The 57671-nt window shown below is 36.1% G+C and carries 49 protein-coding genes (1 of these 49 running past the window's edge); 43 read left to right on the top strand and 6 right to left on the bottom strand.

Annotated elements, in window-relative coordinates; translation table 11 throughout:
* Positions 1-494, top strand: partial view of an imidazole glycerol phosphate synthase subunit HisF gene (hisF, locus tag BM305_RS17275; protein WP_092563808.1) — the 3' portion only. It extends 265 nt beyond the left edge of the window; 494 of the gene's 759 nt are visible here — the last part of the coding sequence; its start codon lies beyond the left edge, outside the window; its stop codon occupies positions 492-494.
* Positions 495-554: 60 nt separating this feature from the next.
* Positions 555-1232: a uracil-DNA glycosylase gene (locus BM305_RS17270; protein ID WP_092563805.1), complete on the top strand. Its 678-nt coding sequence runs from the start codon at positions 555-557 to the stop codon at positions 1230-1232.
* Between the two features lie 161 nt (positions 1233-1393).
* Here BM305_RS17270 and BM305_RS17260 read toward each other — a convergent pair whose 3' ends face one another.
* Positions 1394-5620 carry a 2-hydroxyacyl-CoA dehydratase gene (locus BM305_RS17260; RefSeq protein ID WP_092563802.1) on the bottom strand — a complete coding sequence of 1409 codons (4227 nt, stop codon included), beginning with the start codon at positions 5618-5620 and terminating at the stop codon, positions 1394-1396.
* Positions 5621-5807: 187 nt separating this feature from the next.
* On the opposite strand from BM305_RS17260, the gene BM305_RS17255 reads away from it, so the two are divergent.
* From BM305_RS17255 to BM305_RS17120, 29 genes are all read left to right on the top strand, one after another.
* On the top strand, positions 5808-6272 hold the full coding sequence (locus tag BM305_RS17255; protein WP_092563799.1) for a LysM peptidoglycan-binding domain-containing protein: 465 nt from the start codon (positions 5808-5810) through the stop codon (positions 6270-6272).
* Positions 6273-6335: 63 nt separating this feature from the next.
* Positions 6336-7076 (top strand): tRNA pseudouridine(38-40) synthase TruA, encoded by a 741-nt coding sequence (gene truA, locus BM305_RS17250; RefSeq protein ID WP_092563796.1) that lies wholly within the window; start codon positions 6336-6338, stop codon positions 7074-7076.
* Between the two features lie 64 nt (positions 7077-7140).
* The gene (locus BM305_RS17245) at positions 7141-7929 is read left to right on the top strand and encodes a GNAT family N-acetyltransferase (RefSeq protein WP_092563793.1); all 789 of its coding nucleotides are present in this window, start codon (positions 7141-7143) and stop codon (positions 7927-7929) included.
* A gap of 87 nt (positions 7930-8016) precedes the next feature.
* Positions 8017-8892 carry a metal ABC transporter solute-binding protein, Zn/Mn family gene (locus tag BM305_RS17240; protein ID WP_092563790.1) on the top strand — a complete coding sequence of 292 codons (876 nt, stop codon included), beginning with the start codon at positions 8017-8019 and terminating at the stop codon, positions 8890-8892.
* Positions 8892-9656, top strand: coding sequence for a metal ABC transporter ATP-binding protein (locus BM305_RS17235; RefSeq protein WP_092563787.1), 765 nt, complete (start codon positions 8892-8894; stop codon positions 9654-9656). The genes BM305_RS17240 and BM305_RS17235 overlap by 1 nt, the downstream gene beginning before the upstream one ends.
* A 1-nt stretch (position 9657) precedes the next feature.
* Entirely contained in the window at positions 9658-10482 is an 825-nt protein-coding gene (locus BM305_RS17230) for a metal ABC transporter permease (protein ID WP_092563784.1), read from the top strand.
* Between the two features lie 10 nt (positions 10483-10492).
* Positions 10493-12052, top strand: a complete 1560-nt coding sequence (locus tag BM305_RS17225) for a permease (RefSeq protein WP_092563781.1) — start codon at positions 10493-10495, stop codon at positions 12050-12052.
* Between the two features lie 9 nt (positions 12053-12061).
* On the top strand, positions 12062-12874 hold the full coding sequence (locus BM305_RS17220; protein ID WP_092563778.1) for a TIGR03943 family putative permease subunit: 813 nt from the start codon (positions 12062-12064) through the stop codon (positions 12872-12874).
* A gap of 23 nt (positions 12875-12897) precedes the next feature.
* Positions 12898-13749, top strand: a complete 852-nt coding sequence (locus BM305_RS17215; RefSeq protein WP_092563775.1) for a damage-control phosphatase ARMT1 family protein — start codon at positions 12898-12900, stop codon at positions 13747-13749.
* A 20-nt stretch (positions 13750-13769) separates the two neighbouring features.
* Complete coding sequence (locus BM305_RS17210; protein WP_092563772.1) at positions 13770-14249, top strand: DUF134 domain-containing protein; 480 nt, start codon at positions 13770-13772, stop codon at positions 14247-14249.
* A gap of 87 nt (positions 14250-14336) precedes the next feature.
* The gene (locus BM305_RS17205; protein WP_092563769.1) at positions 14337-14711 is read left to right on the top strand and encodes an iron-sulfur cluster assembly scaffold protein; all 375 of its coding nucleotides are present in this window, start codon (positions 14337-14339) and stop codon (positions 14709-14711) included.
* 45 nt (positions 14712-14756) lie between these two features.
* Positions 14757-15251, top strand: a complete 495-nt coding sequence (locus BM305_RS17200) for a flavin reductase family protein (RefSeq protein WP_092563766.1) — start codon at positions 14757-14759, stop codon at positions 15249-15251.
* A 249-nt stretch (positions 15252-15500) separates the two neighbouring features.
* A complete protein-coding gene (locus BM305_RS19555) occupies positions 15501-16283 on the top strand; it encodes an N-acetylmuramoyl-L-alanine amidase (protein WP_092563763.1) in 783 nt (260 codons plus the stop codon).
* A gap of 168 nt (positions 16284-16451) precedes the next feature.
* Positions 16452-17867, top strand: coding sequence for an arabinan endo-1,5-alpha-L-arabinosidase (locus BM305_RS17190; protein ID WP_242940577.1), 1416 nt, complete (start codon positions 16452-16454; stop codon positions 17865-17867).
* A 68-nt stretch (positions 17868-17935) separates the two neighbouring features.
* Positions 17936-18868, top strand: coding sequence for an ArsR/SmtB family transcription factor (locus tag BM305_RS17185; RefSeq protein ID WP_092563760.1), 933 nt, complete (start codon positions 17936-17938; stop codon positions 18866-18868).
* A 404-nt stretch (positions 18869-19272) separates the two neighbouring features.
* The gene (locus BM305_RS17180) at positions 19273-21855 is read left to right on the top strand and encodes an alpha-L-arabinofuranosidase C-terminal domain-containing protein (RefSeq protein WP_177214787.1); all 2583 of its coding nucleotides are present in this window, start codon (positions 19273-19275) and stop codon (positions 21853-21855) included.
* Positions 21856-21870: 15 nt separating this feature from the next.
* Positions 21871-22863 (top strand): glycoside hydrolase family 43 protein, encoded by a 993-nt coding sequence (locus BM305_RS17175; RefSeq protein ID WP_092563754.1) that lies wholly within the window; start codon positions 21871-21873, stop codon positions 22861-22863.
* Positions 22864-22874: 11 nt separating this feature from the next.
* Positions 22875-24455: a glycoside hydrolase family 43 protein gene (locus BM305_RS17170; protein ID WP_207649508.1), complete on the top strand. Its 1581-nt coding sequence runs from the start codon at positions 22875-22877 to the stop codon at positions 24453-24455.
* A 220-nt stretch (positions 24456-24675) separates the two neighbouring features.
* Positions 24676-27627 carry an extracellular solute-binding protein gene (locus BM305_RS17165; protein ID WP_092563751.1) on the top strand — a complete coding sequence of 984 codons (2952 nt, stop codon included), beginning with the start codon at positions 24676-24678 and terminating at the stop codon, positions 27625-27627.
* 13 nt (positions 27628-27640) lie between these two features.
* Positions 27641-28567 carry a carbohydrate ABC transporter permease gene (locus tag BM305_RS17160; protein ID WP_242940576.1) on the top strand — a complete coding sequence of 309 codons (927 nt, stop codon included), beginning with the start codon at positions 27641-27643 and terminating at the stop codon, positions 28565-28567.
* 14 nt (positions 28568-28581) lie between these two features.
* On the top strand, positions 28582-29454 hold the full coding sequence (locus tag BM305_RS17155; protein ID WP_092563746.1) for a carbohydrate ABC transporter permease: 873 nt from the start codon (positions 28582-28584) through the stop codon (positions 29452-29454).
* The gene (locus BM305_RS19685; RefSeq protein WP_272481971.1) at positions 29455-29580 is read left to right on the top strand and encodes a hypothetical protein; all 126 of its coding nucleotides are present in this window, start codon (positions 29455-29457) and stop codon (positions 29578-29580) included.
* On the top strand, positions 29540-31555 hold the full coding sequence (locus BM305_RS17150) for a YIP1 family protein (RefSeq protein WP_242940575.1): 2016 nt from the start codon (positions 29540-29542) through the stop codon (positions 31553-31555). Before BM305_RS19685 ends, BM305_RS17150 begins: the two co-directional genes overlap by 41 nt.
* Complete coding sequence (locus BM305_RS17145) at positions 31545-33821, top strand: DUF5696 domain-containing protein (protein ID WP_092563740.1); 2277 nt, start codon at positions 31545-31547, stop codon at positions 33819-33821. Before BM305_RS17150 ends, BM305_RS17145 begins: the two co-directional genes overlap by 11 nt.
* Positions 33818-34822, top strand: coding sequence for a carbohydrate ABC transporter permease (locus BM305_RS17140; RefSeq protein WP_092563737.1), 1005 nt, complete (start codon positions 33818-33820; stop codon positions 34820-34822). Before BM305_RS17145 ends, BM305_RS17140 begins: the two co-directional genes overlap by 4 nt.
* Positions 34782-35747 carry a carbohydrate ABC transporter permease gene (locus BM305_RS17135; RefSeq protein WP_092563734.1) on the top strand — a complete coding sequence of 322 codons (966 nt, stop codon included), beginning with the start codon at positions 34782-34784 and terminating at the stop codon, positions 35745-35747. Before BM305_RS17140 ends, BM305_RS17135 begins: the two co-directional genes overlap by 41 nt.
* Before the next feature lie 69 nt (positions 35748-35816).
* Complete coding sequence (locus BM305_RS17130; protein WP_092563731.1) at positions 35817-37325, top strand: ABC transporter substrate-binding protein; 1509 nt, start codon at positions 35817-35819, stop codon at positions 37323-37325.
* An 81-nt stretch (positions 37326-37406) separates the two neighbouring features.
* Positions 37407-38909: an alpha-N-arabinofuranosidase gene (locus BM305_RS17125; RefSeq protein WP_092563728.1), complete on the top strand. Its 1503-nt coding sequence runs from the start codon at positions 37407-37409 to the stop codon at positions 38907-38909.
* An 11-nt stretch (positions 38910-38920) separates the two neighbouring features.
* Positions 38921-39181: a DUF6171 family protein gene (locus BM305_RS17120; RefSeq protein ID WP_092563725.1), complete on the top strand. Its 261-nt coding sequence runs from the start codon at positions 38921-38923 to the stop codon at positions 39179-39181.
* A 74-nt stretch (positions 39182-39255) separates the two neighbouring features.
* On the opposite strand, the gene BM305_RS17115 is transcribed toward BM305_RS17120, so the two are convergent.
* Entirely contained in the window at positions 39256-39810 is a 555-nt protein-coding gene (locus BM305_RS17115; RefSeq protein WP_092563722.1) for a chromate transporter, read from the bottom strand.
* Positions 39807-40373 carry a chromate transporter gene (locus BM305_RS17110; protein ID WP_092563719.1) on the bottom strand — a complete coding sequence of 189 codons (567 nt, stop codon included), beginning with the start codon at positions 40371-40373 and terminating at the stop codon, positions 39807-39809. Before BM305_RS17110 ends, BM305_RS17115 begins: the two co-directional genes overlap by 4 nt.
* A gap of 202 nt (positions 40374-40575) precedes the next feature.
* Between BM305_RS17110 and fucO the strand changes: the two genes are divergently transcribed.
* The 4 genes from fucO to BM305_RS17090 are packed head-to-tail and all read left to right on the top strand — an operon-like array spanning position 40576 to position 43211.
* Positions 40576-41724, top strand: coding sequence for a lactaldehyde reductase (gene fucO / locus BM305_RS17105; RefSeq protein ID WP_092563716.1), 1149 nt, complete (start codon positions 40576-40578; stop codon positions 41722-41724).
* 47 nt (positions 41725-41771) lie between these two features.
* Entirely contained in the window at positions 41772-42326 is a 555-nt protein-coding gene (locus BM305_RS17100; protein WP_092563713.1) for a GNAT family N-acetyltransferase, read from the top strand.
* Complete coding sequence (locus tag BM305_RS17095; RefSeq protein ID WP_092563710.1) at positions 42323-42793, top strand: LURP-one-related/scramblase family protein; 471 nt, start codon at positions 42323-42325, stop codon at positions 42791-42793. Before BM305_RS17100 ends, BM305_RS17095 begins: the two co-directional genes overlap by 4 nt.
* Positions 42794-42806: 13 nt before the next feature.
* Positions 42807-43211, top strand: a complete 405-nt coding sequence (locus BM305_RS17090; protein WP_092563707.1) for a secondary thiamine-phosphate synthase enzyme YjbQ — start codon at positions 42807-42809, stop codon at positions 43209-43211.
* A gap of 336 nt (positions 43212-43547) precedes the next feature.
* On the opposite strand, the gene BM305_RS17085 is transcribed toward BM305_RS17090, so the two are convergent.
* Positions 43548-44693: a PucR family transcriptional regulator gene (locus BM305_RS17085; protein WP_092563703.1), complete on the bottom strand. Its 1146-nt coding sequence runs from the start codon at positions 44691-44693 to the stop codon at positions 43548-43550.
* Positions 44694-44901: 208 nt separating this feature from the next.
* Between BM305_RS17085 and gabT the strand changes: the two genes are divergently transcribed.
* The 7 genes from gabT to BM305_RS17050 all read left to right on the top strand — a co-directional run bounded on the left by gabT (position 44902) and on the right by BM305_RS17050 (position 53829).
* Positions 44902-46254: a 4-aminobutyrate--2-oxoglutarate transaminase gene (gene gabT / locus BM305_RS17080; RefSeq protein ID WP_092563700.1), complete on the top strand. Its 1353-nt coding sequence runs from the start codon at positions 44902-44904 to the stop codon at positions 46252-46254.
* 23 nt (positions 46255-46277) lie between these two features.
* A complete protein-coding gene (locus tag BM305_RS17075) occupies positions 46278-47390 on the top strand; it encodes a 4-hydroxybutyrate dehydrogenase (protein WP_092563697.1) in 1113 nt (370 codons plus the stop codon).
* Between the two features lie 128 nt (positions 47391-47518).
* Positions 47519-48970 (top strand): APC family permease, encoded by a 1452-nt coding sequence (locus BM305_RS17070; RefSeq protein ID WP_092563694.1) that lies wholly within the window; start codon positions 47519-47521, stop codon positions 48968-48970.
* A 42-nt stretch (positions 48971-49012) separates the two neighbouring features.
* A complete protein-coding gene (locus BM305_RS17065; RefSeq protein WP_092563691.1) occupies positions 49013-50269 on the top strand; it encodes a Glu/Leu/Phe/Val family dehydrogenase in 1257 nt (418 codons plus the stop codon).
* A gap of 37 nt (positions 50270-50306) precedes the next feature.
* Positions 50307-51974 (top strand): glutamate--tRNA ligase, encoded by a 1668-nt coding sequence (gene gltX / locus BM305_RS17060; RefSeq protein ID WP_092563688.1) that lies wholly within the window; start codon positions 50307-50309, stop codon positions 51972-51974.
* Positions 51975-52055: 81 nt separating this feature from the next.
* Positions 52056-53018, top strand: a complete 963-nt coding sequence (locus tag BM305_RS17055; RefSeq protein WP_330393529.1) for a helix-turn-helix transcriptional regulator — start codon at positions 52056-52058, stop codon at positions 53016-53018.
* 64 nt (positions 53019-53082) lie between these two features.
* A complete protein-coding gene (locus tag BM305_RS17050) occupies positions 53083-53829 on the top strand; it encodes a GNAT family N-acetyltransferase (protein WP_092563682.1) in 747 nt (248 codons plus the stop codon).
* Here the strand turns inward: BM305_RS17050 and BM305_RS17045 are convergent.
* Positions 53818-54975: an SGNH/GDSL hydrolase family protein gene (locus tag BM305_RS17045; RefSeq protein WP_092563679.1), complete on the bottom strand. Its 1158-nt coding sequence runs from the start codon at positions 54973-54975 to the stop codon at positions 53818-53820. The two genes, BM305_RS17050 and BM305_RS17045, sit on opposite strands and share 12 nt — an antisense overlap.
* 20 nt (positions 54976-54995) lie before the next feature.
* Positions 54996-55961: a LysR family transcriptional regulator gene (locus BM305_RS17040; RefSeq protein ID WP_092563676.1), complete on the bottom strand. Its 966-nt coding sequence runs from the start codon at positions 55959-55961 to the stop codon at positions 54996-54998.
* A 187-nt stretch (positions 55962-56148) separates the two neighbouring features.
* Here BM305_RS17040 and BM305_RS19785 point away from each other — a divergent pair.
* The coding region (locus tag BM305_RS19785) for a cellulose binding domain-containing protein (protein ID WP_177214785.1) at positions 56149-57671 on the top strand (1523 nt) is incomplete at its 3' end.

Genomic DNA, 57671 nt, shown 5'->3' with positions numbered 1-57671 from the left:
TTAAAATGATTTTAAGAGAAGGTGCTGATAAGATTGCGGTGAATACTGCTGCAATTTTGAATCCAACACTGATTTCCGAGGCCGCAGATAAGTTTGGAAGCCAATGTGTCGTCTTGGCTATTGATGCAAAGCGTCGTGAGGACGGTACTGGCTGGAATATTTATAAAAATGGCGGACGAGTAGATATGGGTATTGATGCAGTCGAATGGGCAATTAAGGCCAATGAGTTGGGTGCAGGTGAAATCTTATTAACCAGTATGGATTGCGACGGAACAAAAGATGGTTATGACATTCAGCTGACAAAGACTATTTCAGAGAATGTTTCAATACCAGTGATTGCTTCAGGAGGAGCAGGAACCTTAGAGCATTTTTATGATGCATTAACAGAGGGGAAAGCAGATGCAGTTCTTGCAGCTTCTCTATTTCATTATAAAGAACTGGAGATTCGAGAAGTTAAGGAGTACTTAAAAAAGCGTAATATTAGCGTTAGATGATAGAAGAAAGATACCCCGGAGAAATTTCGGGGTGTTTTTGCAAAAAAAGGAGAAATAGTTATGAGTATGATACAAAATGACTGGTTAGATGCAATTGGAGGAGAATTCAAAAAACCATATTATGTAGAACTTTATAAATTCGTGAGAAATGAATATAATACAAAGATAATTTATCCGCCAGCAGAAGATATTTTTAATGCGTTTCATTTTACACCATTAAGCAAGGTAAAGGTATTAATACTAGGACAGGATCCATACCACAATGAAAGACAAGCACATGGTTTATGCTTTTCCGTTTTGCCAGACCAAAAGGAATTACCACCTTCGTTAGTAAATATTTATAAGGAGTTACAAGATGATTTAGGATGCTATATACCGAATAACGGGTATTTAAAAAAATGGGCGGATCAGGGAATCTTGTTACTCAATACGGTGCTTACAGTTAGAGCACACGAAGCCAATTCACACAAGGGAAAAGGCTGGGAGGAATTTACAGACGCAGTGATTCATACTGTTAATGCGGTGGATCAACCTGTTGTTATTATTCTTTGGGGAAAGCCGGCTCAGACGAAAAGAAAGATGCTTACCAATCCCAGACATTTAGTACTGGAAGCACCACATCCGAGTCCATTATCTGCATATCGGGGATTTTTTGGAAGCAAGCCTTTTAGTAAGACAAATGATTTTCTTGTAAGCAATGGAGTAGAAGCAATAGACTGGCAAATTGAAAATATATAATACGGAAGAAAAGTGGTTAGAGAAGCTTTATGGTGATAAATATCTTCATTATAAAAGGCGGGTGAACAGGTGTATTCCATGGTTCCCCAAAAAATAAAAGGAATGAAATAAACCGCTGGGACAAGTGATTTTATAATCTGAATTCCAGCGGTTTACTCATATCATTTTTTATTTAAATTATCATTTGCTGTAGCAAGCATAAGCTTAATACGATTGAGCTGGTTTACTTCACTGGCACCAGGATCGTAGTCGACAGCTACAATGTTGGATTCTGGAAATTCACGACGCAGCTCTTTAATAACTCCTTTTCCTACTACGTGATTTGGAAGACATCCAAATGGCTGGGTACATACAATGTTTGGTACACCTGAATGAATCAGTTCTACCATTTCACCAGTCAGGAACCAGCCCTCCCCTGTTTGATTTCCACAAGAGACAAAAGGCTCTGCGTACTGAGCAAGGGTTGCTATTTCTTTCGGTGCATCAAAGCGTTTGCTTGCAAGCAGTTCTTTTTTCATGGTTCTTCTGTAGTGTTCGATAAAGGAAATAATCCAGTTACAGATAACTGCTGTTTTCTTTTTGCCACCTAGATAATCTAGCTTAAAGTTAGTATTGTAAAGTGTATAATGAAAGAAATCCAGTAAATCAGGACAAACTGCTTCAGCTCCTTCTGCCTCCAGTAGTTCTACCAGATGATTATTGGCACCTGGCAGGAATTTAACCAGAATTTCACCAACAATCCCGACTCTAGGCTTTCTTATATCTAGCAGGGGAAGCGTATCAAAGTCGTGTATCATCTGTTTGATATTCTGCTTAAATTTTTTAATGTTTCCAGTTTTCACATCTTGCATACAGATTTTTTTCCATTTTTCATGCAATGCATTGGCAGAACCAGGTTCCTTTTCATATGGGCGGGTCCGATAAAGTACCCGCATAAATAAATCACCATAAATAATTGACTGTAACGCCCGGTTTATCATGGCAGGTGAAATTTGAAACCCTGGATTTTTCTCAATACCAGCACTTAATGAAATAACAGGAATTTGACTCATACCTGCATTTTCCAAAGCCCGGCGTATAAAGCCGATATAGTTTGTAGCCCGGCAGCCCCCGCCGGTCTGGGTGATAATAATTGCAGTACGATTTAAATCGTATTTGCCAGAAAGAAGCGCCTCCATAAATTGTCCAATTACAATGAGAGACGGGTAACAGGCATCATTGTTCACGTACTTCAGCCCATACTCTACAGCTGTCTTGCTGTCTTGCAATGCTACAAAATTATAACCACAGGAAGAAAGAGCTGGAACTAATAGGTCAAAATGTATTGGTGACATTTGAGGAGCAAGAATGGTGTAATTCTTACGCATTTCCTTTGTAAAAAGCACCCTGTGGTGGGCGGTATCAGAAGGAACAGGTATAATGTTTTTCATATCTCGGTCTTTTATTGCCGATAAAAGAGAACGGATACGTATCCTGGCAGCTCCTAGATTATTCACTTCGTCAATTTTGAGTACAGTATATATTTTATTAGATTTAGTTAAAATGTCACGTACTTGATCCGTTGTAACAGCATCTAAACCACACCCAAAGGAATTCAATTGAATTAACTCTAGGTTTTTTGCTGATCTTACGTAAGATGCAGCAGCATATAAGCGGGAATGATACATCCATTGATCCATTGCAACAGTTGGACGATCCACTTTTCCCAAGTGTGAAATACTATCTTCTGTAAGAACTGCTACACCAAAGGATGTAATTAATTCTGGTATTCCATGGTTGATTTCTGAATCCAAATGATAAGGACGGCCCGCCAAAACGATTCCTTTTTTACCAGTTTCATTCAAATAAGCTAATACTCGTTCCCCTTCTTTTGCAAGATCAGAACGTACCTGTAATAATTCATTCCAACCAGCTTGAGCGGCAGCTTTCACTTCGCTGGCTGGCAGCTGATTTTCCTTTTGAAAATAATCTACCAGGCGATTAGTGAGAATCTCTAAATTTTTAAAGGACATAAATGGATTCTGATATTTAATCGCAGGATCGGATAACTCTTCCATATTATTTTTAATATTTTCTCCGTACGATGTTACAATAGGGCAGTTATAGTGATTTGTAGCACCCTCTACTTCACATCTTTCATAAGGAATGCAAGGATAGAAAATATACTTTACATTTTGCCGTAAAAGCCATGTAACATGACCATGAGCCAGCTTTGCAGGATAACATTCTGATTCACTTGGAATAGATTCAATACCTAATTCATAAATCTTACGATTAGATTCTGGTGATAAAACGACCTGATAACCAAGCTTTGTAAAAAATGTAAACCAAAACGGATAGTTTTCATATAAATTTAATACCCGGGGAATTCCTACCTTGCCACGAAAAGCCTGCTCGTCATCAAGAGGTATATAACCAAATGTTCTGTTCTTTTTTACCTGAAACAGATTTGGGATATCGTCAGCATGTTTTTCTTTGCCTAAACCTCGTTCACATCGATTTCCAGAAATAAATTGCCGTCCTCCTGTAAATTTATTAATGGTAAGCAGACAGCTGTTCGTGCATCCCTTACAGCGGGACATAGAGGTTTCAAATTTCAAGCTGTTAATTTGTTCAATTGAAAGCATAGTGGATTCAGTGCCTGCCTCATAATGAGAACGGGCAATTAAAGCAGCACCAAATGCGCCCATAATTCCAGCTATATCTGGACGGACAGCTGTACAGCCTGATATCAACTCGAAACTCCTTAGAACTGCATTGTTATAAAATGTTCCACCCTGAACAACAATTTTGTTTCCTAAATCTTTTGGATCTGTCAGTTTAATTACTTTAAACAATGCATTCTTTATGACAGAATAGGCAAGACCAGCAGAGATGTCCTCTACCGTTGCACCTTCCTTTTGAGCCTGTTTCACTTTTGAGTTCATAAAAACAGTACATCGAGAGCCGAGATCAATTGGATTTTTTGCAAATAAAGCAGCCTGTGCAAAATCTGCTACTTCAAAGTTCAAGGATTTTGCAAAGGTTTCAATAAAGGATCCGCAGCCGGAAGAACAGGCTTCATTTAATTGAACGCTATCTACAGTACTATTCTTTATTTTGATACACTTCATATCCTGACCACCAATGTCAAGAATACAATCTACTTGTGGTTCAAAAAATGCAGCCGCATAATAATGGGCTACTGTTTCCACTTCTCCCTCATCTAACAGCAATGCTGCCTTTATTAAGGCCTCACCGTATCCTGTAGAACAGGAACGTACAATGCGTGCACTATCTGGAAGCAGACTGTATATTTCCTTAATAGCTTTTAATGTGGTTTTTAATGGACTACCGTTATTATTATGATAGAAGGAGTAAAGAAGGGAACCATCTTCACCAACAAGCGCTACTTTGGTAGTAGTGGAACCAGCATCTATTCCAAGGAAACAATCACCCTCATAAGTGGATAAATCATCTTTGACGACATGATGTTGCCCGTGCCTATGTAAAAAAGATGCAAATTCCTCCTGGGTTTCAAAAAGGGGTTTCATCCGGGTCACTTCAAATTCCATATGAATCCGTTGGAGCAGCTTTTGATTCAAATTGCCAAGACGAAGTACCGTTTCTTTTTTTGAATTCATGGCAGCACCTATAGCAGCAAATAAATGGGAATGCTCAGGAGAAATAATCTGAGCAGCCTCCAAATTCAGTGTACGGATAAAAGCCTGTTTTAATTCAGTTAAAAAATGAAGAGGACCTCCCAGGAATGCCACATTGCCCCTTATTGGCTTTCCACACGCAAGTCCACTAATGGTTTGATTTACTACAGCTTGAAAAATACTTGCAGATAAATCTTCTTTTGTTGCACCTTCGTTTATCAGAGGCTGAATATCAGATTTTGCAAAAACACCACATCTTGCTGCAATAGGATAAAGTGCCTTATAATTTTTTGCATATTCATTTAAACCTGGTGCATCAGTTTTCAGTAAGGTAGCCATCTGGTCAATAAAGGAACCAGTACCACCAGCACAAATGCCATTCATTCTTTGTTCAATTCCACCAGTAAAATAAATAATCTTTGCATCTTCTCCACCAAGTTCAATTGCAACATCAGTTTGAGGGGCATAATCTTTTAATGCGGAAGCAACCGCAACAACTTCCTGAATAAAAGGTATTTCTAAATGCTTGGAAATAGTAAGACCACCAGATCCAGTTATCATTGCTGATGTGGTGATGTCTCCTAATTCCCTTGATGCTTCAGAGATTATACTGCTAAGTGTTTCTTGTATATTTGCATAATGTCTTTTATAATCAGAAAAAACTACTTTGTTTGTTCTGTCTAAAATGGCAATTTTTACAGTTGTAGAACCGATGTCAATGCCAAGTGTATAGATATCGTTTTTCATATGTTCCAGCTTGCGCTGTTCCTCCCTTATGAATAGTCAGTTGTTAAAAACATACAGACTTATTATATTCTATAATAGGAATAAGTTCAACTGGGAAATAAATATTTTAATAAGAACCAAAGGGTACATTTTTACAAAATAGGAATATAATATACCAATAAACGTATCTTAATTGGAAGGTAATTGTATGAATTTTGAAACTTGTAACGGAATGACATATGTAATTAAAAAGGGTGATACTTTATATAGTTTAAGTAGAAGGTATAATGTACCATTAGCATTGATATTAAGAGCAAACCCATATGCTGAAATATATAATTTACAAATTGGAGATGAAATTTGTATTCCTATTGAACCTCCGATTGCTTCTGTTGGTGAAATGATTGAAGAAATAACTCCTATGAAGCCACCCGTAATGGAAATGCCAATATTAAATTCACCAGTGATGGAACAACCAATGATGGAAAATGAACTGAATTCCAGTGCCAATGATACTGTAATGTCTTATGTAGTTTGTGTTAATGATTCCATTCAAAAGGTAATGGACTATTTTGATGTAGATATGGAAGATTTAATGTATTACAATAAAGCAGAGGATATTTTATTAAAACCAGGTTGTGTAATTAGAATTCCAAGCAATGAAAGAGACTAATTCATTTACATTTTGATTGTTTTGTATTATAGTAGTAGCAAAAGATGAAGAATGAGGTAAAACATGAGAAATATTAAATTGACAATAGAATATGATGGAAGCAGATATAGCGGCTGGCAACGTCTGGGTAAGGGGGAAGCAGCTAATACGATAGAAAATAAAATCATGGAAGTTATTCGTAAAATGACGGATGAAAATGTAGAATTATTCTGTGGCTGCCGGACTGAGACAGGAGTTCATGCAAATGCACAGGTAGTGAATTTTAAAACAAATACAAGTATGAAAACATGGGAAATCAAACAGTATTTGAATCGATATCTTCCAATGGACATTGCAATTTTGGAAGTGGAGGAAATGCAAGAGCGTTTTCATGCTAGTTTAAATGCAAAATCAATCACATATATGTACCGTATTGCCATTGGTGATGTACCAAGTGTATTTGACAGAAAATATACTTACTATAGTTTTCATACACCAGATTTGGAACGGATGAAGCTTGCTGCGGATAAGCTAGTGGGCAGACATGATTTCAAATTTTTATCTACCGTAAAGAAGACAAAATCCACTGAGAAGGAAATTCTTCACATTGACATATATAAGGATCTAAAGGAAATCCAAATTACAATTTGTGCCAATGACTTTCTTCATAATATGGCAAGAATGATAGTGGAAACGCTACTGGACATTGGACTGGAGGAGCGAAAGGTGGAAGAACTGGATGACATTTTAAATCCAGATTCACCTGTAGAAGGAAGTGAGCCAGCAGATCCAAAGGGACTATTCTTGCAGGAAATTCAATATTAATGATAATGCAGCCTCTTACTTACATAATAAGTCTGAGGCTTTTTAAATGAAAGGGAGATAAACTATGATTGATAAAATAAGTGATACACAAAAAGTAGAAGCCTTGTTTGGTAATTGGAAAGAAACGTTAATATGGTCATGTCTGGAAAATATAATGGGTACCATTTATGTAACCAGTCAGGAGAACCCAACGTCAGCAATGGCTGTTTTGGGGGATTTCTGCTTTTTTGCTGGTTCACCAGAGAAAGATTTAGTTCAATATAAGCCTGAAAGCTATCAGAAGGATATAATTATTATGATTCCACAAAATGACAGCTGGGGCAAATTAATTGAAGAGACCTATGGAGAAAAAGCCAAAAGAGTGACACGTTATGCAATGAAAAAGGAATATTCGGTATTTGACAAGGGAAAACTGCAAAAGGTGATTTGTTTATTACCACCAGAATATTCGTTAAAAATGGTAGATGAAGATATATTTCATTTATGTAAGGCAAATGACTGGAGCGCGGATTTAGTATCTCAATATGAAACATTTGAAGAGTATAAAAGCCTTGGAATTGGTGCAGTTGTATTAAAGGATGGGGTACTTGTTTCGGGAGCCTCTTCCTATTCGAGCTATCAAAATGGTATTGAAATTGAAATAGATACTAGAGAAGACTACAGAAGAAATGGACTGGCATATGTATGCGGAGCCAAATTAATATTGGAATGTCTTGAGAGAAAATGGTATCCAAGTTGGGATGCACAAAACAAATGGTCGGTGGCTTTGGCTGAAAAGCTGGGGTATCATTTTGACTATGAGTATGTGGCATATGAGGTTGCTATTACTAAAAACTTTAGGTGGGATATTTAAAAATAGTATTGACATTTCATAACTGCTGTCATAAAATTGTAAATGCAAATGATTTGCGTTTGCAAAAAGAGAAAGGACAGAGCAAAAATGAAAACAAAACAAAGAATCTGGAAATGCCTTAGTTTCTTAGTGATAGCAGGGGCATTATTTTTAACAGGATGTAATAAAGAAAAGGAAACAGAGACAAGCAGTGAAAAACTAACCATAGCAGTAAGTATTGTGCCTCAGAAGACTTTTGTAGAGGCGGTATGCGGTGATTTGGCGGAGGTGGTTACACTAATTCCACCAGGAAGCAGTCCAGAAAATTATGAACCTTCACCTGCGCAGATGGAAAAGTTTTACGATTCAGCATTGTACTTTACGATTGGAGTGCCAACTGAGGAAGCGAACATTTTGCCAAATGCAGGAGAGGTAAATGTGGTATCACTTCAAGAGGAGGTTGCAAAGGTGTATCCGGATCGGACGTTTGAGTCAGGAGAACGAGATCCTCATATATGGCTTTCACCCAAAAGAGTAAAAACAATGGTTGAAGTGATTGCCCGTGAAATGAGCAATCTGGATAGTGCAAATAAAGAGACGTATGAGAAAAATGCTAAGGAATATATGGATCAGCTGGATGCTCTTGATCAGGACATAACAAAGGCATTGGAAAATGTCCAGAATAAAAAGTTTATTGTTTATCATCCAGCATTCGGATATTTGGCAGAGGATTACGGACTTACTATGTACGCACTGGAGGAAGAAGGTAAAGAAGCAACCCCAGAGCATTTGCAGGAAGTAATTGATATGGCAAAGGAAGAAAATATTAAAGTTATTTTTTACCAAGAAGAAATTGACAGCAGTCAGTCAGAATCCTTTGCAGAAGAACTTGGGGGTAAAACAATTCAGCTTGCTCCACTTGCAGCTGATTATATTGAAAATCTAAAAAAAATGGCAGATACGATGGCAGAGGCGATGGAATAATGGAAACAGCAGTACACATTACTAATTTGTCTGTAAATTATGGTAAGACACAGGCATTGCAAAATATTTTTCTGGATGTTTCAGAGGGAGAATTTTTAGGCATTATGGGACCAAATGGTGGTGGAAAATCTACACTGTTAAAGGCCATTTTAGGCTTAATACCTGTAACTACAGGGCAAATACAGATTTATAATAAAGCACATATGAAAAACAGAAGTGAAATAGGTTATGTTCCTCAATTTTCCAATATGGATAAGCAGTTCCCAATTTCTTGCATTGAGGTTGTACTAACTGGACAATTGAAGCATGGTCTAGCCCCCTTTTTCCATTATTCAAAGAAGGATAAAATGACTGCTTGGGAAAAATTAGAACGGGTAGGAATTGAGAAGCTTGCAAACAGACAAATTGCTGAACTCTCTGGAGGAGAGTTTCAGCGACTGCTGATTGCAAGGGCCTTAGCAGTGAATCCGAGAATTCTGTTGCTGGATGAACCAACAGCAAGTGTGGATGCTGTTTCCAGAGAACAAATTTTTACGTTGCTGGAAGAGCTAAACAGAGAAAAAACAATTATATTGGTTACCCATGATTTATTAGCTATATCATCTAAGGTGAAAAAGCTTGCTTGCTTAAATGGGACTTTAGTGTATCATGGAGAACCAGAAGTAAATGATAAGATTATGAAGCAGCTTTATGGTTGTCCTGTTGATTTAATTGCTCATGGTGTGCCACACAGAGTATTGCGAGAACATAAGGAGGAAGAGTGAAGTGATACAAGCAGTTTTTAAATATCAGTTTCTGCAAAATGCTTTATTTGCAAGTGTTCTTGCAAGTATTGTATGTGGAATTATTGGTGTGATTATAGTAGAAAAGAAACTGGTAATGATGAGTGGAGGGATTGCGCATACGGCATACGGTGGAGTTGGATTGGGATATTTGTTAGGAATTGAGCCGATCATCGGTGCTTTTTTGTTTTCTCTTTGTGCTGCGTTTGGAATAGGAGTTGTGAAACGAAAAGGAGGGGTACAGTCGGATGTTGTTATTGGATTGTTCTGGTCTCTTGGAATGGCACTTGGAATTGTATTCATTGCTTGCATGAAGGGGTATCCGCCCGATATGAACTCTTATTTGTTTGGAAATATTTTATCTGTAACAAAATCCGATTTAAAATGGATGCTGATTATGACAATTCTGGTTGTGTCTGTTGTGCTTGTTCTGTTTCAGGACTGGAAAGCATATTTGTTTGATGAAGAATTTGCCTCTATTATTGGAATAAAAACGGTTATACTAGAATTTTTGCTTCTGGCATTGATTGCAATGTCGATTGTGGTATTAATTCGGGTTGCCGGAATTATTTTAGTTCTTGCCTTACTTACTGCACCAGCAGCAACAGCTAAATTATTTTCTTCCCAACTACTAAAATGCATGATTTTTTCCATTATTTGTGGTATTATATTCTGTGTAGCAGGGTTATGGATTTCTTATGTTGTAAATGTTGCGTCAGGTGCTTCTATCGTAATTTTAGCAGTAGTATTTTATTTTGTAGTATATGGCATAAGTACTATTGTAAGAAAACGAAAAGTAAGGAGTTAAGGGGAAAATTATGATAACATATGTTGATGTAGTAACAGGTTTTTTAGAGAGTGGGAAGACAACGTTTATACAGAATTTTCTAGAAAGCAAGCTTTTTGAAGAATACACAAGAGTTGTGCTGGTGGTATGTGAGGAAGGGATTGCTGAGTATGAGAATATGGAAAAATATCCCGTAGAACTAGTAAAGATTGAAAACCAAACAGAGATTACGGATCAGTTCTTTACAAAACTGCGAAATGATTATAAACCAGAGTATATATTAATGGAATATAATGGTGCGTGGGATATATCAAAATTATTGAGAATTAAAATGCCATTTGCATATAAATTCCGAAATATTATTTCCATATCTGAAGCAACAAAATTCCGAACTCATTTGTTTAATATGCCAACATTAGTACAGCCACATTTAATCAATAGTGATGTGGTAGTATTAAACCGATCCCAGGATTTGGATGAGGCTGAACGGAGACACCTGGTGCAGGACATTAAAAACATTAACAGAAGGACAAAGGCTTTCTTTTTGGACAATCCAGTACATAATAGACAATTAGAAAGCTATTTGGTTCCGTTTGAGCGACACGATAGAATGATAACAGAATTGAAAATCACTCTTTTTGTTCTAATCTGCTTTTCTATGATTCCAGTTTTTGCAGTTTCCGGGCTGCGTTCTGACTTACAGTCTATTTCAACTGTATTTTTAAGTATTTTAATGCAGGCAGTTCCCTTTATTCTATTAGGTGCCTTTATTTCAGCAAGCATACAGATGTTTGTTTCAACGGGTTGGATTATCAAACAATTTTCAAGAGGAAAATGGCTTTCTTTTCTGGCTGCTGCACTGGGGGGGCTTTTTGTGCCAGTATGTGACTGTGGTATGGTTCCTATTGTGTCTGGTTTGTTAAAGAAAGAAACTCCACTTCCCCAGACAATTACTTTCTGGCTGGCTTCCTCAGCGGTTAATCCTATTGTATTTTTTACCATGCTCTATGCCTTTCCAGGGCAGCCGAAGCTAGCTGTAATAAGGGTGGCAGCCGGGATGGGAATCGGGATAGTGACAGGTGTTGTTTTGAAAATACTGAATTTTCAGACAGATGAAGTGATAAGAACAAACAGCAGATACTTAAGTGTTGGAAAAGACATTTTGGATGTAACGTATAGCGGGAAATTGGGGAAATTAGAAGCAGTTGTAAAAGGGGCAAAAATTGAATTTTTCAGAGTCGGTGAATATGTGATTATGGGAGCAATGGTTTCATCTATACTACAGACGGTAGTGCCACAGTTTCTGAAAAACTTTATTGGAGGTTCTGTGTTGATTCAGTTTCTAGTCATGATGATTGCAGCTGTTTTCATGTCAACCTGTTCTACATCAAATGCATTTATAGGGAAAAGTTTTTCTTTTAATTTTGCAACCATCCCTATTTTATCATTTATAGTAATGGGACCTATGCTGGACTTTAAAAATTTGATTATGCTGTCAGAAATATTGAAGAGGCGTTTTATTTTACTTCTTGCAGGTCTGGTAATTATAGTGAGTTCAATTGTATTTGGAGTAATCGGGATTTTTTATTAGGAGGGCTGTATGGGTAAGAAAAGAAATGTAGAGGCAGTGATTCAGATTTCTATTTTATTAGGCATTGCGGTTTTATTATTTTATAGTATGATAAGTAAAAAAATTAATGATTATGTGCACCCCAGGTTTTTTCCAGGAATATGGCTGTCTATTTTAGTGTTACTTCTATTTGCCGTCAGTCAGATTTCAAATATAAAGAAAGCCAGACATAATGAAAGTTTATCCCGATATATTCTATTTCTGATTCCCCTTGCAGCAGCCATTATTTTTCCGGCAAATGGCGTGAAAAATGCAGAGCTGATTATTGCAAATGGAAACCGGCAGGAAACTATAGGGGTGACTGAAAATCAAGAAGTGGAAGATGAAGATGTTTTAGATGTAACAGAAGAAATAGTGGAAGAAGAGATGCTGGCAGGTGATGATATAAGCGAGAAGTATGCAAAATATGAAGTGGATGGAGTGACGATTATTCAAGATGATATTTTTGCTGAATGGTTTACGGATACTTATAATAGTTTGGATTTCTTTCTAGGGAAAAGGTATCAGCTTCTTGCACAGGTGTATACCGTTGACGGATTTGCTGAAAATCAGTTTTTGGCGGGCAGATATTTTATGGTATGCTGCGCGGCGGATATGGTAGTATATGGTGTGGCTTGTGAAAGTGATATAAGAAGCCAGCTTACAGATGAAGAGTGGATTACCGTTACAGGGACCATGAGCCAGTGTGATTACGAAGGAGAGACTGTGCCTATGCTTACGGATATAACGATTGAAAAGGCAGAAGCACCAGAAGAGGAATATATTTACTATAGTTATTATTAATGTGGAAAAGGGTGGGAGAATAAATGGAATTATTTCTTGATTGTCTGCCTTGCATGTTGAAACAGGTATTGGAAGCAGCTAGAATGGCAACGGAAGATACACAGCTGCAAGCTCAGATTATGGAAAGGTCTATCGAGATTTTGAAGGAGTATCGGCAGTATAAAAATGCTCCCGACTTAGCAAGGGTAATTCATCATTATATTAAGGAAACTACGAATGTAACAGACCCATATAAAAAACGGAAAGAAATTGATTTAGCAATGGCAGAGAATTGCTACCCCTTATTAAAAGAGTCTTTAAGCAAACAAGAAGACAAGATGTACTGGGCATTAAAAATTGCAGCAGTAGGAAATAATATTGATGCGGCAATTTATAACAGTATTAATATGGAGCAATGTGTCCATCAGGAGCTTGCAAAGGAGTTTGCAATTTGTGATTTGGATCTTTTAAACAAAAAACTAAAAACAGCAAAGAGCATATTAATTTTGGGAGATAACACAGGAGAAACCATATTTGATAAAGTGCTTATAGAACAGCTTACTTCTTATGAAATTGTGTATGCAGTACGAAGTAACCCAATTATCAATGATGTGACACTAGAGGATGCCTATAATTCGGGCTTAATGAAAGTTTCTTATGTGATATCATCAGGGTGTGATGCACCTGGTACTATTTTGGAATATTGCAGCGAAGAATTTATTAGAATTTATCAGAAGGCAGATATTATTATTAGTAAAGGACAGGGGAATTTTGAAACTCTTTCGGAGTCTGGTAATAATATTTTTTTCCTTTTGAAAGTAAAATGTCCTATGATTGCGAGAAGATTAGACGTAGAACTGAACCAGTATGTTTTGAAATATAAGGGAACTAGATAATTTGGAAGAGGAGAATTGACGTGCCAAGACCAACTAAATGGAGAAAAATTGAAAATATACCTGCTATACCGTATTTTATTCCAGCGGAAACGGATGTTACAGAATTGCCTGAAAATATTTTAAAGCTAGAGGAATTAGAAGCATTACGCTTGAAGGATTTGGAAGGGCTGGAGCAGGAAGAATGTGCAGCAAAAATGGAAGTATCTCGTCCTACTTTTCAAAGAATTTTATTGTCAGCCAGAGAGAAAGTAGCAGATAGTCTTGTAAATGGAAAGGTAATACGCATTGAAGGCGGAAATTTTACAAGGAATATTTGTCCTGTTAAATGTACTGATTGTGGGAAAGAATGGTCAGAAAGTTATGAAAATATTGAAATGATTAAACATGGACAATATCAATGTCCTCATTGTGGATCTGTACAAGTTCAATGTATGGAAAGTTGCAAGGGAAAGTTTTGCCACAAGAATTGCTGGAAAAATAGAGAGCGAGAATTGCTTTGATATTGACATATGCCCATAAGTACATTACTATAATAGAGAAGGTTAATTTTTTGTTTGACGTAATATAATAAAAGGCAGGAAAAAAGAATGTATGATAGTTCCTTTACAGATAAAGTGATTGAGCATTTTATGTCACCAAGAAATGCAGGCACTATGGTGGATGCAGATGCCGAAGGAAGCTACGGGGATAAAGACTGTGGAGATTATCTAACACTATTCATTAAGGTAAAAGATGATATAATTGTGGATATACGTTTTTTGGTTTTTGGATGTGTAGCGGCAATAGCTACTAGTAGTATGACAACGGTTTTAGCGAAAGGTAAAACACTAAAAGAGGCTGCAAAAATAACGGACAAAAATATTACAGATGCACTGGATGGTCTGCCAGAGCATAAGTTGCATTGTTCTGTGCTTGGAGCTAGTGCACTAAAAAATGCTATCGAAAATTATTATAAAAAATGAATTGCACAATTCATTTTTTAGTTTTAAAAGTAGGAGGATAAGGAAATGAATAAAAAAGAAGCAAATATGAAATCATGTTTACAGCCAGCACCTAAAGTGCTTGTTTCATGTCGTGGTACAGATGGAGAAGATAATGTCCTTGCAGTAGGTTATTGCGGAAATTGCAGTTATGCGCCGCCTATGGTTATGGTGGGAATTGTTCCAACAAGATATTCCTATCATATGATAAAGGAATCGGGTTGTTTTGTTGTAAATCTTGTGGATAAAAGTTATCAGGAAACCTTTGACTATATGGGAAAATACAGTAAAAGAGACGAAAATAAGCTGGAAAAAATGAACGTAAAGCTGCAGGAATGTGAGAAAATAAATGCAGCATATTTGTCCGATTGCCCTGTCAATATTGAATGCAAGGTTGTGGATTCGATTGTAACTGGTTCCCATGAAATGTTTATTGGACAGGTGGAATGTGTTCATGCCAATGAAGATTCGGTGGATACTGAGGGAAATATTGATTTTACAAAAATTAATTTTATAGGGTAAAAGATAAGAATAGCAGCAAGAAAAAGACTAACTATTTGTTTATATTAGAAATAGTTGGTCTTTTTGATGTAACAAAAGTTATTTTGTCGAATATAATATAGTGAAGTCTAAAATGAGCAAGTTTTTTGTATATTGCAGAATGGAGGATTTTCTATGGAAGAAAATAACGCAGACATACCTGAACTAGAAGAAATTAATGAAGTGGATGGAGAACTGATTTATCATGCAAATGAGGGGGAGGAATAAAATATGGGAAAAAGAGTAATCTGTATTGATGCAGGGCATTATGGGAAATATAATCGTTCACCTGTTGTGAAAAATTACTATGAATCAGATATGAACTGGAAGCTTCATTTATTATTAAAAAAGTATTTGGAGGCATATGGATTTAAAGTAATTACAACTAGAAGCAGTCAGAAGACTGACAGAGGATTATATAACAGAGGATATGCTGCAAAAGGCTGTGATTTATTTCTTAGTATTCACTCCAATGCCTGTGCGAAGGAAAGTGTTGATTATCCAGTTGTATACAGGGCATATGATAATAAAGGAAACAGTAATGAACTGGCGGTTTTGCTGGCAAAGATAATTGAAGATACGATGAAAACCAATCAAAAAGGAAGAACGGCTATTCGAAGAGGGGCGTCGGGTGGAGAATATTATGGTGTATTAAGGGGAGCCAGGGCGGCTGGATTAAGCAATTATTATATTTTGGAGCATTCATTTCATACAAATACAGCAGCTACAAAGTGGCTTTTAGAAGATGAAAATTTAGATAAGCTTGCAGAAGCAGAGGCAGGTGTCATAGCAAAATATTATGGAATCACAAAACAACTTTCTGATACAGAAGAGTATAAAGTAAGAGTGAAAGCAGATGCCTTAAACATTCGTGCAGGAGCAGGAGCAGGATATAAAATTGTGGGGCAGATTAAAGATAAAGGGGTCTATACAATTGTAGATACAAAAAATGGATGGGGAAAACTAAAGAGTGATACAGGATGGGTTTTCTTAAATTATACGGAGAAAGTTTAAGTAAATAAAGCAGCCACTGGGTAAGCAGATTCCTGGGGCTGCTATTTTGGTACAAAAATATAAAATGTTTATTAAAAACTAAAATAATTCTTGAAAAACTAAATAAAAGATGGTATTTTAGAAGAAAGAATATAGAAAGATAATATGGATAGAAAAGGTGGTTTTATTATGGGGAAGAACAGATTTGAAGGGATATGGATGCCAGAAAATCCGAATAGTATGAGATTGAATTTGCATAGTCGAGAAAAGAATCCTCATTTTGAATCACATGATCCTTCTATGATGAAGGATCCAGTAAGTGGGTGGTATTATTCGTATTGTACTGATGCATATATTGAATCAGAAAGGCAGACAGGGATACCCATTCGAAAGTCTGATAATTTAGTACAGTTTAAATATGTTGGAATTGCATTATCAAAAGAAGCAGTGAAGGAAGCTGGATTTAATGGAGAACTGGAACGGACAGAAAGCTTTTGGGCTCCCTATGTTGAATATGTTGAAGGAGAATATAGGATGTATTATTCTGTCACAAGAGCCTTTGGAAGTCCAGAGTCCAGAATATGGCTTGCAGTATCAAAGAATCCAGAAGGACCTTTTGAAAATAGAGGGATTGTTATGGATACGTGGAATTGTGATGTGGAATCTCCTAATGCAATAGATGCGCATGTAGTAAATGATAGAGAGGGAAACAAGTATTTAGTATATGGTTCTTTTTTTGGTGGAATATATATAAAACGGCTTAATAAAGAAACAGGGATGTCATGGGGGGGTAATGCAAAGGAAACGGGTAAATGCATTGCAAAAAAACCTCAGAACAGCTTTATTGATGGACCAGAAGGTGCAGCTATTTTGTACCAGAGGGAAGAAGATTATTTCTATTTATTTTATTCCTATGGCTGGCTTGGTGATACCTATGATATTAGAGTTGGACGTTCCAGGGAAGTAGAAGGACCTTATCTGGATTTTGAAGAAAGAAACCTGGTTGGAGAAGCTTTAGGTATAAAGCTTGCAAATAGTTATCGGTTTTCGGCTGCCAGGGTACCAAATGGTGAAAAAAGCAGATCTGAAAGTGATAATAATTTAACAACAAAATCAAGTTGGAGTTATGACGGGTTTCGTGGACCAGGACATGGCGTTCCTTTTTATGATGAGGATAAGAACCAATATTTTTTTGTACATCATATTAGAGATGGAGCAGAAGATTTATGCAGTCATGAAAAAGACAGAGATTACTACTGTATGCATTATATGATGGTACGCAAAATGGTCTTTGTAAATGGATGGCCATATTTAAGTCCAGAACCTTATGCTGGAGAAGAGGGAGAGAATATCCCAGAATATTTAGCAAATGGAATATATGAAATAATTTGTATGGATGATTGTAATAACAATCTAAAGCATCCTATTATAAGAAAATGTATATATCAGGTTATTCAGGGAACAGATGCTTTGCAGTGGGAAGAACAAACCATTGTGGGAAAACTGTTGAAATGCTGGGATTTTGAAAATTCCTGTCCCTCAGTATGTTTTACTGGACGTGATGACAGAGGAGTTGCATATTGGGCAAAATTAATGTATAATTAGCCGTGATATGGGTTATAAAGATAATAGAGAATAAGGATAAAAAATAAAATAGGATGGGGCGGCTGTAAATGTTACATATAAAAAGTTTGGACGAGGGACTGAATATTTTTAAGGCATTGGGTTCAGATGTCAGAGTTAACATTGTGAAAATTTTATTAGAGAAGAAAGAAATGAACATGAACGAACTTGCTTCTAATTTGAAAATTACAAATGGAGCCTTGACAAACCATGTGAAGAAGCTGGAAGATGCGGGAATTGTACAGGTGGTGTCAGAATATACTGGACATGGGAATCAAAAGGTTTGTCGTGTAAATCTAGACAAAATTTTAATTGATGTGATTTCAGAAGAGCAGGATGATATGCATAATATTTATGATACTGAGGTAAAGGTGGGGCACTTTTCAGATTATATGATATATCCTACTTGTGGGCTGGCTACTAGTGAAAATCTGGTGGGAGAGGTGGATGATCCTAGATACTTTTCACATCCTGACCGAATTAATGCATCGATTCTCTGGTTTACCAAAGGTTATATCGAATATATTATACCAAATCTGCTTCCGGTTTCTCAGAAAATCAATCAGATCACACTTTCGGCAGAGTTAAGTTCAGAGGCGCCTGGGATTAATAATGACTGGCCATCAGATATAAGTTTCTATTTAAATGATGTATGTATAGGAAACTGGACAAGTCCTGGTGATTTTGGTGACGTTAAGGGAATTTTTACACCAGACTGGTGGTTTCCAAACTGGAATCAGTATGGTTTGTTAAAACTAATCGTGATTAATGAAAAAGGGACGTTTATTGATGGATTAAAAATTTCTGATGTGAGTATTGCGCAGTTTAATCTGGATTATCGAAGTACAATACGGTTTAAGTTTGCGGTAAATAACGACGCCCGATATATCGGCGGTCTTACTATTTTTGGGAATAGCTTTGGGAATTATGGACAAGACATTAAAGTCAGAATTAACTATAGTCCCATGCAGCCAGAAATGTAAGTACAAGTTTATTAAAATATTAATTTAGAATTGAAAAGCTAAGCGTATAGGTCAAAAAAACCTATGCGCTTAGTTTTTTTATGTAATAGGAAATTGCTCCGCATATCCTATTACATAAAAAAGCACCCTAAAAAAACAGGGTGCAGGATGATGCGCACTTGTGGGCAAGGAATATTGTGGCTAAAGGACAGCCACATCCACAAGGCGCGGCAAAGTGTGTGTTCCTTATAGATGATTGAAATCGCGAGAGTGTGTGGAACACACACTTTGTTCTGTGATATAGACATGTTAAAAATATATAAAAACATCTTTACGAATAGATAGGCATTTAGTATAATTAAATTAGTTTAGCATTATGTAAAATATTTTTTAATAAAATAAAATACTCATAAGGGGGAATGAAATTGAAAAACGCAGGGAAAGTACTATTTTTTCTTATACTTGTTCTGGTAAGTGTTTTATCTGGATGTAATAATGAAAAGAATAAAAATCAAAATAGCGAAATGGAGGATAAAAGTGTGAATCAATACCAGATCGAAATTAATGGTTTAGGAAGAGGCATTGATGTAAGTGATACCTTGTATGGTCTGTTTTTTGAAGATATCAATTTTGCAGCAGATGGCGGACTATATGCAGAAATGGTAAAAAATCGTTCGTTTGAATTTCAAGAACAATATGCCGAAAATGGTGCTTTGCATGGATATGAAGCAGTGGGTGATGTTGAACTAGAAATTATGAATGAAGGTGGTTTGAATAAAAATAATTCACAGTATATAAAAATTAATAATAATACAGACTCTAAAGGAGGAATTACTAACAAAGGATTTTTAGAAGGTATGTTTTTTCAGAAAAATGCAAAATATGATTTTTCGGTTTATATAAAAAGAAAAGATTATTTTGGGCTACTGACAATCGAATTACTCGATGAAGCTAACCAAGTGGTGGCAGATGGGAAAATTGATTTGAGTCAGAAAACAGAATCGGCTGATTGGGAAAAGTATACTTTATCCATAACGGCTAAACAGGATACTGAAAAGGGAAGACTTTCATTACTGTTAAATAGTTCAGGAACAATAGACATAGATATGGTATCGTTATTTCCACAAAATACTTATAAAAACAGAAAAAATGGTCTGCGTGCAGATTTAGTGGCGATGTTAGAAGAACTTAATCCATCCTTTATCCGATTTCCAGGAGGATGTATTGTTGAAGGAAATCCTTTATCAACTGCTTACAAATGGAAGGATACAATAGGAGACATATCAGAAAGGAAACAGAACTTAAATTTATGGATTGGAACAAAAGAAAATCCGTATTATCAGACATATGGTCTTGGATTTTATGAATATTTTCAGTTATGCGAGGATTTGGGAGCGAAACCAGTTCCAGTAGTGAATTGTGGAATGTCTTGTCAGGCCAGGGCAAATGGGCAGACTGGTACGTTGACAACTGATGAAGAATTAGAAGAATATATTCAGGATGCACTAGATTTAATAGAGTTTTGCCGTGGTGATGGCACTACTGAATGGGGAGCAAAAAGAATTGAAATGGGGCATGAACAACCATTTGATATGGAATATCTAGGTATTGGCAACGAGCAGTGGGGAGAAGAATATTTTAAGCGGTACACTCAATTTGTAAAGGCGATTCGTGAGAAATATCCAGACATTCAGCTGATTACTACTTCAGGTCCAGCATCTGATGGTGATTTATATGAATATGCTTGGAATTGTATTAATAGTCACAATAATGATGAAATGAAATTTGCTAATTTAGTTGATGAACATTATTACAATGAACCAGAATGGTTTTTGCAACATGTATTTCGTTATGATACGTATGAAAGAGAAAATACAGATGTATTTTTAGGAGAATATGCGGCTAAATCCAATACACTAAAAGCCGCCGTAGCAGAGGCGGCATATATGACAGGCTTGGAAAGAAATAGTGATGTGGTCAAACTGGCGGCATATGCCCCGTTGTTTGGAAATACGCTTTCTTCTCAATGGAAACCAGATATGATTTGGTTTAATCAGTCTTCAGTATTTGGAAGTGCTAATTATTATGTGCAGAAAATGTTTATGAATAATGTGGGGGATTATATTGTACCATCTGTTTTAGCGGGTGAAAATATGGGGGGAATATCGGGGTATATTGGACTGGGAACTTGGAAAACATCAGCAGCTTACGATGATATTAAAGTGGTAAATAATGATACTGGTCAAGTGCTTTACGAAACAGATTTTCTGAAAAAGGACAGCCAATGGAAAACCAGCAGTCAAGGTAACTGGGGAATTGTTGAGGAAGATGGAGAAAGTTTTTTTGTACAAAAAAATGACGCATATCCAACGAATGAAGATATTATGGGAAGTGCTGTATATATAGGAACACCTGAGTGGAAGAATTACACTTTTACAGTAAGAGCAAAGAAAATATCAGGGAGTGAAGGCTTTCTAATACCGTTTGCAGTAAAGGATTTGAATAATTTTTATCACTGGAATATTGGCGGATGGAACAATACAAGAAGTGTAGTAGAGCAGGCACTTGGTGGAACCAAGACTACAGTTAGTGAAATAAAAAACATTACGATACGTACTGGTGAATGGTATGAGATTAAAGTGGTGGTAAAGGAAGAACGGATAGAATGTTATCTGAACGATGAACTGTATCATTCGATTGAAGTTAAAAAGGTTCTTCCAGTGTACGAAACTGTGAGTATGGATGAGGAAACTAATGATATTATTATTAAATTGGTAAATTCATCTGAAACAGAAAGCAACATAAATTTAAAAATAAATCAAGTTGAATTAACAGGTAAAGCAACAGTAGAATTACTTACTGGATCATCAGCAAAGGATGAAAATACATGGAAGCATCCTGAGTTGGTAAAAACAGAATTGTTTGAGATAGATGTAAACAATGAATTTATTTATAAGGCACCTGCGTATTCGGTTTCTGTGATTCGAATGCGTATCAGACAGTCATAATTAGGAGGATAAGAGATGAAAACAAATGAAAATAATATTAAATGGACAGAGTATAATAAACCTTTTATTTTAAACCGTGCAGATCCATACATTTATAAGCATACAGATGGTTATTACTATTTTACAGCCTCTGTTCCAGAGTATGATAAAATTATTTTACGACGTTCTAAAACAATACGAGGTTTACAGGAATCAGAAGAAGTTGTTTTGTGGACAAAGCATGAGACTGGTGAAATGAGCAAACATGTCTGGGCACCAGAGTTATATTATTTGGATAATAAGTGGTATATCTATTTTGCGGCAGGAGAGGCGGAAAATATTTGGGAAATACGACCTTTTGTGCTGGAATGTGAAGATGAAAACCCAATGAGTGGAAAATGGGTTGAAAAAGGTAAGATGCAGTGTGATAACGAGGATCCCTTTTCCTTCCAGGCATTTTCGCTGGATGGAACTGTGTTTGAAAGTAAAGGAGAGAGATATTTTGTCTGGGCAGAAAAAGTGAGTGTTGGATTACAAATATCTAACTTATATATTGCTAAAATGGAGAGCCCATACAAGTTAAAAACAGCACAAGTTCTCCTGACAACTCCGGATTATGATTGGGAAAGAGTTGCGTTTTGGGTAAATGAAGGTCCGGCTGTATTAAAAAGAAATGGAAAAATATATGTAACTTATTCAGCTAGTGGAACAGGTGCTTGTTATTGTTTGGGCATGATGATGGCAGATGAGAATTCTGATTTATTAGATCCCCTTTCTTGGAAAAAGTCAAGAAATCCTGTTTTAAAAACAGATAGTGAAAAAGGAATTTATGGACCGGGGCATAACAGTTTTACAAAATCAGAAGATGATAGTCGGGATTTAATGATTTATCATGCACGTCCATATGAGGAGATAGTCGGAGATTCTTTGTTAGATCCCAACCGGCATACCATGATACTGGAAGTGAAGTGGGACGAGAAAGATATTCCAGTATTTGAATATCTGAAGCAAGAAAAAACAGAATTTTAAGGAGGAGAATCATGTTTTATGGAAAAAATTCGATTAAAAAAACAACGTTCAGCCTTCTTGCTGTAGGAATCATTGTGTTGGGGATAAGTGGATGTGATAGCAAGGAAATGAATAATAAAAATACTGCACAATCGGAAGCGGTAACTGAGGCAGCTGAGGAAAGTACACAAAAAACAGAGGAATCAGATTCGCTTGCAGGAATCAAACTAAAAGCAGATGCAAATGAGAAACATAGTTTTGCTAACGTAAGTGTTCACGATCCGTCGGTCATTAAAGTGGATGGAACCTATTATATTTTTGGATCTCATCTGGCTGGAGCAAAATCTACAGATTTAATGAACTGGACACTGCTTTCAACAGGAGTAAATGCTGGTAATACTATTATACCAGATGCTCCTGTGGAATTAGAAGATGCGTTAACGTGGGCGCAGACAGATACATTATGGGCACCTGATGTCATTCAATTGCAGGATGGAAGATTTTATATGTATTATTGTGCCTGTAGGGGAGACAGTCCTTTATCCGCGCTGGGAATAGCAGTATCAGATAATGTAGAAGGTCCTTATAAGAATCTTGGAATCATATTGAAATCAGGAATGGGCAGTGATATAGAAAGTGAAGATGGCGGCATTTATAATGCAGCGGAGCAGCCCAATGTAGTAGATCCTTGTGTTTTCTTTGACAAGGAAGGAAAACTATGGATGGTATATGGCTCGTATTCAGGAGGTGTATTTATATTAGAATTGAATCCAGAAACAGGGTTTCCGCTGGAGACAGGCTATGGAAAGAAATTATTGGGTGAAAACCATCTTCGCATTGAAGCACCGTATATTATTTATAGTCCAGAATCAGAGTACTATTACATGTTCTTGTCATTTGGCGGATTGGCGGCGGATGGAGGGTATAACATTCGTGTCTGCCGTTCTAAAACTCCAGATGGACCATATTATGATTCGGCAGGCAATGATATGATTAATTGTAAAGGGCCTGCTAACACTGTTTTTGATGATACAGCAGCAGCTGAATTTGGTGCTAAAATTCTTGGAAATATTAGCTTTCAATGGCTAGAGGGCGAAAACGGAAAGTTAAGAAATGGATATGTATCCCCAGGTCATAATTCTGTAGCATATGACGAAGAAACAGGTAAATATTTTATGATTTTTCATACAAGGTTTGAAAATAGAGGAGAAGCCCATGAGGTCCGGGTTCATCAGTTGTTTTTAAATGAAGATGATTGGTTTGTAGCTGCACCATATCGTTATATTGGTGAATCTTTAGAAGTAATTCAAGATACAGAAGTAGTTGGAACGTACAAGTTAATCAACCAGATGAGAGATATTTCAAGTTTCATTAAGAAATCGGTTTTGATTTCATTGAATGAAGATTATACTGTTACAGGAGAGGTTTCAGGCCAGTGGAAATTATCAGGTGATAATCAAATGGAAATTACACTAGGAAAGACAGAATATAAAGGGGTATTGTTAAAACAGTGGGATGAATATGGCTTGAAAACAGTACTGACCTTTTCTGCGTTATCAGAAGATGGAACATCTATATTAGGCAGTGGATGTGAAGCAGTCACAACTAATTAGTTGTTTGGATTAATATAAATTACTATAGTTTTTTAAATGCAAACAAAAGTGGATGTTCAAAATATATATAATGTAGAAAGTACTTATTTAAAAAATGTGCAAAACGACTAAATAACTTGTACGTACCAATTGACGATGTGGTATAAATGTGTTAAAATTAAATTAATTTAAAAATACCTAAACAATTTGCAAAAAGCTTGCTAAGAAATGGAGGAAGGGTATGGGGAAAAAAAGAGTTTCACATGCAATAGCTTTACTGCTGGTTATAACCATGTTGATTATCAGCTTACCTGTTGGGTATATGAACAGGGTTGCAGCAGAGGGTAGCAATAACACAACTGCATCGTCAGCGTATACAAGTGAAATATTAAACCAAAGGTATACATATGTTAGCCAGACGTATGAGACAAGCCCTTATCATGGGGAGGTCATAGAGATACCAATTGGTCAGGCATATAATAAGGATGGAGAACTTCAGATAGCTACAGATTCTTTTGGGTACAAAAATGACGCAGTTCAAATGAATATTGGGCAAAAAGGAGAATTTGTAGTTGAGGCTCCTGAAGCAGCAGTTTATTATATTAGTTTTGATTATTTATCTTATGATGAAGCAATTTTGCCAGTAGAAATGTCCATGAAAGTAAATGGAGTATATCCTTTTTATGAGGCTAGAAGGCTGGTCTTTGAAAGTCTTTGGAAGGATAATGAAGAAAAATCTTATGATCGATATGGAAATCAAATAGTAGCTGTTCCAGAAAAAATGAAGGAATGGAATAACAAATATGTAATGGATGCAAGTTACAGGTATTCTTTACCATTAGGGGTACAGCTGAAAAAAGGCACTAATGTGTTAGAACTTGCTGTTTCAGAAGGAAATATTCTGATTGGAAATATATATTTAAATCCAGAACAGAACATACCAGAATATTCTGGTTCTGAGAAGGCAGCAGGAGAACAGTGTTATGAAATACAGGCAGAAGAACCTTTATACCGAAATGATTCTTCAATTCATGGTATTTGTGAGTACGATGTAAATCTGACACCTTATGAAATTGACAGCAGAGTGCTGAATACGATTGATGGGACATCGTTTAAGGATGCGGGACAGACAATAACTTATGAACAGGAAGTAGAGCAGTCTGGATATTTTAATATTGCTTTAAATTATAGGCAGAGTGACAAGGCTGATTTTCCAGTGTTTATTAATGTGAAGATAGATGGTAAGATTCCCAATACTGAGTATAAAGATTATCCATTAAATTATGATAAAAGCTATAAAATGACAACCTTACAAGACAATGACAACAATAAGCTTTCTGTTTATCTGGAAAAGGGAGTTCACACTATTTCTTTTACTATAAGCATAGATCCGATTCGATATGTATTGGAATCTGTAGAAGGAATTATGTCAGAAGTAAACAACCTGTCGTTGGAAATAGTAAAAGTTGCAGGAACTAACAAAGATAAGTATCGTGATTTGGATATGGAAGCTTATATTCCAGGGGTAGGACAACAGTTAATTGATTATGCGGATATACTGGATTCTTTAATGGAAGATGCAAGGGTTTATAGTCCTGGAAAAAGTAAAATAGGTGCTTTTTCTCAAATTTCAGTTGCGTCTTCACAATTAAGAAGTTTAGGTAAAGAACCTGATAAACTGCCGTATCGAATGGCTGAATTGGCTACAAGTGTCAATTCTGTCAATACATTTTTGGCAAATCTACTTGATGGATTAAACAAAAATAAATTATCAGTAGATCGAATTTATTTGTATCAGGAAGGGGCAAAACTTCCTAAAAAAATTGGCTTTTTTAGAGCTGCTGGAATGAGTATAAAACGATTTGTATCATCCTTCTTTAAGCAGGATTATTCTGCAAGTAATACAAATCAAGAGCATTTACAAATTTGGGTAAACCGTTCAAGACAGCATTTGGAAATAATGCAAAAAATGATTGACGAGCAGTTTACAGCGGAAACGGGAATAAAGGTTGACTTATCCTTGATGCCTGACCAGAACAAACTGGTTCTCGCCAATGCATCAGGAGATGCGCCAGATATTGCTACTGGCATTAACTATGCAATTCCATTTGAATTGGGAATTCGTGGGGCAGTTGAAGATTTAACAAAGTTTGAAGATTTTTCAGAAGTTGCAGGAAGGTATTCTTCAGGATTATTAGTACCAGCAACAATTGAGGACGGAATTTACGCTTTGCCAGAAACAAGAAATTTTTGGGTTCTATATTATAGAAAAGATATCTTAGAAAAGTTAGATCTGGAAGTGCCGGATACGATGGAAGATGTAAAGAATATGCTTCCTGAACTACAAATGAGAGGATTAAATTTTTATTATCCTACAGCAGGCATGTTGGCAATGAGAACTTTTCATGGTACGACACCGCTGCTTTTTCAGCATGGGGCAAGCCTGTATGGTGATTACGCAGGTGATACAACGATTAACAGCGAAGAAGCAGTAGCTGGTTTTGAAGAACTTACAGAGCTTTTTACTATTTATAACTTACCAAAAGACATTCCAAGCTTTTACCAGCATTTTAGGAATGGAGATTTGCCGGTAGGTATTGCGGACTATTCAGTTTATAACCTGCTTACCAATGCTGCGCCTGAAATCGCAAATTCGTGGGGGATTGCTGTGGTACCAGGTGTTGTAGATGAGAATGGAGAAGTACTCCGCTATACATCAGGAGGTATGGAAAGTACCGTAATGTTTAAGTCGGATGATGAAAGAGAAGAAAAAGCTTGGCAGTTTATGAAGTGGTGGTCTAGTGCAGAAGTTCAGGCAGAGTATGGACAAACACTGCAAATCACTTACGGGGATGAATATATCTGGAGTACTGCTAACACAGAAGCCTTTCAAAGTCTTCCTATTAAATCCGAGGATAAAAAGGTGATTGTCAGTCAGGATGAATGGATTATGGAAGCACCAAGAATTTTCGGTTCATATTTGGTGGAACGGGAAATCAGCAATGCATACAATGCAATTGTAGTACAAGGTAAAGATTTAAGAATAACACTGGATAATTCAGTAAAGCGTATTAATCGGGAAACAGAACGGAAACTGGAAGAGTTTGGATATCTGAAAGATGGAGAAGTATTGAAACAATATAAAATTCCAAACAATGAAACCGTTGAAGAAATATTGAAAAACAATGAGTAAGGGGGTAGAAAGGTTGAGTACCAAGAAGAAAACGAAAAAAACAAAAATTGGACAACATGAAAGCGGTAATAAGACGGCATATGCTTTTCTGGCACCTTACCTGATTTTGTTTTTAACATTTATAATTATTCCTACGGTTATCGCAATTGGTTTGTCTTTTACAAATTTTAATACAATTGAAATGCCAAGTTTTAAAGGGTTTTTAAATTATGTAAATCTATTGACCAGAGATGATATTTTTATGGAATATGTACTGCCTAATACAATTTTATATGCTTTGATTGTAGGACCAGGGGGATATATTTTGTCTTTCCTGCTGGCATGGGCATTAGCTCAGCTTCCAAAAGTTCCAAGAACCATTCTTGCATTAATATTTTATTCACCAAGCATGACTTCTGGTGTTGCAATGACGGTATTATGGAAAATTATTTTCAGTGGGGATCAGACTGGTTATTTAAATAGCTGGCTGATGCGGCTGGGTATTATAACAGAACCTGTTATCTGGTTGATAGATGCAAGGTATCTGTTGCCTATTGTAATTGTTGTGGCGCTATGGAGCAGTATGGGAGTTGGATTTTTGGCCATGCTGGCTGGAATTTTGAATGCAGATGAATCTCTATATGAGGCAGCAGCCATTGATGGGGTGAAAAATCGTTTTCAGGAGATGATTTATATTACCATTCCTACTATGAAGCCTCAAATGTTATTTGGTGCTGTAATGGCAATTGTAGGTACCTTTCAGAATGGATTAATTAGTGTTCAGCTTGCAGGAATCAATCCGACACCAGGTTATGCAGCACAGTTAATTGTAAACCATATTGAAGATTATGGTTTTATCCGGTATGAAATGGGTTATGCCGCAGCGGTTTCAGTTGTATTACTGGGAATTGTTTATTTCTTTTCAACCGTTTCTAAAAAGCTGTTTCAAGAAAAGAATTAGAGAGGAGGCGCAGTATGGCAGGATATAAGGGTAGTAATATTAATCCCCAGAAGTTTGAACGTGGACAGCTTAAAATTATAATAGCTATATTACCATTAGCACTTTTCATGCTATTACCAATTATTTTTATAATTTGTCACGCATTTAAACCAATGGACGAGTTATTTGCATTTCCACCAAAGTTTTTTGTTTCAAGACCTACACTGGATAATTTCACAAAACTTATGAAAGCTTCTCAGACGTCTGGAATACCACTAAGCCGGTATGTATTTAACAGTATCCTGGTAACAATTGCAGTAGTAGGAGGTTCTATTTTACTGTCTACCATGTCTGGATTTGCGTTGTCAAAACTTAAATTTAAAGGGAAATTCGCCATTATGGAAGTGAACAATATGGCATTAATGTTTGTACCAGTTGCAGTAATGATTCCTAGATATCTGACAATAAATGTACTTGGTTTAACTGACACTTATCTAGCTCATGTTTTGCCACTGCTGGCAATGCCAGTCAGTCTGTTTTTGGTAAAACAGTTTATTGACCAGGTTCCAGATGCCTTAATTGAAGCGGCTTATATGGATGGTGCAGGAGACTTAAGAGTATATTTTAAAATTATTATTCCACTGATTAAACCAGCGATTGCGACTTCGGCTATTTTAGCCTTTCAACAGGTTTGGATAAATGTAGAAAGTTCAAATCTTTATGTAAGTTCAGAAGGATTTAAAACCTTAGCATTTTATATGAATTCGCTGGCTTCGGCAAACAATACAGTTGCAGGTCAGGGAGTCGCAGCGGCAGCAGGATTAATTATGTTTATTCCAAACTTTTTACTGTTCATTGTGTTACAGAAAAGTATGATGAATACTATGGCACATTCTGGTATTAAGTAAATGAGACAAACTAGAGTTGGATTGATTATCAGACGTGCGGAAGGCGCACAGATGGGAGTTAAGTATGAAGAGGAAATTAAGCGCGTTGTTATTGCTTATAATTACCTGTATCGTAACTGGTTCTGAGATTTCCTATGCTTCTACACCATATAAAACCTATACAATTGATGGTTATGGATATGTTACAGAGACGCAAAGCGCATATATGCCAGATGCTTCTATTACAAAAGTAGGTGAGGATGCATTGCTGTCACCTTCGGATATGGTTGTAACAGAGGATGGCTTTATATATATTGCAGATACTGGAAGCAAGAAGGTGTTAGTTTCTGATTTAGAAGGTAATTATATAAGAACGATTGGAGAAGGAGAATTAACTGCTCCGACTGGTATTTATGTAACAAAGGACAAAACACTTTATGTTGCAGATAAGGATGGCAAAAAAGTAGTTGTATTTGATGAAGAAGGAAATAAAATACAGGAATATGGAAAGCCAGATCATCCTTTATATGGAGAAAGCATGGATTTTAAGCCACAAAAGCTTGTTGTGAATAAAAGTGGCAATATGTATATTATATGTGAAGGAAACACCAATGGTATTGTACAGATAGCTCCAACCAATGGAGGAACATTTATTGGGTATTTCGGTACTAACTATACATCGGTTAGTTTGTTGGAAGTATTTCAGAGAGCTATTTTTACCGATGAGCAAAAGGCTAAAATGCTAAGCAAGCTGCCATCTACCCCAACAAATCTTTCAATAGATGAAAGTGGACTGATTTATACAGTTACTCAGGGAGATTATCAGTATACGCTAAAGAAACTAAATATTGCGGGCAGTAATTTAATCGTACCAGATGCCTATGATGAGCTGCCGGCGTCTGTAACAACAGGAGCATATGATAACATTTATGTTGCATCCCAAGATGGGTATATTTATGAATATAATAGTGATGGTGAGTTACTATTTGTATTTGGTGGTCGAGATGATGGACGTGGCAGAATTGGTTTATGTGACAAAGTGGCAGCAATTGGAGTCGATAACGAAAGTAATCTGTATCTGCTGGATGCAGAGAAAAAACAAGTACAGATTTTTAAACCCACTGAATTTACAAACCTGCTTCACGAGTCATTGTTCCTATATGAAAAAGGAAGATACACAGAAAGTAAAGAACCTCTCACCCAGGTTTTGGAAATGAACAGTTTGTTTGATTATGCCAATAAGGCAATGTGCCGTGCTTATTTACAAGAAGAAAATTATGGTGAAGCTTTAAAGTACGCCAGGTTAGCAAAGGATTTTGACGGATATTCAGATGCCTTTTGGGAAGTCAGAAATCAGTGGATACGTGATAATTTAATTTTGTCAATGGGTGTTTTGATTTTAGTTTTTGCCTGTGTTCAGGTGTTAAAAAGGCTGCAAAAGAAAAAGGGCATTTTTAATCCATTACAAAAAAAAGTAAGAGGATTTTATGACAGGCTTCTGGTAAAACAAATGGTTTATTCACGTTATTTTATGAAGCATCCTGTAGATGGCTGCTATGGTGTAAAGAGGGAACAAAAAGCATCCTATTTATGTGCAAATCTTATTTTACTTGGTGTTATTATTTTAAGTATTATTGGTAAATACGGATGTGGTTTTCTACTAAAAACAGTCCGGGATGGCCAATATGATTTAATTGGTGATGCAGGTACCGTGATAGTTATCTTCTTAATGTTAATTGCCTGCAACTACTTGATGTGTACAATTAATGAAGGAGAAGGTACCTTTAAACAACTTTACTGTGCTTATGCGTATGCATTGACACCATATATTTTTATAAAACCTATTGTTATTCTGTTAAGTAATGTGATTACGTATAGTGAAGTATTTTTAGTACAGCTGACAAACTACATTATGATAAGCTGGATTGCAGTTCTCCTCTTTATTGCGTTAAAAGAAATAAATGACTATACAATCCGCAGCACAATTAAAATACTTTTGTTAACTATATTTACTGTACTTATTGCTGCATTGCTTATATTTATTATTTACATTTTATTCACGCAGGTACTTGAATTCGTAGTGACAATTGCTGGAGAGGTGGTGTATCGACTTGAAACGTAAAGGGAAAACAATAAAATATCTGTTTGTTAGTATATTGTTACTGGTTCTGATTGGAGCTGGAGTTTTATATAAAACCATAAGCTCAGATAAGGTGCAGAATAAAAAAGCAGAGTTTATAAATATTGTAGAAACAGCCGGGGCAGAGGATGCCAGAGAGTCGGAACCAAATCCATTTAAAAATTCCAATCAAACAATAAAAGAACATAGATTAATTGCAGAAACTGAGGATTACCAATTATATCTTCAAGAAAATACATTATCAGTTATTATTGTGGATAAGACTACAGGAGCAATGTTGGAATCAACCGCAGAGGATGATGGGAAAACCAATGAATCATGGAAAAATTTTATGCAGTCAGGTATTGTGCTGGAAGTAATTGACAATGTTTCTACACAATTGACCAGAGTAAGTCTTTTAAATGAAGCAGAGGTGTCAGTGTCCTTAATTGGAGATGGTTTTCTTGCAGAAATATCCTACGAAAAATATGGATTTAGCTTAGAAGTTAAGGGTACATTGACAGAAAAAGGGTTTACCGTGACGATACCAGATTCGTCCATTAAAGAAACTTCAGAACAGTATAAAATAGGTAACATATATGTGTACCCGTTTATGGGAAATACTTATTTAGGGGAACGGCAGGGATATATGTTTATTCCAGATGGAAATGGTGCATTAATATATTTGGAAGATAACGAAGGAAAATACAGCTCTGGTTTTTCTCAAAAGGTGTATGGTGAAAATATTGGATTTGATGAATCTTATGTGCTTTCACTGTTTTGGGATAAGTTTCAGACCGTAAACAACTCGGAGTATATTATGGCACCTGTATTCGGGATGGTTCACACAGATACAAAGCTTGGGTACCTGGGAATTATCGAAGAAGGTTCATTTGATGCAGCTATAGAAGCATATCCTAATGGTGCATACACAGATTACAACTGGATTACTTCAAAGTTCAGGTTGAGACAGGTGTATGTTCAGCCAACCAGTAAATCCGGTGGTTCCACTACTATAGTAGAAAAAGAACGTACCCACAGTAACATTCGGGTAAGATTTGCATTAGTTCGTGAGGACGAAGCCAATTATGTGGGGCTTGCTGAAAAATACAGAGCATATTTACTAGAGGATGCTGGTTTAGCAGAAAAAGAAGATGACTTTAAGATACGACTTGATATCCTTGCTAATGATGTAGAAAACTGGATGATCTTTAAAAAAGATGTTCCTGTAACTACAACTAAGCAAGTAAAAGAAATAATCGAAGATCTTAACAAGCAGGAGGTTACAGATATATTAGCTGTGTACCGTGGCTGGCAAAAGGGAGGTCTATATAATCTTCCTGTTACCAAATACAAGGCCGACAACAGTATTGGTGGTACAAGTGGTGTAACCAGACTGGTAGAAAGTATGAAGGATATGGGAGTGGATTTCTATTTGTACCAAGATGCACTAAGAGCAAACCCAGATACGAGTAATACAACCTTTAACGTTATTAAGAAGATGGATAAGAGATTATTTGAAGAAGATACGTATAAAGATGTGTATGAAACAATGGTTTATCTAACTCCTTCTAAGACTTTAGAGAATATGGACAGTCTGATGCAAAGCTATAAAAAAGAAGGGATTGACAAACTGGCGGTTTCTGGTGTAACCAATGAGCTTTTCTCTTATACCTATAGTGGTCAGACATATAATCGTTTGGAAACAGCAAATACCTACGCGAGAATGTTTGAAACATTAAATGGAACCATGGATTTAGTATTGGAAGAACCTTTTGCTTATTTGTGGAAATACGCATCTGCAATTAATAATATTCCTACTGGGTCTTCGGATTACATTTATACGGATCAAGATGTGCCGTTTTTATCCATTGCTTTAAAAGGGGTTATCCCGATGTATGGGGACTATATCAATTTTGAGGCGAACAAGCAGAAATACTTTTTGGAATTAGTAGAAACAGGCATCTATCCATCCTTTTACCTGACGTGGGAAGATCCAGTCAAGTTATTATATACTAATTCTTGTGATGTATACTCATCTAAGTATAGTGTATATAAAGATGAAATAATAGATTATTATCAAAAACTAAAAGAAGTAAATGAAGCGGTAAAAGGTGCTTATATTACGGAGCATGAAAAAATGTCTTCTGGTGTTACCATTGTTTCTTATAGTAACGGTATTAAAATTTATGTAAATTATTCTGAACAGCAGAAAACGGAAGAGGGTGTATCCGTAGAAGCAATGTCATATAAGGTGGTGAAGGAATGAGTAGAGAAAAAGTGAAAAAATTAAAACCTGGCCGCCTTAAGAAACGAGAAGGACGTGTTGGATATCTGTTTGTACTTCCTTGGATTATAGGAACTTTGCTTTTTGTAATATATCCCCTTATCCAGTCCTTCCAGTATGCCTTTTATAAAATTAAGATGACACCAAAAGGAAGGATATTAACTCCAGTTGCTTTAAAAAATTATTTGGATATATGGCAAAGAGATGTGGAATTTCCAACTGCTTTAACAGGATACGCAATCAATACCCTTCTGGCAGTTCCCGTTATAGTAGTATTTGCTTTAATCATTGCATTACTTTTAAATAGTAAAATCCGGTGGAAGGGTTTGTTCAGACTAGTATTCTTTCTGCCGGTAATCATTGCAAGTGGTCCTGTTATGGGACAGCTGGCAGAGCAGGGCGCTGCATCTATACCAGCAATGAATGTAACTATGATTTATCAAGTACTAGATCAATATCTGCCAGGTATGTTGGCACAGTCAATTACAGATTTATTTAGTAATATGATTATGATTTTATGGTATTCGGGTGTTCAAATTCTTATTTTTCTGGCAGCAGTACAAAAAATAGACACTTCTTTATATGAAGCTGCCAAAATAGATGGAAGTTCGTTGTGGGAAGAATTTTGGAAGATAACACTACCTACTATTAAGCCAATGCTTTTGCTAAATGCTGTGTATACAGTTATTTTCTTATCCAATAACGAACAAAATGAAATTATTGTATTAATCCAGAGTGCTATGTTTGATGTCAGTCGTGGATATGGATACGCTTCAGCCATGGCATGGATGTATGCTATTATTGTAACTATTCTGGTTGCTGTTGTAGCAGTTCTCTTTATTGTAAAGAAGGATATTTATGAAAAGAAAGCAAAGTCATTTAGAAAAATGCAAAAACGCCAAGAAAGGGCACTGAAGAAAACACGCAGGAAGGGGGAACGGTATGAAAGAAAGAACAGGAATAAAAATGCCAGTCTTCAATAGAGATAAATTCCGAAAAGTTATGTTAGGCTCGAAAGACAAGCAGGGAATAGGAAAGCTGGGAATTATTTATTTATTACTAATTTGTATTGGGTTTGTTTACTTATATCCACTGTTGTATATGATTAGCCGGAGTTTTATGCCAATTGATGATTTACTTGATACTTCCGTTAATTGGCTGCCTAGTAAGTTTTACCTTACCAATTATGTAAATGCGGCAAAATCCATGAACTTTTGGAAAACGTTTGTACAATCAGTAATAATTGCAGGCATCCCCACTTTACTGAATGTTGTTATGTGTTCGATAATCGGATATGGTTTTGCAAGATATGATTTTAAAGGGAAGAAGATTATGATGGCTATTTTGATTTTTTCTTTTATTCTTCCTCCCCAGGTAACTATGATGCCAAACTATGTATGGTATTCTGATTTGAAAATTCTCAATTCCTTAAAAGCATTTATTTTTCCAGCTTTTTTAGGACAAGGACTAAAGAGCCAGATTTTTATATTGATTTTTTATCAGTTTTTTAAGCAGGTACCCCAGGCATTAATTGAAGCCTCAAAAATAGATGGTGCAGGACATTTTAAAGCTTTTGTAAAAATTGCAATACCATCTGCGGCACCAGCAATACTTGTTGTATTTCTCTTTTCCATTGTATGGTATTGGAATGAGTCTTATTTAACACAACTATATGTTTGCGGTGCCGTATCAAAAAGTGACTGGACTACGTTGGTTGTATCATTGAAAAACTTTGCAGATACTTATTCAGCTCAAGCCAGTGTATCAGGAAACAGCATGTTAAGTCTAAATGAATCAATAAAAATGGCGGGTACCATGTTGAGCATTTTACCATTACTGATTATGTATTTTATATTACAGCGTCAATTTGTAGAAAGTGTTGATCGCACAGGTATTACAGGTGAATAATCATATTTTTTATCATGAAAAATATGAGTAGTCATAAATAATTTTTATAAAAAATAGGAGGAGATTTTTATGAGAAATATGAAAAAAATGATAAGCTTGTTGATGGTTTTAACATTATCAATTACAATGTTTACAAGCTGTGCAAAAAGTACTGTAAAAGAAGAAGATACCAATGACACAACGGTAACAGAAACTGAGGCAGCAGAAACAGAAGCAGCGACAGAAGAACCAGCAGGTTTACCAGAAATGACAACTGAGAATATTACACTTACTTATGTGCATTTTGACAATGCGACATTGGTTCCTTATCTGGCTGAGAAGTTTATGGAAAAGTATCCAAATATTACAGTAGAAACGCAATACTATCCAGCAGATGCAGAGTACAACAATACATTACTTAACATGGTAAATAACGGTGAAACACCGGATTGTATGATGATTCTTGGTAATTGTGATTTTGCTTTATCTAACCAATTACTTGGGGATATGACAGAATACTGGGAAACAGATCCAGAAAGTCAAAATGTTTTACCAACTATTAATGAAGCAAAAATGGGGTATTATGGAACAGATAAAAAGTACGCTTCACCTATGAAATTCTTCCCAGATGCAATTTATGCAGATATGGCAGTTTTTGATAAATTAAATGTTGAAATGCCTTCTACTGATTGGTCTTGGGATGAAATGATTAATTCATTTAAAGCGGTAACATCTCCAAGTGATGGAATTTATGGATTTAATCAGTTTCATTCTATCGTAACTTACTATCCAGTAGCCGCTGATCCAAATTGTATTGGTGAATTTGGATGGGACGGAACGTCATTCCATATGGAAAACTGGGCAAAAGGTGTGAATCAGTGGGCTGAATTAGTAAATGGTAAATATCATGCTCCATATTTTGATACTGATGAAAATGAAGCTTGGCTGGGAGACAGAACAGCGTGGGCTGGTAACTCAGGAAAATTAGGATTTCAATTAGATGCATGGTGGACATATCTTAACTTATTTGATACAGATGAGTATAAAGCAAAAGGTATTGAGTTTGTACCTTATACAACACCAGTAGTAGAAGGTTCTGGTTCTAAAAATGTATTTGGTGTACTTGATTTTGGCGGTATTTCATCAGGAACAGAACATCCAAGAGAAGCATATGAATTATTAAAATGGATGGGATGGGGATCAGAAGGCTGGAAATACAAGCTGGAAGCTTACAGCACATTAAAGGATGAAGCAGGAGTAGATATTTTCAGACAATCTATGCCATTGCCTATTACTTTAGACGAAACAATTTGGGACGGAATCAAAGCGTTCTATCCATCAGCAGAAAAAGAAAATGCAACTGAGGAAGATTTGAAATATGGTCCATATTTTGATGCATTCTTTGAAAAGTGTATAAATGTAATACCATTTGGTGATACACAAATTCCTGGATTTGTAAACTTTATTGCTGAAGCTTATGCAGGGATTGAAGATTCAGTTCGTATAGATGGAAAAAATGCAGCGGATTATGCAGCTGAGTTAGAAGAAAAAGCAAACACATATAATCAAGAAGCTATGACAGCTTGTTTTGGTGAATAGAAATACTATAGTGTCCATTATGCAATTCATGATGGGCACTTCAAAATATTTAAAAGAAAGTGGAAAGGTTAAGGTATCAATATGGCAAAATTAGTGATTCACCCAGGGAGAAAAAAGGGTAAAATTGAAAAAGAAATATACGGACATTTTTCAGAGCATTTAGGAAGATGCATTTACGAAGGTTTATATGTAGGAGAAAATAGTGAGATTCCCAATACAAACGGAATGAGAACGGATGTTGTGGAAGCACTAAAAGAAATGAAAATTCCAGTCCTTCGCTGGCCAGGTGGCTGCTTTGCTGATGAATATCACTGGATGGATGGAATTGGTCCTAAGGAAACAAGAAAGAAAATGATAAATACACATTGGGGCGGTGTGGTAGAGGATAACAGCTTTGGAACACATGAATTTATGGAACTTTGCCGTCAATTAGGGTGTGAGGTTTATATTAATGGAAATCTGGGCAGCGGTACAGTAAGAGAAATGTCTGAATGGGTGGAGTATTTAACATTTGAAGGTGTTTCCCCAATGGCTGAACTTCGTAAAGCAAATGGGCATGAGGAAGCTTGGGATGTTGAGTTTTTTGGAGTTGGAAATGAAAACTGGGGCTGTGGTGGAAATATGAATCCAGAGCATTATGCAAATGAATATAGACGTTATCAGACCTATGTAAGAGATTATAAGCATGGTAAGCGAATTAAAAAAATTGCCTGCGGTGCAAATGTGGATGATTATGAATGGACAGAAGGTGTAATGAAAACGTGCTTTAAACATTCTTTGCCTTTCCAACATGGTTTTATGGATGGGTTGTCACTTCATTATTACACACATCCAGAAGGATGGGAAATTAAGGGGAGTGCAACTGATTTTGATGAAAAAGTCTGGTACAAGACTCTGAAAAAAACACTGTATATGGAAACATTGATTAAACGTCATGGAGCAATCATGGACAAGTACGATCCAGATAAAAATATTGGTATGATTATTGATGAATGGGGGACATGGTTTACATGTGAACCAGGAACGAATCCAGGATTTTTATATCAGCAGAATACAATGCGTGATGCATTGGTAGCTGGGATTAATCTGAATTTATTCAATAAGAATTGTGACCGAGTAAAAATGGCTAATATTGCTCAATTAGTAAATGTTCTTCAGTCTGTTATTTTGACAGAGGGAGAAAAGATGATTAAAACACCAACTTATCATGTATTTAATATGTATAAATATCATCAGGGCAGTACCTTACTGGATAGCTCAATTGAGACAAAAGAAGTTGGTTTAGAAAAAGAATGGATGGTTCCAAATTTAAGCGAATCTGTATCAGTAGATGAGGAGGGAACGATTCATATAACCGTTGCCAATCTTTCTGTGGAGGAAGCCTTTACCATTGACACGACTATTATAGATAAGAAAGTAGAATCTGTAACAGGTGAAATTCTGGTAAATGAGATGCGGGCTAAAAATACTTTTGAGGAACCAGAGGCTGTTCATACAGTAGAATTTAATAAAATTGAACTGACAGATCAGGGAATTAAATTTGAAATACCAGCTTGTAGTGTGATTCATATTGCAATTCAATAAGGAGCCATTTCATGGAATACAAACAGCGGGTATGTAAAAAATGTCTCATTCGTGACATGTCAGAAGAGGAATATTTTTCTAATATGTATACGTATCTTGCAAACTTAGATGAGGAAATCAAAGCGAATCAGGAAATTTATGAAGAAAGACTGAACATATGCAAAGACTGTGATAATCTTATAAATGGACTGTGCAAAATTTGTGGCTGTTTTGTTGAGATGCGGGCTGCCATTTTAAAAAATTATTGCCCCACAGCTCCAGCTAAGTGGTGAGAAAATAGTATAGAATCAGAAGGAATAGAAATGCTTTCTTGTGTTTCCTTCTGGTTCTATTATTTTTTTGTGATTTATAGAAAATGAAACTGTTCCCCTATGAAACCTATACTAATACCAGCTATTGCACACAAAACGATAATTGCAATTGGATGCAGTTTTTTCTTTAAAAGGAAAAAGGAAAGCAAGAAAAGTAAGCCACAGCATAATGATAAATAGAAATCTTGCTTTACCACTGTTTCGCCAACGGACAGGAAGGCGGTTCCAATCATTGCAATAACGGCTGGGTGAAGACCAGACATAGCGCCTTTTACATAGATGCTGTTCTGAAATTTTGAATAACCTTTTTGAATCAGAGCAATAATGAGAAAGGAAGGAAGAATAACTCCTAAGGTGGCAAAGATGGCGCCTGGGAATCCACCTGTAGAACTTCCAATATAGGTTGCAATATTAACGGCAAAGGAGCCAGGGGTACTTTCACTAACAGCAATAAAATTAATTATTTCTTCAGAGGACATCCAGTTTCTTGCTAAAACTTCTGACTGAATTAGAGGTATCATAGCATAGCCGCCGCCAAAAGAAAATAGTCCAATTTTGAAGAATACCAGGAATATGTCAAGATATTTCATTGGCCGGTGCCTCCTTTTATACATTTATTACGAAGCAGCAAGGTATGAATGGTACCAGCTAAACCGCAGCTGATAATAATATAAATTGCACTAAGAGCTGGAAAAATGATTTTTGCAAAGAAGGCGGCTGCAATTACAAAATAGCTGAAGGTTGTTTTTGGACAGGACTGGTACATGGAAATAAGTGCCTTCAATATAAGGGCAAGGATGCCGGCACGAATGCCAATAAAAGCATATTGAACGGTTTTCAATGATTCAGATGTTCGTAATATAGATGACAGTACCAAAATAATAATAAAAGAAGGCAGGGCAACGCTGAGAGTTGCCAGAATTCCTCCTGGAAGACCTCCACACTGAAAGCCGATAAAGGTTGCCAGATTGACTGCAATCGGCCCTGGTGTTGATTCTGAAATAGCAATCATGTCAAGTAAGTCGTCCCTTTTTATCCAGTTATTTTTTTCTACAATTTCTTTTTCTATCAGTGGAATCATGGCATAGCCTCCACCAAAGGAAAATAGTCCGATTTTGATAAAGGTCAGGCATAGCTGAAAATATTTTTTCATTCGTTTCTCCTCCATATAACACTTTCTGTAAAGTAGTATATGGGTAGTATATACAAAAGTAAAATAATATAATGCTATAGAATACATAAGGATTTACCTATGAAAAAAACGGACTAAATGGAAAAAATAGCTACTGAAAAAGAAGCAGGTATGTTAAAATATAAGAAGAGTTTATATTAAAAAAGTAAAGGAGAACAATATTATGGCTAACAGATTTATATTAAATGAAACGTCTTATCATGGAGCAGGTGCAATTAGCAGTATTGCAGATGAAATCAAGATGAGAGGAGGAAAAAAAGCCTTTGTTTGCTCTGATCCGGATTTAATAAAGTTTGGAGTTACAAAGAAAGTATTAGATGTGCTTGATAACAACCAGCTTTCCTATGAGGTATACTCAAATATAAAACCGAACCCAACGATCGAAAATGTACAGTCTGGCGTTGAGGCATTTAAAAAGTCTGGTGCCGACTATATTGTAGCAATTGGCGGTGGATCTTCGATGGATACAGCCAAGGCAATTGGCATTATTATAATGAATCCGGAATTTGAAGATGTCAGAAGCTTAGAGGGAGTAGCTGATACAAAAAATAAATCGATTCCAATTATTGCTGTGCCAACAACAGCAGGAACGGCAGCTGAAGTAACAATTAATTATGTGATTACAGATGTAGAAAAAAATCGCAAAATGGTTTGTGTTGATCCACATGACATACCAGTTGTAGCTGTTATTGATCCTGATATGATGGAATCCATGCCAAAGGGATTAACGGCAGCAACAGGAATGGATGCACTTACTCATGCAATTGAAGGATATATAACAGGAGCTGCATGGGAATTATCGGACATGTTTCATTTGAAAGCAATTGAAATTATTTCACGTTCCCTGAGAGGTGCTGTCGCGAATACACCAGAGGGAAGAGAAGGTATGGCACTGGGGCAATATATTGCTGGTATGGGATTTTCTAATGTGGGACTTGGAATTGTCCATTCTATGGCGCATCCACTGGGGGCACTGTATGACACGCCTCACGGTGTGGCAAATGCCATTATTCTTCCAACGGTAATGGAATATAATGCAGAAGCTACTGGTGAAAAGTACAGAGAGATTGCCAGGGCTATGGGGGTTCAAAATGTAGAGTCCATGACAATGGAGGAGTATAGAAAAGCAGCAGTTGATGCTGTGAAGCAATTATCACAGGATGTCGGAATACCAGCAGACTTAAAGGAAATTGTTAAAAGAGAGGACATTCCATTTTTGGCACAGTCTGCTTACGATGATGCCTGCCGCCCTGGAAATCCAAGAGAGACAAGCGTGGAAGAGATAACAGCATTGTATGAGTCCTTGCTTTAAGAAATAAGAGAAAGGGGAAGAATCTGCATACTTTGATTGGTTCAAGGATGAAGAATTTTTCTCCTTTTTTGCAGATAAGAGACTGGGGGAATTGCAGTATGATTATAGATATCAGACAGGCAGAGGAAAAGGATTGTGACAGTGTTTTGAGAATTGCCGGAGAGGTTCAGGAGTATCACAGACAGTACAGGCCTGAGACATTTGCCAGGGTGCAGCCATATTCAAAAGAATTTTATAAACTTATGTTAAGTGAAGAAAATACGTATGTTTTTGTTGCAAGAGATGAATTGGATCAGGTACATGGATACAGTATTGTTACTGTGAATAATTATACAAACTTGATTATGTTAAAGAAAAGGCACATTCTAATGGTTGATGATTTTTGTGTGGAGACAGCTTATAAGCGGCAGGGAATTGGCAAAAAGCTGTTTCGGTTTATAATAGATTTTTCAAAAGAACAAAAGGCAGACGCAATTGAATTAAATGTCTGGCATTTCAACAAAGAAGCAATTGCATTTTATCAGAAGATGGGCATGAAAGAAAAAAGCCATGAGTTTGAGCTTTTTTTAGCAAAAGATGAAGAAGGGGAGAAGGAAAAATGAGATTATTAATTAAACAGAGAGTGTTTTCGTGGTCAGATACCTATGATGTTTATGACGAAAATGAAAATGTAAAGTACTTTGTAAAAGCTCAATTATTTTCGTTGAGACATCAGATTCATATATACGATAGTTTTTCCAATGAAGTGGGAGTAATCCGTCAGAGATTAATGTCATTTCTTCCAGCGTTTGAGATAGAACTGGGTGGCAGAACAGCAGGAGTAATTCAAAAGAAATTTACACTTTTTCAGCCTAGGTATGAAATTGATTATAATGGATGGAGAGTAGAAGGAGATTTTTTGGGTTGGAATTATGAGGTGCTGAGTGGGTGCTCTGCGCGAATGCACATTACAAAAGAACCTTTTCACTGGGGAGATACGTATGTGATTAATTTTCAAAATCCAGAAGATGAATTAATGGGATTATTGCTTGTCATAGCCATTGATGCGGCGAACAGGTCAAAGAATTAGAGGAGGCAGAGGAATGAGCAGGGTATATACATTATCGGTTAAAACAATGCAGCATACGCAGATGATTGATATTACAAATCAAGTGAATGAAATAGTTCAAGGGAGTAACGTTGAGAGTGGTTTGTGTGTGTTGTTTGTTCCACATACAACAGCTGCTATTACAATTAATGAAAATGCTGATCCTGATGTGGTAAAGGATTTCACAAAGGAAATTAATAAAATAGTTCCGTGGGAGGATGGATATACCCATATGGAAGGAAATTCAGCCGCCCATCTGAAAGCAAGTATGATGGGTTTTTCTGAAACTATTTTAATAGATAAGGGGAAGTTGCTTTTGGGAACCTGGCAGGGAATTTATTTTCTGGAATATGATGGCGCAAGAAGTAGAAAAGTCCATATAAAGATTATAGAAGGATAGTCTGTAGATGTGATAAAACTGCACAAAAAATGCATGTCTCTTCTGTTACAAAGTAACTTGTATGGTGAATTGGCGATATCGCTGAATATGAATAAAAATGAAGTAAAGAAATTTATTATTTCCAGGCTGAAATGCGTAAATCCAGATTAAGGATTTACGCATTTTTTGCGTTAAAATGAAAGACTTTATATTAGGAGATAATTATGAAAGAAGTTTCAATGAACAAAATGGGAGTGGCACCTATTAAAAAATTAATGTAAGATCTTTAATTGTGTCTTCATTCCGATTAATCATTGCAGTTTAATTGTAACATACACCGTGTACCCCCAAAAATAGTTATAAATCTTTTTTTAAGTTTAAATAATCTTTTATATAAAATGCAAGAAATAATTGAAAGAGATTTTCGATTGAACTTAAATCAATTTCTAAAATGGATTTAATTTTTTGAATGCGGTAATTAATAGTATTCCTATGCGTTGCAGAACATTGAGCGGTCTTCTGGATGCTTCCGTTGTTGGTAATATAATATCGAAGCGTTTCCATATATTCACTATGGTTTTTTTTATCATATTCTTCAAGCTTTCCAAGCTGCTGTTTATACATGCTTTCTAATAATTGTATATTAGTAAATTGAGAAAAAATTTGAAAAATTCCTAGTTGGTTAAATGTTGAATATGATTTTTGATAGAACAGAGCATAATGTAAAGCAAAATCAGCCTGCCGATAGCTTGTATGGAGGGAAGTTAAGGATGTAACTTCATTTCCAATGCCAATAGTAGTAGTGGATTGAATTCTTTTTTGTAAAAGAATAAAAAAGTCAGAAATTATTTTTTGGAGGAGAATGTTGTCGATAGTTTGGAATACAATAATACAATTGGTTTCATATGGAAAGACAAAAAACGACTTGACATAACTAGTTAAAAAACTTCTAATCCGGGTAATATTAAATAATCCATAAATAATAACAATCCGGTAGGTACCGTTTAGTTCAAAACCATTTTGAATCAAAGCTGGAATATAATGGTTCTTATCGTCAGGTGAGGAAATAGCACTTTGAAAAGCCAGTGTAACAATGTCATTTTTTTGCAGCTGTCTGGATATCTGTAAGCAGTAATCCTGCATAACATCTGATATGTGTATTTCCCAAGGCATCAAAAATAGAGGAATTTTTTTATTATCACAATACAGTAGAATAGATTGAGAAATATCTGGTTTATGGATGTATTTGCCGATATTTAAAATTATGCCGCTGCAATTATGAGAATGCATTGTTTTTATAAAATGAAACAGAGTCTCTTCATTTTTTAGCAACATTCCTGTAGTGATTATCAGTTCATTTCCTCGTAAAAAATCAGTATTATTAATATCTTCCGTAATATAAATCCAGGATACATAATTATTTATCCCAGCAGATCCAGCTATTAAAGTCAGCTGATATTGTTCTCTTGACTTTTTCAATATCTCCTTCAGTATCAATGCCATACTTTTTCCTCCAGATAAATTTATATCTTATTATATAAAAAAAAGATATGTGCGTCCAGCACAAATTTTAATAGTAAAGTTTAGGTTCTGGTATCATTGTATTCATTATTTTTGTATGTTACTCTATTACTATCAAGTGGGACAATGAAGTTCATGTATAGACACGAACTTCCGTTGTCCCTTTACTTTTATTAAGGAGGAGAAGATGATGTTAAAGGATTCATTACCAAAAATTGTTACAGAAGAATTACCAGGACCAAAAGCGAAAGAAGTATTGGAAAGAAGAAAGAATGTTGTACCAGATGCTGTTCGTTGCATTTATCCTTGTGTGATGGAAAAAGCGGAAGGGGCTATGATAGAAGATGTGGATGGGAACATTTTTCTGGACTGGATTGGTGGAGTAGGTGTTCTTAATGTAGGACATACCCATCCAGATTTAGTAAGCGCAGTACAAGAGCAGGCAACAAAGTATTTTCATGGAATGTTTAATGTAGTTACCCATGAAAGATACATTGAGTTAGCAGAAAAATTAGCTGCGGTAGCGCCAGTTAACGGAGATGCAAAAAAAGTAATGTTCGCAAACAGTGGTGCCGAAGCAGATGAAAATGCCGTGAAAATTGCAAAGGGTTATACAAAACGTCCAAACATTATTGTTTTTACAGGAGGATTTCATGGAAGAACCATGTTAACCATGACCATGACTGCTAAGAAAGCATATGCACATGGAATGGGACCGTTCCCTGATGGAGTATATCGTGCAGAATACCCTTATTTATATAGAAAACCAGAAGGAATGACAGAAGAAGCAGCAATTGATTATTATGTAAACAGCTTGAAAATGGTATTTGAAAATGCTTCACCAGCAGAATATGTAGCAGCCATAGTATTAGAGCCATTACAAGGAGAAGGTGGATTTATCCCAGCTCCAATCGAGTGGATAAAGGCAGTACGTAGCATTTGTGATAAAGAAGGTATTTTAATGGTTGCTGATGAGGTACAGACAGGATTTGCCCGTACTGGAAAATTATTTGCATCTGAATACTGGAAAGAAGCAGGATGTGCACCAGATATCATTGCAACAGCAAAATCAATTGCAGGTGGTGTGCCACTAAGTGCAGTTATTACATCAACAGAAATTATGGATGCCGTACCTAAAGGAACAATTGGTGGAACATATGGTGGAAATGCCCTTGCATGTGCCGCTGGATTAAAAGTTCTGGAAGTAATTGAAAGAGATCACTTAGTAGAGCGTTCTGCTGAAATTGGAAAAAGATGTTTTGAGGTTTTTGGTTCCTGGAAAGAAAAATATGAAGTAGTTGGTGATGTCAGAGGTCTGGGAGCAATGATCGGAATTGAATTTGTTAAGGATAAGACGACAAAAGAGCCAAATGCACAAATTGTAAATGAATTAGTAGCGGCATGTGCACAAAAAGGTCTGTTAATTGAAAATGCAGGAATATATGGAAACGTAATTCGTTTTCTTGCACCACTTGTTATTACAGATGAGCAGCTTGAAGCTGGATTTGAAATATTTGAAAATGCAATCAAGGAAGCAATATAAATTGCTTAAAGGGAGGATTTAGCGTGAAACAATTCAGTGTAGTTCCTACAATAGTTCAATTTGAAGAATGTAAACAGTTTTGTGAAGAATTTCAAATTGGTAAAGGAGATCTGCTTTTTATGAGCAAATCCTCCTATTCATTTTTTGAGCCATATGTAAAAGAAGCGGTTGTTATTTTTAGAGGAAATTATGGCTCAGGTGAACCTTCTGATGAAATGGTTGAAAAAATTTATCAGGATATAAAAGATATTCCATATGAGCGTGTAATTGCAATCGGCGGGGGAAGTGTTTTAGATGTAGCAAAATTATTTGCATTAAAGCAGTTTTCACCAGTTATCGATTTATTTGATAGAAAAATTGAGTTGCAGAAGGAAAAGAAACTGATACTTGTTCCAACTACTTGTGGAACAGGCAGTGAAGTGACTAATATTAGTATTTTGGAACTCAAAGTGAGAAATACTAAGATGGGTCTGGCGGTAGAAGAGTTATTTGCGGATTATGCCGTATTAATTCCAGAGCTGCTCAATGATTTGTCCATGCATTTTTTTGCAACAAGTTCCATTGATGCGCTGATTCATTCTATTGAATCTTATACTTCTCCAAAGGCAAATGAATTCACACAAATGTTTTCACTGAAAGCAATACAGATGATTTTAAGTGGATACAAAGAAATTGCTAAAAATGGAGAGGAAGCAAGAAAACCATTGTTAGGAGATTTCTTAATGGCATCTACTTATGCAGGTATTGCATTTGGGAATGCTGGCTGTGCAGCAGTTCATGCTATGAGTTATCCTCTTGGAGCAGCTTACCATGTTGCTCATGGTGAAGCTAACTATGCCATTTTTACACAGGTATATAAAACATATCAGGAAATGAATCCAAATGGAAGAATTAAAGTATTAAATGAATTTTTAGCTGAAATTTTAGAGTGTGATGCAAATGAAGTTTACGTGGAAATTGAAACGTTATTAAATCAGATTCTTCCTAAAAAGCCACTTCATGAATATGGAGTAACAGAAGAAGATTTAATTACTTTTACGGAAACTGTAATGACGAAACAAACTAGATTAATGAATAATAATTATATTGAATTAAGTGAAGAAAAAGTATTAGGGATATATAAAGCACTATATTAAAACACTATAATAAAACAGAATAGATAAGTTGATTGAAACAAAGGGGTTTCTTTCGCAGTAAAAGTAAGCTGTGGAGAAATCTCTTTTTCAATACTTACATTAAATTACAAAAATTGAGGAGGAATTGTATGTCGAATTCGAAATTTGATAAAGTTCTTGGAACAAAAGACATTCTTGTAATTGCTTTCGGAGCAATGATTGGATGGGGATGGGTAATCAATTCAGGAGACTGGATTACAAGTGCAGGATTTCTGGGAGCTATTATAGCATTTCTTCTAGGTGGCACAATGGTTATTTTTGTTGGTCTTACCTATGCAGAATTAACGGCTGCCATGCCACAATGCGGTGGAGAACATGTTTTTAGCTATAAGGCCATGGGACCCAATGGTTCCTTTGTGTGTACCTGGGCCATTATATTAGGATATGTAGCAACAGCTGCTTTCGAAGCCGCTGCTTTACCAACTGTATTTAAATATATTTTCGGTGACGGATTTATGGTTGGTCATATGTATAATGTTGGCGATACTCCTATTTATGCTTCGTATGTAGCTGTGGGATGTATTGTTTCTGTTATTATTACATTAATAAATATTCGCGGAGCGAAAACAGCAGCAATTCTTCAGACGATTCTTACGTCTATTATAGCAGTTGCTGGTTTGCTATTAATTGCAGCTTCTGTTGTAAGAGGCGACACAGCAAATATTACATCAAATTTGTTTCATGTGAGTAATACTGGAAGTAGCTTAAAAACAGCTTTTGGAGGAATTTTAACTGTTACCTGTATGACGCCATTCCTGTTTATTGGATTTGACGTAATTCCTCAGGCAGCAGAGGAAATCAACATTGCGTATAAGAAAATTGGTAAAATAATGCTCTTTTCAATCGGACTGGCAGTAACCTGGTATTTATTAATTATCTTTGCGGTAGCTTATGTAATGCCAAAAAATGAGATGTTAGATTCATTAAACAATGGCCTTGTTACAGCAGATGCAATGGCATATGCATTTAACAGCAGTGCAATGGCAAATGTTCTGATTATTAGTGGTATATGCGGTATATTAACAAGCTGGAACTCCTTCTTAATAGGTGGAAGCCGTGCCATGTATTCCATTGCAGAATCCAAAATGATGCCTGCTATTTTTGCAAAACTTCACAGTAAATATAAAACGCCAGTTGCGGCAATCGTATTAGTCGGTGTTGCCTGCTTCTTCGCTCCGTTTTTCGGAAAACCAGTATTAATCTGGTTAGTAGATGCAGCCAGCTTTGGATGCTGTATCGCCTACTTAATGGTATCTATTTCCTTTGTTATTTTAAGAAAAAAGGCACCTGAAATGGAACGGCCATACAAAGTAAAGCATGGTAAATTTGTTGGGTGTGTTGCTATTATTTTGTCAGGTATCTTATCTCTTTTATACATCATTCCAGTTCCTTTTGCAGCCAGTGCTTTAATTTGGCAGGAATGGGTGGTAGTAGGTGTATGGATTTTACTTGGATTTTTCTTTTTCCTCTATTCCAAAAAGAAATATGGAAATGAGTTTGGAATTCATGTAGATGTAAGCTTGGATGAGAATTTAAAATAGTATTTACAGACATAAGACAGAAAGAAAGGGCTGGATGGATAAATGGAAAAAAGATATGATCCGTATGAAAATGTAATTTCTGTTATGGATAAGGCGATGGAGATAGGCAGAATTGATAAATATATGTTCGAAATATTAAAAAACCCGCAAAGAGAAACAAAGGTATATCTGCCAGTGGAAATGGATGATGGAACGGTAAAAGTTTTTGAGGGATACCGGGTACAGCATTCAAATATCAGAGGACCTTTTAAGGGAGGAATCCGATATCATCAGGAATGTGATTTGAATGAAGTAAAGGCCCTTGCAACCTGGATGTCTTTAAAATGTGCTGTTGTAAATATTCCTTTCGGAGGTGCAAAAGGTGGTATCAAAGTAGATCCAAAGACATTGTCTAAAAGGGAATTGTGCCGGTTAACCCGCAGATATACCTACGCCATTGAGCCTATTATAGGAGCGGATTCAGACATTCCAGCTCCAGATGTCAATACAAATGCACAGACAATGGCATGGGTTTTAGATACCTATAGTATGTTAAAAGGAAAACCATGTCCTGGTGTTGTGACTGGTAAGCCAGTTGAACTTGGTGGTTCAAAAGGAAGAGCATCAGCAACAGGCCGCGGTGTGGTAATCAGCGCCAAGCTTCTGTTGGAACAGGAAAAGAAAGAGTTAAAGGATTGTCGTGTAGCCATTCAGGGAATTGGAAATGTAGGCGGCAATGCGGCAAGAATTTTTTATCACAGAGATGCTAAAATTGTTGCATTAAGTGATGTTTCTGGCGGCATTTTCAGTGAAGATGGATTGAATGCAGATCAGGTTTCTGAATTCGTTGAAAAAGGAGGGCTGTTAGTGGATTATCATGAACCAGGTATAAGACACATTACCAATGAGGAAGTCATTACCTGTGATTGTGACTTGCTGGTTCCAGCCGCACTGGAAAATCAGATAAATGCAGAAACAGCAGAAAAACTTCAATGCCGTTACATTGTAGAAGGAGCTAATGGCCCAACAACAGTGGAAGCCGATAAAATATTAGAGGAAAGAGGAATTACGTTAATCCCTGATATTTTTGCCAATAGTGGAGGTGTAGTAGTTTCCTATTTTGAATGGGTACAGAATCTTCAGGAATTAACATGGGAAAAGTCTCAGGTTAATGATATGCTGGAAAATATCTTGTCTAAAGCTTTTAATGAAATGCTGGAGGAAAGAAAAAACAGTAATTGTTCATATCGTATGGCAGCATATATTATTGCATTACGCAGATTAATCTATGCAGAAGAGATTAAAGGGATTTTTCCTTGATTAAAAGCAGTTTGTTGATAGAAAGATGGTGTATAGGATGGAAAGTGAATACGAAAAACTGGCTTCGCTTTTGTTTCCAGAAATATCAGAGACGATTGAGGACTTAGAAAAGCGTTTTGTAAAACGTAATCTTGATGAAAATGCTATGGTGACCAGGTTTGCACCAAGCCCAACAGGATATATGCATATTGGAGGATTATATGCTGCATTGATTTCAAGTAAATTTTCCAGTCAAACCAATGGAATCTTTTATTTACGGATTGAAGATACCGATAAAAAGAGAGAACTTTTAGATGGCGTTGAGGAAATCATTTCTGCATTGAGAGAGTACGATATACATTTTGCGGAAGGTCCTTTTGAAGGCGGAGAAAAGCTGTATGGTCCTTATAAGCAAAGTGAAAGAAAAGAAATTTACCAGATTTGCGTGAAAGAATTGATAAAAAAAGGGATGGCGTATCCATGCTTTTGTACTACCGAAATGCTGGAGGAAACGAGAAAAATTCAGCAGGAGAGAAAAGAGGATATTGGTTATTACGGAAAATATGCTGTGTGCAGCAGGCTTTCCCTTGAGGAAATCCAGTCTTACATTGAAGAAGGAAAAGAATATGTAATTCGGCTGAAATCACCAGGAAACCCATTGTCCAGAATTAAATATGAAGATGAGGTACGTGGAATAATTGAAATGCCTGAAAATATACAAGATATTGTATTGCTAAAGACAGATGGAATTCCTACTTATCATTTTGCACATGTTGTAGATGATCATTTTATGCGGACTACTTTAATAATCAGAGGGGATGAATGGCTGGCATCCTATCCGCTGCATAAACAGTTGTTTGAAGTATGTGGTTTTCAAGCACCAAATTATCTTCATATTGCACCAATCATGAAAATGGATCAAGGTTCAAAGCGGAAGCTGAGCAAGCGAAAGGATCCAGAAGCAGCAGTAAGCTATTACAAGAAACAAGGGATTCCTAAGGAAGCAGTAAAGGAATACTTAATGACCATTACCAATTCTAATTATGAGGAGTGGCGTGAAAAGAATCCTCAAAAGAATTTACAGGAGTTTCAACTTACTACAGCTAAGATGTCAAACAGTGGGGCATTGTTTGACATGGAAAAGCTGATGAACATAAGCAGAAATATCATTGCTTCAAAAACAGTTGAGGAATGTTACGATGAAATTGTCCAATGGTCACAGCTTTGGGATAATCAGATTTATCAAAAGGCTGTTTTATCAAAAAATAATTTTATAAAAACCATCGAACTTTGGAAATTTTCTGGTGGCAAAGTAAGAAAGGATATTGGAAAATGGTCTGAGTTGTCAGAACAGTATTCGTATCTGTATTGTGATTTCTTAACTAACAATTGTGTTTATGAATTTGATGCAGCGTGGAAAGCAGATGATATACTACAAGTATTAGGAGAATACAAAACAGATTTGTTTTTAGAGGGTACAGCCTCTGAGTGGTTTGCCAAAATAAAAGATAAAGCAGATTTATTAGGGTATTGCACAAAACTAAAAGAATATAAGGAAAATCCCAATTTGTACTGTGGTTCTATTACTGATTTTTGCAATATAATAAGAGTTGCAGTTACAGGAAAAAGGAATTCTCCTGATTTATTTTCAATTTTACAAATTTTAGGTGAAGAAGAAGCCAGAAAAAGGCTTGAAAAAGCTATTTGCTACTTAATAAGTCTTTAATTCTGGTATTTAAAAAGGAATATCCATTTCCATTTAGTTTGAAAGGCAGAAGATTTGCACTTCGGTCAATAGCTAGTGGAAATGGATAATTTTTTATGTCATAATATTGTTATGTATGTGTTGCAAAATTGTATGTGGGGTGATCGAATGCAAATTAACCGAATGTTTGAAATGGTATATATACTTCTTGATAGGAAAATTGTTACAGCACGAGAACTGGCCGAGCGGTTTGAAGTATCACAAAGAACAATATATCGTGATGTTGAGGCTTTGTCAGCAGTTGGAATTCCAATATTTATGACTAAAGGTAAAGGTGGCGGAATATCTATTTTAGATAATTTCGTATTAAATAAAGCAGTACTGACAAAAGAAGAAAGAAATGACATATTATCTGCCATGAAAGCAATTGATGCAATCCGCTTTAATTCATCTAATTCTACACTAAAAAAGTTAAGTAGTCTATTTGGTGAAAAGAACACCGATTGGATCGAGGTTGATTTTTCGTCTTGGTATAATATGAATAAAGAATCTGAAAACTTTCATGCAATTAAGCATTCTATTTTATCTAAAAGAGTAATAAGCTTCATATATTTAAGCAGCAAAGGAGAACAGACTTTACGCGAGGTAGAACCATTAAAGCTTTGTTTTAAAGATATGTCTCGATATTTATATGCCTATTGCACATTAAGGAATGATTTTCGCTTTTTTAAACTGAGCAGAATACAGGAACTTGTTATTACTGAGAAACCGTTTGAGAGAACAGCAGAAAGCCCTCTATTTAGTAAAGAACCTTTTAATAAAGAACCTCTTAGTCTGATAATATTAAGAATTTCTTCTAAAATGGCATATCGGGTTTATGATGAATTTGATAATTATAGCAGAGAACCCGATGGCAATTTTATTGTGCAGATGAATTGTCCCTTAGGAGAATGGATATTTCCTTATATAGCTTCATTTGGAAGCAGCTGCGAAGTAATACAACCACTGGATTTAAGAAATAAAGTGAAAGAAGAACTTCAAAAAACATTAAATAATTATTTATAATATGACATACTAGCGTCTTATTATATGAATTATAATAATGAAAAATGTTGGAGGTAATAATCCTATGAGTGAATCATTTTTAAATATTGCACTGGATAATTTAGACAATGAGCATCTTTGTTGTGCGATAGCGGATAAAAAACATCAATGTGGTGTTGCAGCGAAAAAACAATGGCTGAAAGAACGGATTCCAGAGGGGCATGTGTTTAGAAAGCTTGATCAAAAAGGTAAAGTATTTATTGAATATGCTCCACTTGAAACAGCATGGGTACCTATAGAGGGAGATAACTATATTTATATCTATTGCCTTTGGGTGTCAGGATCTTTTAAAGGAAAAGGATATGCAAAATCACTGCTGTCCTATTGTATTGAGGATGCAAAAGCACAAGGAAAATCAGGTGTTTGTATTTTAAGTTCTAAAAAGAAAAAACCATATTTAAGCGAGAAAAGGTTCATGGAGAAATTTGGATTTCAGGTAGCAGACAATATAGGTGAATACGAGCTTTTATCGATTTCATTTAACGGAAAAGAGCCATCTTTTGCAGAGAATACAAAAATACAAAGTTATAATAGCAACAAGCTTACAATTTATTATGGATTGCAGTGCCCGTATATTCCAAACTGTATAGAACAAATAAGAAACTTCTGCATGGATAATCAGATTCCTGTTGAATTTATCCAGGTGGATAGTCTGGAAAAAGCAAAAGCGGTACCTTGTATTTTTAATAACTGGGCAGTTTTTTATAATGGCAAATTTGAAACAGTACACTTGCTTAATGAAGGATATTTGAAAAAGTTACTATACCACTAGAAAACCTAAAATAGTAAATTTTTTTAGTTGGTTATATTCTGTAAAATGAATATTTATAGTATAACTTTTTGTGGCGCCGTCTATTAACTTATATATTACTGGGTTACCCCAGGAGCAAATGCTGTAACTATTGATGTAATGCTCCTGGTTGTCTGGCAATACCAATATGTGAATCTGCCCCTGCTGATGCATTTGATTTGACTGTTCGTAAATCAAATACAGTTTTTTGCAGTAAATCATTAAGCTAGATGATTCTTCACAGGCAACAGATTCGATACCACAAGGAAAAAGAGGGTGAGTCAGGGCAGGGTGAAAGCTGCTATAAAGAAATCCAGGCATTTTGTCTGCATCATAATATCGAGCAGAGGCAAAAGAATCTCCAAAACAAGGTGGTATTTGTGCAGCTGCTTGTTTCTGTAAAATGTCTGGCTGGCTGCATGGAAGCGTATTTAGGATAGATGCCTGAATTGAACGATAACCTTGCATCAAAATGTAGCGGATACAATCAGATAGAAAAATATGTCCATCTTGATTGGGATGAACCATATCAGTTGAATAATCTTTCCAAGACAGTCCATATTCAGAAAACAAGCTTATTGCGGAAGAAATACTAATATGTGAAATATGGTAGTGTGAGGCAATTTCTTTCATATACGCTTCACAAGTGTAGCCTTCTGCATTGATAGCACTGATTATAATAATGAAGCTGGAGGGATAACTGAAAAGAAGTGTTTGGATAATGCCTTCAAAACATGTGACATATTCCCTTTCAAAACCATTATTAACAGCAAATTCAACGACAGCAATATGGGGGTGAAAGGTATTTTTATTTCTATTTAGTACTGAGAGGCCTAAAATAGCTGAAAAAGAGGAATATCCCAAATTGTATTCTTGTACTATGGGAATATGAAATGTTTTTTTTAAGTTCTCAACTGTTAATGCAGCGTAGCAGGCTGGCAACATTCCTTGTGGTGTATAACCCATTGTAATAGAACCCCCAAGGAATAGAATTTCCAGGGGTTCATCTGGCGTTAAGGAAAAACGTCTGAATAATTTTTGCAGGTCATAATTATTTTCATATACAGTAACAGCCTTTGAAATTAGATTAGTATAATTCATTTCACTTATACTCCAGGATATGTTCATAAGACACCTCTTATCTTTCTTTATTTTTTCCACGTACCACTCACAATTAGTTCTTTTAAGAGCAAGCAATATTCGATAGCTGTTTTTGGTATATTCCGATTCTTTTTTGTTATCAGATAAATAGTTTGCTCATTAAATCGATTCTGAATTTTATAATAGCAGGGATGCTTTTTGAAGTTACCATATTTAATCATTGTATCAGGGAAAAATGAAAAGCCCATGTCTGCAAGAACAAATGCAAATGCGGTATGCATATTACGGACCTGTAGAGAGACATTCGGCTCAATACAAGCTTCCTCAAAGATGTTTTTTGCACAGGAGGCAATACTTTCTGAGCCTTCAAATAGAACGTAAGGCTGTTTCTGAAAGGTTTCCAGTGGACAGCAGGGTGTTTTAAGTAAAGCAAGAGAATTTTTTATGATATCTTCTGCCTGTAACTGATAGCTGCATAATGTTTCTGTTAATGGGTTATCTGGTGACAGGGCAAGATAAATTTGTTCAGTAGCCAGAATTTCCAAGTGAAAATTAACTGGGCTGATTTGACCAGAACAGATGGCAATGTCACATTCACCATTATGAATACTAGCTTGTAATTCATTAAGCGGCTTTTCTACAAGGGATATATGAATTCCAGTATAGCGTTTATGAAATTCATGAATACTTTTTGAAAGTAAGGTAGAACCACACAAGGGGGTAGTTCCAATGCATAAGGAGCCTGTTTGTAAGTTAGTGAGAGAGGTAATTCGTTCTTTCAGGTTGGCATGAATGGAACGGATTTCACATACTGCTTCATATACAGCTTCTCCCTCAGGTGTAAGACGGATTGGTGTGGAAGAGCGATCAAAAAGTTTTGTACCAAACTGTTTCTCCATTTTTTGTATGTATTGGCTAAAAGAAGGCTGTGTAACATAAAGAGACTTAGCAGCTTTGGAAAAACTCTGTTTTTCTACTAAGGCCATAAAATAAGTTATCTGCTGTTCGTTCATACGTAAACTCCTATACTATTTATAAAAATATAACTATTTGAATAATATAGCATTCAAAAGTATAATGTCAATAAGATACGGTTAATGTGGACAATACTATATAAAAATTAGGATGATTATGGGAGACGGCTTACTAATGAATAGCGTAGCTTTTGCTATGACTATATAAAAACAAGGGGGTAACAAAATGAAAAGAAAGGTAGCTTTATTACTGAGTATTCTGTTGATCTTTGTATCAATTGCACCAGTGACAGATGTTTTTGCAGCTAGTGGAATAAAGGTTCAGTGTTACAATGGAAACAGAGATACTTCAACGAGCAGCATAAGTCCAACGTTTCAGCTAGTTAATACGGGGACAACAGAAATTGAACTTTCAAGCGTTAAAATGAGGTATTATTTTACTAACGATGGAACACAGACGGATAATTTTGCTTGTGACTATTCACAGGTCGGAGCATCTAATGTAACTGGAACATTTGGAACAGCTGATAGTGCTGATGCAGACAGATATCTTGAAATTGGATTCAGCAGTAATGCAGGTACATTATCTACAGGACAAAGCATTGTTGTACATACAAGAATATGGAAGTCAGACTGGTCTGCTTTTGCGCAAACCAATGACTATTCTTTCAATGCTTCTGCAACAGCGTTTGTTGACTCAACATCAACGACGGGATACATAAATGATACATTGATATGGGGAGCAGAACCTGGCGCAGCCACTGTAATAACGCCAACCCCAGTAGTGCCAACTGAGACAGCAGCTCCAACACAGACAGTAGTGCCAACTGAGACAGCAGCTCCAACACAGACAGTAGTGCCAACTGAAACTATGGTACCAGCAAAATCATTAGACATAACCTTCTATAATGGAAATACAGTAGATACAACAAATTATCTTGCATTAAATTTTAAGATTGCTAATGCAGGAACAACAGCAATCAGTCTTTCTGATGCTAAAATGAGATATTATTTTACCAATGATGGAACACAAGTGGATAATTTTGCATGTGATTATTCATCTATTGGCTCCACTAATGTAACAGGAACATTTGGTACATTAAGTGAGACGAATGCAGATAAATATCTGGAAGTTGGTTTCACCAGTGGTGCTGGAACATTAGCAGCAGGAGAAAGTGCCGTGATATATGTTAGAGTGTGGAAATCTGACTGGAGTAGTTTTTCACAAGCTAATGATTATTCTTTCAATGCTTCCGCGGCTTCATTTGCTCATACGACAACGATTACAGGCTATGTTAAAAATGAATTGGTTTTTGGTGCAGAACCTGGTATCGTAGTAACACCAACCCCAGTAGTAACCCCAACTCCAGTGGTAACACCAACCCCAGTAGTAACCCCAACTCCAACTGCAACGTCGTTAATTCCAGAGATAACTATTGAGAAGTATAGTATTCCAGAGAATGATGCAATGCAGTTTGTAGAAAACTTAAAAATCGGCTGGAATTTAGGAAATACCTTTGATGCACATAGCTGTACATGGTTAACAGATGAACTTGCGTATGAATCTGCATGGTGTGGTGCATATACATCCAAAAATCTGATTGATACATTAAAGGCAGAAGGATTTAACACAGTACGTATTCCAGTTTCGTGGCATGATCACGTAAGTGGAGATGATTTTCAAATCAGTGCAGCATGGTTAAATCGTGTGCAGGAAGTAGTGGACTACTGTATTGATAATAACATGTA

The sequence above is a fragment of the Anaeromicropila populeti genome, assembly GCF_900112775.1.
GTDB classification, from domain to species: Bacteria; Bacillota; Clostridia; order Lachnospirales; family Lachnospiraceae; genus Anaeromicropila_A; species Anaeromicropila_A populeti.
This window is presented reverse-complemented; position numbering and strand designations above follow the sequence as displayed.

Coding starts and splice junctions, on each gene's coding strand:
- BM305_RS17220 (WP_092563778.1), top strand. CDS start 12,062: ATGGGTAAGAAAAGAAATGTAGAGGCAGTGATTCAGATTTCTATTTTA.
- BM305_RS17165 (WP_092563751.1), top strand. CDS start 24,676: ATGGGGAAAAAAAGAGTTTCACATGCAATAGCTTTACTGCTGGTTATA.
- BM305_RS17225 (WP_092563781.1), top strand. CDS start 10,493: ATGATAACATATGTTGATGTAGTAACAGGTTTTTTAGAGAGTGGGAAG.
- BM305_RS17255 (WP_092563799.1), top strand. CDS start 5,808: ATGAATTTTGAAACTTGTAACGGAATGACATATGTAATTAAAAAGGGT.
- BM305_RS17175 (WP_092563754.1), top strand. CDS start 21,871: ATGAAAACAAATGAAAATAATATTAAATGGACAGAGTATAATAAACCT.
- BM305_RS17040 (WP_092563676.1), bottom strand. CDS start 55,961: ATGAACGAACAGCAGATAACTTATTTTATGGCCTTAGTAGAAAAACAG.
- BM305_RS17185 (WP_092563760.1), top strand. CDS start 17,936: ATGTTACATATAAAAAGTTTGGACGAGGGACTGAATATTTTTAAGGCA.
- BM305_RS17140 (WP_092563737.1), top strand. CDS start 33,818: ATGAGTAGAGAAAAAGTGAAAAAATTAAAACCTGGCCGCCTTAAGAAA.
- BM305_RS17270 (WP_092563805.1), top strand. CDS start 555: ATGAGTATGATACAAAATGACTGGTTAGATGCAATTGGAGGAGAATTC.
- fucO (WP_092563716.1), top strand. CDS start 40,576: ATGGCTAACAGATTTATATTAAATGAAACGTCTTATCATGGAGCAGGT.
- BM305_RS17055 (WP_330393529.1), top strand. CDS start 52,056: ATGGATAATTTTTTATGTCATAATATTGTTATGTATGTGTTGCAAAAT.
- BM305_RS17085 (WP_092563703.1), bottom strand. CDS start 44,693: ATGGCATTGATACTGAAGGAGATATTGAAAAAGTCAAGAGAACAATAT.
- BM305_RS17200 (WP_092563766.1), top strand. CDS start 14,757: ATGAATAAAAAAGAAGCAAATATGAAATCATGTTTACAGCCAGCACCT.
- gabT (WP_092563700.1), top strand. CDS start 44,902: ATGTTAAAGGATTCATTACCAAAAATTGTTACAGAAGAATTACCAGGA.
- BM305_RS17245 (WP_092563793.1), top strand. CDS start 7,141: ATGATTGATAAAATAAGTGATACACAAAAAGTAGAAGCCTTGTTTGGT.
- BM305_RS17095 (WP_092563710.1), top strand. CDS start 42,323: ATGAGATTATTAATTAAACAGAGAGTGTTTTCGTGGTCAGATACCTAT.
- BM305_RS17215 (WP_092563775.1), top strand. CDS start 12,898: ATGGAATTATTTCTTGATTGTCTGCCTTGCATGTTGAAACAGGTATTG.
- BM305_RS17125 (WP_092563728.1), top strand. CDS start 37,407: ATGGCAAAATTAGTGATTCACCCAGGGAGAAAAAAGGGTAAAATTGAA.
- BM305_RS19555 (WP_092563763.1), top strand. CDS start 15,501: ATGGGAAAAAGAGTAATCTGTATTGATGCAGGGCATTATGGGAAATAT.
- BM305_RS17240 (WP_092563790.1), top strand. CDS start 8,017: ATGAAAACAAAACAAAGAATCTGGAAATGCCTTAGTTTCTTAGTGATA.
- BM305_RS17120 (WP_092563725.1), top strand. CDS start 38,921: ATGGAATACAAACAGCGGGTATGTAAAAAATGTCTCATTCGTGACATG.
- BM305_RS17135 (WP_092563734.1), top strand. CDS start 34,782: ATGAAAGAAAGAACAGGAATAAAAATGCCAGTCTTCAATAGAGATAAA.
- BM305_RS17100 (WP_092563713.1), top strand. CDS start 41,772: ATGAAGAATTTTTCTCCTTTTTTGCAGATAAGAGACTGGGGGAATTGC.
- BM305_RS17170 (WP_207649508.1), top strand. CDS start 22,875: ATGTTTTATGGAAAAAATTCGATTAAAAAAACAACGTTCAGCCTTCTT.
- BM305_RS17070 (WP_092563694.1), top strand. CDS start 47,519: ATGTCGAATTCGAAATTTGATAAAGTTCTTGGAACAAAAGACATTCTT.
- BM305_RS17045 (WP_092563679.1), bottom strand. CDS start 54,975: ATGAACATATCCTGGAGTATAAGTGAAATGAATTATACTAATCTAATT.
- BM305_RS17050 (WP_092563682.1), top strand. CDS start 53,083: ATGAGTGAATCATTTTTAAATATTGCACTGGATAATTTAGACAATGAG.
- gltX (WP_092563688.1), top strand. CDS start 50,307: ATGGAAAGTGAATACGAAAAACTGGCTTCGCTTTTGTTTCCAGAAATA.
- BM305_RS17130 (WP_092563731.1), top strand. CDS start 35,817: ATGAGAAATATGAAAAAAATGATAAGCTTGTTGATGGTTTTAACATTA.
- truA (WP_092563796.1), top strand. CDS start 6,336: ATGAGAAATATTAAATTGACAATAGAATATGATGGAAGCAGATATAGC.
- BM305_RS17190 (WP_242940577.1), top strand. CDS start 16,452: ATGGGGAAGAACAGATTTGAAGGGATATGGATGCCAGAAAATCCGAAT.
- BM305_RS17115 (WP_092563722.1), bottom strand. CDS start 39,810: ATGAAATATCTTGACATATTCCTGGTATTCTTCAAAATTGGACTATTT.
- BM305_RS17260 (WP_092563802.1), bottom strand. CDS start 5,620: ATGAAAAACGATATCTATACACTTGGCATTGACATCGGTTCTACAACT.
- BM305_RS17110 (WP_092563719.1), bottom strand. CDS start 40,373: ATGAAAAAATATTTTCAGCTATGCCTGACCTTTATCAAAATCGGACTA.
- BM305_RS19685 (WP_272481971.1), top strand. CDS start 29,455: ATGAGACAAACTAGAGTTGGATTGATTATCAGACGTGCGGAAGGCGCA.
- BM305_RS17065 (WP_092563691.1), top strand. CDS start 49,013: ATGGAAAAAAGATATGATCCGTATGAAAATGTAATTTCTGTTATGGAT.
- BM305_RS17090 (WP_092563707.1), top strand. CDS start 42,807: ATGAGCAGGGTATATACATTATCGGTTAAAACAATGCAGCATACGCAG.
- BM305_RS17235 (WP_092563787.1), top strand. CDS start 8,892: ATGGAAACAGCAGTACACATTACTAATTTGTCTGTAAATTATGGTAAG.
- BM305_RS17205 (WP_092563769.1), top strand. CDS start 14,337: ATGTATGATAGTTCCTTTACAGATAAAGTGATTGAGCATTTTATGTCA.
- BM305_RS17155 (WP_092563746.1), top strand. CDS start 28,582: ATGGCAGGATATAAGGGTAGTAATATTAATCCCCAGAAGTTTGAACGT.